At 39.6% G+C, this 57,671-nt stretch carries 53 protein-coding genes (1 of these 53 running past the window's edge); 31 read left to right on the forward strand and 22 right to left on the reverse strand.

Features of this window, described 5'->3' with window-relative positions; all coding sequences use genetic code 11:
* Positions 1-474 precede the first annotated feature (474 nt).
* Complete coding sequence (gene gppA, locus I6F10_RS12335) at positions 475-1,968, reverse strand: guanosine-5'-triphosphate,3'-diphosphate diphosphatase (RefSeq protein WP_165743277.1); 1,494 nt, start codon at positions 1,966-1,968, stop codon at positions 475-477.
* A gap of 43 nt (positions 1,969-2,011) precedes the next feature.
* On the reverse strand, positions 2,012-3,289 hold the full coding sequence (gene rhlB, locus I6F10_RS12340; RefSeq protein WP_002960940.1) for an ATP-dependent RNA helicase RhlB: 1,278 nt from the start codon (positions 3,287-3,289) through the stop codon (positions 2,012-2,014).
* 91 nt (positions 3,290-3,380) lie between these two features.
* Between rhlB and trxA the strand changes: the two genes are divergently transcribed.
* A complete protein-coding gene (gene trxA / locus I6F10_RS12345) occupies positions 3,381-3,707 on the forward strand; it encodes a thioredoxin TrxA (protein WP_002960942.1) in 327 nt (108 codons plus the stop codon).
* Between the two features lie 186 nt (positions 3,708-3,893).
* On the forward strand, positions 3,894-5,153 hold the full coding sequence (gene rho, locus I6F10_RS12350) for a transcription termination factor Rho (RefSeq protein WP_165743276.1): 1,260 nt from the start codon (positions 3,894-3,896) through the stop codon (positions 5,151-5,153).
* A gap of 63 nt (positions 5,154-5,216) precedes the next feature.
* Here rho and I6F10_RS12355 read toward each other — a convergent pair whose 3' ends face one another.
* The gene (locus I6F10_RS12355) at positions 5,217-8,036 is read right to left on the reverse strand and encodes a tetratricopeptide repeat-containing hybrid sensor histidine kinase/response regulator (RefSeq protein WP_165743275.1); all 2,820 of its coding nucleotides are present in this window, start codon (positions 8,034-8,036) and stop codon (positions 5,217-5,219) included.
* Positions 8,037-8,112: 76 nt separating this feature from the next.
* Between I6F10_RS12355 and I6F10_RS12360 the strand changes: the two genes are divergently transcribed.
* A complete protein-coding gene (locus I6F10_RS12360) occupies positions 8,113-8,685 on the forward strand; it encodes a DNA-J related domain-containing protein (protein WP_165743274.1) in 573 nt (190 codons plus the stop codon).
* 22 nt (positions 8,686-8,707) lie between these two features.
* On the opposite strand, the gene dbpA is transcribed toward I6F10_RS12360, so the two are convergent.
* A complete protein-coding gene (gene dbpA, locus I6F10_RS12365; protein WP_165743273.1) occupies positions 8,708-10,096 on the reverse strand; it encodes an ATP-dependent RNA helicase DbpA in 1,389 nt (462 codons plus the stop codon).
* Between the two features lie 189 nt (positions 10,097-10,285).
* Here dbpA and I6F10_RS12370 point away from each other — a divergent pair, with 189 nt between their 5' ends.
* The 3 genes from I6F10_RS12370 to I6F10_RS12380 all read left to right on the forward strand — a co-directional run bounded on the left by I6F10_RS12370 (position 10,286) and on the right by I6F10_RS12380 (position 14,972).
* A complete protein-coding gene (locus I6F10_RS12370; RefSeq protein ID WP_165743272.1) occupies positions 10,286-12,364 on the forward strand; it encodes a TonB-dependent siderophore receptor in 2,079 nt (692 codons plus the stop codon).
* 179 nt (positions 12,365-12,543) lie between these two features.
* Positions 12,544-13,944: a M20/M25/M40 family metallo-hydrolase gene (locus I6F10_RS12375; RefSeq protein ID WP_165743271.1), complete on the forward strand. Its 1,401-nt coding sequence runs from the start codon at positions 12,544-12,546 to the stop codon at positions 13,942-13,944.
* 86 nt (positions 13,945-14,030) lie between these two features.
* Complete coding sequence (locus tag I6F10_RS12380) at positions 14,031-14,972, forward strand: tetratricopeptide repeat protein (protein WP_197098914.1); 942 nt, start codon at positions 14,031-14,033, stop codon at positions 14,970-14,972.
* 44 nt (positions 14,973-15,016) lie between these two features.
* Here the strand turns inward: I6F10_RS12380 and I6F10_RS12385 are convergent, their stop codons facing one another.
* Positions 15,017-15,922: a DUF808 domain-containing protein gene (locus tag I6F10_RS12385; RefSeq protein ID WP_024605924.1), complete on the reverse strand. Its 906-nt coding sequence runs from the start codon at positions 15,920-15,922 to the stop codon at positions 15,017-15,019.
* Positions 15,923-16,067: 145 nt separating this feature from the next.
* Between I6F10_RS12385 and I6F10_RS12390 the strand changes: the two genes are divergently transcribed.
* The 5 genes from I6F10_RS12390 to I6F10_RS12410 all read left to right on the forward strand — a co-directional run bounded on the left by I6F10_RS12390 (position 16,068) and on the right by I6F10_RS12410 (position 21,385).
* Positions 16,068-16,349, forward strand: a complete 282-nt coding sequence (locus I6F10_RS12390; RefSeq protein WP_024605925.1) for an MliC family protein — start codon at positions 16,068-16,070, stop codon at positions 16,347-16,349.
* Between the two features lie 66 nt (positions 16,350-16,415).
* On the forward strand, positions 16,416-18,446 hold the full coding sequence (locus I6F10_RS12395; RefSeq protein ID WP_165743270.1) for a methyl-accepting chemotaxis protein: 2,031 nt from the start codon (positions 16,416-16,418) through the stop codon (positions 18,444-18,446).
* Between the two features lie 71 nt (positions 18,447-18,517).
* Positions 18,518-19,984, forward strand: a complete 1,467-nt coding sequence (gene ubiD, locus I6F10_RS12400) for a 4-hydroxy-3-polyprenylbenzoate decarboxylase (RefSeq protein ID WP_002960958.1) — start codon at positions 18,518-18,520, stop codon at positions 19,982-19,984.
* 109 nt (positions 19,985-20,093) lie between these two features.
* Positions 20,094-20,807, forward strand: coding sequence for an NAD(P)H-flavin reductase (fre, locus tag I6F10_RS12405; RefSeq protein WP_149594663.1), 714 nt, complete (start codon positions 20,094-20,096; stop codon positions 20,805-20,807).
* 167 nt (positions 20,808-20,974) lie between these two features.
* Positions 20,975-21,385 (forward strand): CBS domain-containing protein, encoded by a 411-nt coding sequence (locus tag I6F10_RS12410; protein ID WP_165743269.1) that lies wholly within the window; start codon positions 20,975-20,977, stop codon positions 21,383-21,385.
* Between the two features lie 54 nt (positions 21,386-21,439).
* Here I6F10_RS12410 and add read toward each other — a convergent pair whose 3' ends face one another.
* The 8 genes from add to cyaY form a co-directional block, all read right to left on the reverse strand.
* The gene (gene add / locus I6F10_RS12415; protein ID WP_165743268.1) at positions 21,440-22,441 is read right to left on the reverse strand and encodes an adenosine deaminase; all 1,002 of its coding nucleotides are present in this window, start codon (positions 22,439-22,441) and stop codon (positions 21,440-21,442) included.
* 127 nt (positions 22,442-22,568) lie between these two features.
* The gene (locus tag I6F10_RS12420) at positions 22,569-25,256 is read right to left on the reverse strand and encodes a CHASE domain-containing protein (protein WP_165743267.1); all 2,688 of its coding nucleotides are present in this window, start codon (positions 25,254-25,256) and stop codon (positions 22,569-22,571) included.
* 51 nt (positions 25,257-25,307) lie between these two features.
* Positions 25,308-26,417 carry a heme biosynthesis HemY N-terminal domain-containing protein gene (locus tag I6F10_RS12425; RefSeq protein WP_197098915.1) on the reverse strand — a complete coding sequence of 370 codons (1,110 nt, stop codon included), beginning with the start codon at positions 26,415-26,417 and terminating at the stop codon, positions 25,308-25,310.
* Positions 26,414-28,255, reverse strand: a complete 1,842-nt coding sequence (locus I6F10_RS12430; protein ID WP_197098916.1) for a uroporphyrinogen-III synthase — start codon at positions 28,253-28,255, stop codon at positions 26,414-26,416. The genes I6F10_RS12425 and I6F10_RS12430 overlap by 4 nt, the downstream gene beginning before the upstream one ends.
* Positions 28,256-29,194, reverse strand: coding sequence for a hydroxymethylbilane synthase (gene hemC / locus I6F10_RS12435; RefSeq protein WP_138489810.1), 939 nt, complete (start codon positions 29,192-29,194; stop codon positions 28,256-28,258).
* A 35-nt stretch (positions 29,195-29,229) separates the two neighbouring features.
* Complete coding sequence (locus tag I6F10_RS12440; RefSeq protein WP_197098917.1) at positions 29,230-30,201, reverse strand: DUF2914 domain-containing protein; 972 nt, start codon at positions 30,199-30,201, stop codon at positions 29,230-29,232.
* Positions 30,202-30,223: 22 nt separating this feature from the next.
* A complete protein-coding gene (locus I6F10_RS12445; RefSeq protein WP_197098918.1) occupies positions 30,224-30,880 on the reverse strand; it encodes an alpha/beta hydrolase in 657 nt (218 codons plus the stop codon).
* The gene (gene cyaY / locus I6F10_RS12450; protein WP_002960979.1) at positions 30,877-31,200 is read right to left on the reverse strand and encodes an iron donor protein CyaY; all 324 of its coding nucleotides are present in this window, start codon (positions 31,198-31,200) and stop codon (positions 30,877-30,879) included. The genes I6F10_RS12445 and cyaY overlap by 4 nt, the downstream gene beginning before the upstream one ends.
* 341 nt (positions 31,201-31,541) lie before the next feature.
* On the opposite strand from cyaY, the gene lptM reads away from it, so the two are divergent.
* The 8 genes from lptM (at position 31,542) to I6F10_RS12490 (ending at position 37,662) form a co-directional block, all read left to right on the forward strand.
* Complete coding sequence (gene lptM / locus I6F10_RS12455; protein WP_024594615.1) at positions 31,542-31,736, forward strand: LPS translocon maturation chaperone LptM; 195 nt, start codon at positions 31,542-31,544, stop codon at positions 31,734-31,736.
* The gene (gene lysA, locus I6F10_RS12460) at positions 31,737-32,990 is read left to right on the forward strand and encodes a diaminopimelate decarboxylase (RefSeq protein WP_002960983.1); all 1,254 of its coding nucleotides are present in this window, start codon (positions 31,737-31,739) and stop codon (positions 32,988-32,990) included. It begins immediately after the preceding gene.
* 64 nt (positions 32,991-33,054) lie between these two features.
* Positions 33,055-33,885: a diaminopimelate epimerase gene (gene dapF, locus I6F10_RS12465; RefSeq protein ID WP_182674459.1), complete on the forward strand. Its 831-nt coding sequence runs from the start codon at positions 33,055-33,057 to the stop codon at positions 33,883-33,885.
* A complete protein-coding gene (locus tag I6F10_RS12470; protein ID WP_197098919.1) occupies positions 33,882-34,493 on the forward strand; it encodes a DUF484 family protein in 612 nt (203 codons plus the stop codon). Before dapF ends, I6F10_RS12470 begins: the two co-directional genes overlap by 4 nt.
* Entirely contained in the window at positions 34,490-35,434 is a 945-nt protein-coding gene (locus I6F10_RS12475) for a tyrosine recombinase XerC (RefSeq protein WP_024594613.1), read from the forward strand. The genes I6F10_RS12470 and I6F10_RS12475 overlap by 4 nt, the downstream gene beginning before the upstream one ends.
* Before the next feature lie 10 nt (positions 35,435-35,444).
* The gene (locus I6F10_RS12480; RefSeq protein WP_197098920.1) at positions 35,445-36,152 is read left to right on the forward strand and encodes an HAD-IA family hydrolase; all 708 of its coding nucleotides are present in this window, start codon (positions 35,445-35,447) and stop codon (positions 36,150-36,152) included.
* 28 nt (positions 36,153-36,180) lie between these two features.
* Positions 36,181-37,284 (forward strand): retroviral-like aspartic protease family protein, encoded by a 1,104-nt coding sequence (locus tag I6F10_RS12485; protein ID WP_197098921.1) that lies wholly within the window; start codon positions 36,181-36,183, stop codon positions 37,282-37,284.
* Positions 37,285-37,305: 21 nt separating this feature from the next.
* The gene (locus I6F10_RS12490; protein WP_002960998.1) at positions 37,306-37,662 is read left to right on the forward strand and encodes a HopJ type III effector protein; all 357 of its coding nucleotides are present in this window, start codon (positions 37,306-37,308) and stop codon (positions 37,660-37,662) included.
* 10 nt (positions 37,663-37,672) lie between these two features.
* On the opposite strand, the gene I6F10_RS12495 is transcribed toward I6F10_RS12490, so the two are convergent.
* Both I6F10_RS12495 and I6F10_RS12500 read right to left on the reverse strand, forming a co-directional pair.
* Positions 37,673-38,080 (reverse strand): GNAT family N-acetyltransferase, encoded by a 408-nt coding sequence (locus I6F10_RS12495; protein WP_165743258.1) that lies wholly within the window; start codon positions 38,078-38,080, stop codon positions 37,673-37,675.
* 40 nt (positions 38,081-38,120) lie between these two features.
* Positions 38,121-38,426 carry a DUF6482 family protein gene (locus tag I6F10_RS12500; protein WP_002961002.1) on the reverse strand — a complete coding sequence of 102 codons (306 nt, stop codon included), beginning with the start codon at positions 38,424-38,426 and terminating at the stop codon, positions 38,121-38,123.
* An 89-nt stretch (positions 38,427-38,515) separates the two neighbouring features.
* On the opposite strand from I6F10_RS12500, the gene I6F10_RS12505 reads away from it, so the two are divergent.
* The 3 genes from I6F10_RS12505 (at position 38,516) to I6F10_RS12515 (ending at position 40,902) form a co-directional block, all read left to right on the forward strand.
* On the forward strand, positions 38,516-39,208 hold the full coding sequence (locus I6F10_RS12505; protein ID WP_165743257.1) for a pseudouridine synthase: 693 nt from the start codon (positions 38,516-38,518) through the stop codon (positions 39,206-39,208).
* Positions 39,209-39,309: 101 nt separating this feature from the next.
* The gene (locus I6F10_RS12510) at positions 39,310-39,684 is read left to right on the forward strand and encodes a BlaI/MecI/CopY family transcriptional regulator (RefSeq protein ID WP_007580531.1); all 375 of its coding nucleotides are present in this window, start codon (positions 39,310-39,312) and stop codon (positions 39,682-39,684) included.
* 9 nt (positions 39,685-39,693) lie between these two features.
* Positions 39,694-40,902, forward strand: a complete 1,209-nt coding sequence (locus tag I6F10_RS12515; protein ID WP_197098922.1) for a M56 family metallopeptidase — start codon at positions 39,694-39,696, stop codon at positions 40,900-40,902.
* A 73-nt stretch (positions 40,903-40,975) separates the two neighbouring features.
* Here the strand turns inward: I6F10_RS12515 and I6F10_RS12520 are convergent, their stop codons facing one another.
* Positions 40,976-41,359 carry an MAPEG family protein gene (locus I6F10_RS12520; protein WP_165743255.1) on the reverse strand — a complete coding sequence of 128 codons (384 nt, stop codon included), beginning with the start codon at positions 41,357-41,359 and terminating at the stop codon, positions 40,976-40,978.
* Positions 41,360-41,598: 239 nt separating this feature from the next.
* On the opposite strand from I6F10_RS12520, the gene I6F10_RS12525 reads away from it, so the two are divergent.
* Entirely contained in the window at positions 41,599-42,477 is an 879-nt protein-coding gene (locus I6F10_RS12525; RefSeq protein WP_375144348.1) for an EamA family transporter, read from the forward strand.
* A gap of 66 nt (positions 42,478-42,543) precedes the next feature.
* On the opposite strand, the gene I6F10_RS12530 is transcribed toward I6F10_RS12525, so the two are convergent.
* The 4 genes from I6F10_RS12530 to I6F10_RS12545 form a co-directional block, all read right to left on the reverse strand.
* Complete coding sequence (locus tag I6F10_RS12530) at positions 42,544-42,861, reverse strand: DMT family transporter (protein WP_002962354.1); 318 nt, start codon at positions 42,859-42,861, stop codon at positions 42,544-42,546.
* Positions 42,861-44,393, reverse strand: a complete 1,533-nt coding sequence (locus tag I6F10_RS12535) for a bifunctional GNAT family N-acetyltransferase/carbon-nitrogen hydrolase family protein (RefSeq protein WP_024595458.1) — start codon at positions 44,391-44,393, stop codon at positions 42,861-42,863. Before I6F10_RS12535 ends, I6F10_RS12530 begins: the two co-directional genes overlap by 1 nt.
* An 88-nt stretch (positions 44,394-44,481) precedes the next feature.
* Positions 44,482-45,330, reverse strand: coding sequence for an MBL fold metallo-hydrolase (locus tag I6F10_RS12540; protein ID WP_039486908.1), 849 nt, complete (start codon positions 45,328-45,330; stop codon positions 44,482-44,484).
* Positions 45,331-45,388: 58 nt separating this feature from the next.
* On the reverse strand, positions 45,389-47,674 hold the full coding sequence (locus tag I6F10_RS12545; RefSeq protein ID WP_197098923.1) for a penicillin acylase family protein: 2,286 nt from the start codon (positions 47,672-47,674) through the stop codon (positions 45,389-45,391).
* A gap of 156 nt (positions 47,675-47,830) precedes the next feature.
* On the opposite strand from I6F10_RS12545, the gene ycaO reads away from it, so the two are divergent.
* The 7 genes from ycaO (at position 47,831) to folX (ending at position 56,521) form a co-directional block, all read left to right on the forward strand.
* Positions 47,831-49,591: a 30S ribosomal protein S12 methylthiotransferase accessory factor YcaO gene (ycaO, locus tag I6F10_RS12550; protein WP_024595461.1), complete on the forward strand. Its 1,761-nt coding sequence runs from the start codon at positions 47,831-47,833 to the stop codon at positions 49,589-49,591.
* Between the two features lie 115 nt (positions 49,592-49,706).
* A complete protein-coding gene (locus I6F10_RS12555) occupies positions 49,707-53,069 on the forward strand; it encodes an ATP-binding protein (protein WP_197098924.1) in 3,363 nt (1,120 codons plus the stop codon).
* A 43-nt stretch (positions 53,070-53,112) separates the two neighbouring features.
* The gene (locus I6F10_RS12560) at positions 53,113-53,742 is read left to right on the forward strand and encodes a YceH family protein (RefSeq protein ID WP_002962344.1); all 630 of its coding nucleotides are present in this window, start codon (positions 53,113-53,115) and stop codon (positions 53,740-53,742) included.
* Positions 53,743-53,810: 68 nt separating this feature from the next.
* A complete protein-coding gene (nadE, locus tag I6F10_RS12565; protein ID WP_165743252.1) occupies positions 53,811-54,641 on the forward strand; it encodes an ammonia-dependent NAD(+) synthetase in 831 nt (276 codons plus the stop codon).
* A gap of 222 nt (positions 54,642-54,863) precedes the next feature.
* Complete coding sequence (folM, locus tag I6F10_RS12570; protein ID WP_197098925.1) at positions 54,864-55,583, forward strand: dihydromonapterin reductase; 720 nt, start codon at positions 54,864-54,866, stop codon at positions 55,581-55,583.
* 22 nt (positions 55,584-55,605) lie between these two features.
* The gene (folE, locus tag I6F10_RS12575) at positions 55,606-56,160 is read left to right on the forward strand and encodes a GTP cyclohydrolase I FolE (RefSeq protein ID WP_002962341.1); all 555 of its coding nucleotides are present in this window, start codon (positions 55,606-55,608) and stop codon (positions 56,158-56,160) included.
* 4 nt (positions 56,161-56,164) lie between these two features.
* Entirely contained in the window at positions 56,165-56,521 is a 357-nt protein-coding gene (gene folX, locus I6F10_RS12580; protein WP_002962340.1) for a dihydroneopterin triphosphate 2'-epimerase, read from the forward strand.
* A gap of 16 nt (positions 56,522-56,537) precedes the next feature.
* On the opposite strand, the gene I6F10_RS12585 is transcribed toward folX, so the two are convergent.
* Together I6F10_RS12585 and I6F10_RS12590 are read right to left on the reverse strand one after the other, a co-directional pair.
* Complete coding sequence (locus I6F10_RS12585; protein ID WP_197098926.1) at positions 56,538-56,972, reverse strand: YqaA family protein; 435 nt, start codon at positions 56,970-56,972, stop codon at positions 56,538-56,540.
* Between the two features lie 66 nt (positions 56,973-57,038).
* Positions 57,039-57,395: a DUF4870 domain-containing protein gene (locus tag I6F10_RS12590; RefSeq protein ID WP_197098927.1), complete on the reverse strand. Its 357-nt coding sequence runs from the start codon at positions 57,393-57,395 to the stop codon at positions 57,039-57,041.
* 185 nt (positions 57,396-57,580) lie between these two features.
* Here I6F10_RS12590 and I6F10_RS12595 point away from each other — a divergent pair, with 185 nt between their 5' ends.
* Positions 57,581-57,671, forward strand: partial view of a spondin domain-containing protein gene (locus tag I6F10_RS12595; RefSeq protein ID WP_197098928.1) — the start only. 611 nt of this gene lie beyond the right edge of the window; 91 of the gene's 702 nt are visible here — the first part of the coding sequence; the start codon lies at positions 57,581-57,583; its stop codon lies beyond the right edge, outside the window.

Raw genomic sequence — 57,671 nt, forward strand, 5'->3', positions numbered from 1 at the left:
GGTCACTCAGTTTCAATTGAGACTCTAATTTTTTTACCTCGCTACCTAAGTAGGTTGGCTGTTAGAACTCAATCTGTACGAGTGCCCACACAGATGATTGCTTTATATTGTTAAAGAACGTCTTGAGTCGCTTTATCGTCTCAAGGGATGCGAATAATACGCTTTCCTATTTTTTTGTCAACACTTAAATTTAAACTTTCTAAAAAGATTCAATCTAAGTTTTACTTAACACCCTGAGTAGTTCGTGCCTCGCTATGCGTTAGCGTTTACCGTCTCAGTGGGGTCGCATTATAGGGAGATCCGAAAACAGATCAACCNGTTAGCGTTTACCGTCTCAGTGGGGTCGCATTATAGGGAGATCCGAAAACAGATCAACCCTTTTTTGAAGAAAACTTGAAATAATGTGCTGTTCGCACATATTTACATCGAAATGGTTACTTTAAACACTAAAAAGGCCCTGATGGGCCTTTTTGGTTAGTTTACTATGAGCTTCCAGCCAAGTTTACCTTGCTGTTTAGACTCTTGTTGTAGCTCGCTGGCCATTAATGGATGATCTTTTAACCAGTTACTTTCAAACTTAAGGTCTAACACTTCATTTTTAGCAGTTAACTCAAACTTAGGCAGTACATCATCTTGTCTTCGCATTGATAAGATGACTGATATTCGTAGTAATCTCACTATATATTGCGCTAATAGACTATTTACCCCGAGTGAATTAAAACAGCCTTTTGGAAAATCAGATCGATGTGCATCTGCTACCGCTACTATTAATTTATGCTCTGACTGTGAAAAACCAGGCATATCGGTATTTTCCAAAATATAAGCGGTATGTTTATGGTACTGCTTATACTCTATTAGTAATCCAATCTCATGAAGCTGCGCTACCGCTTTTAATAGTGGTAACCCATTTAAACTTTCAATTGGCCAATCTTTATCAATATTTACCGCTAACTGCATAGCTAAGCTTGAAACTCGACACGCTTGTTTTTGATCAACGTGATAACGACTCATAAACCCATCAACTGTGCGTTTGCGAATATCGTTATTATGAAACTCCGGAACCATGCTATATAAAACACCTTCACGCAGTGCTCCGCCCGCCAATCCCATTTTTTCTATTTCAAGAGATTCAAATAGTGCGATTAAGATTGCGAGTCCTGATACAAATACCAGTCGACGGTCTTCACTTAATCCAGGAAGGTCTAGCGCTGCAATAGTGCTAAATGCAATTGCTTGATCTTTTATAGTGTTGAGCTTTTCAAGTGTAAGTAAGTCGTCAAGATTTTGCGCGACCATAATTTCTTGAATTGCTTGTACTGTACCAGAAGCTCCAGATGCAGTTTGCCATCCAGCTGCTTTATACTCTGGAGAAATTTCATCAATGACTGTACGAGCCGCTTTTATTGCTGCGTTAAAGTTACTTTTACTTAGTTGGCAATCTTTAAAATAGCGTTCAAGATAGGTAACACAGCCCATATTGAGGCTTTTGTAATGTAGGGCATCAAATGCTTTACCAATTACAACTTCTGTACTTGCACCACCAATATCAATAACAAGCTGTTTGCCAGTACAAGATGAAGTATGGGCAACACCTTTATAAATTGTGCGCGCTTCTAATTCTCCGCTAATAACATTAATGTTATGACCTAGAATTTTTTCGGCATGATTTTTAAATACGTCGGCGTTAGTTGCTAAGCGTAAGGTAGCTGTTGCTACTATGGTGATGTTTTTGTCTGGGATATCTTGTAGACGCTCAGCAAAAAGGGCAAGGCATTCCCAGCCTCGCTGCATTGCTTCAGTGCTTAATACGTTTCCTTTATCAAGCCCTGCGGCTAATCGGACTTTGCGTTTAACACGTCCAATTGTTTGTAGACCGCCAGCAATTGATTTGGCAATAAGCATATGAAAGCTATTTGAGCCCAAATCAATAACTGCGTACACATTTTTTTGCGGTTTAAGTTGCCCCACCGTTCAAAAACCTCTAGTTACTACTACTTATACAAACGGTCGCTTACGACCGTCCTTTTTGGTAACTATTATTTGGGCGACGTCCGCTGTTATTACTACGGTTACGTGGACCTGTTGAATAGTTGCGCTTTCTTTGAATAATAGGCTGAGTTAAATCATCTAGCAATGCTGTTTTATCATAATGTGATAAAGGAATGCTGTGCTCTATATATTCTTCAATTTCATGCAGGTTGTATGCATATTGCTCACATGCAAAACTAATTGCGTGGCCTGATGCACCAGCGCGGCCAGTACGGCCAATACGGTGAACATAATCTTCACAATCGTCAGGTAAATCAAAGTTAAACACATGACTTACTTCTGGAATATGAAGACCACGCGCTGCAACATCGGTCGCAACTAAAAAGTCTAAATCACCTTTGCTAAATTGCGCTAATATAGTTTGGCGTTTTTTCTGGTTAACATCACCAGTAAGCATACCTACACGATGACCGTCTGATTTAAGCCAAGCATATACTGTTTCACAACTATGCTTGGTATTTGCAAACACGATTGCTTTCTCTGGCCATTCTTCTTCAATTAAGGTTAACAACAGCTTAATTTTATCTTCTTGCGAAGGATGAAATAGCTCTTCTTGAATACGTTTACCCGTTTTAACGTCAGGTTCAATTTGAACATGCTCTGGGTTTGTCATGTGCTCAAAAGCTAATTCTTGTACGCGGTACGATAATGTGGCAGAAAATAATAAGTTTAAACGCTTTGATGTATCTGGCATGCGATCGAACATATAGCGAATATCTTTGATAAAACCTAAATCGAACATACGATCGGCTTCGTCCAGCACGACTACCTCAATTTCATTAAGGGTGTAACAGCCTTGCTTATACAGATCAATTAGGCGACCTGTAGTACCAATTAAAATATCAACGCCTTTTTCTAGTTGTGCACGTTGTTTTTCGTAATCTTCGCCACCATATACTAAACCTAAGTTAAGATTACAGTGCGGCGCTAAAATTTTAGCATCTTTGTGTATCTGAATCGCAAGCTCCCGAGTAGGGGCCATGATCAGGGCTCTTGGATGTTTACTAGGTGCTTTGCTAGATTGTAATAACCGATGGCACGTGGCAGTTAAAAACGCCAACGTTTTGCCTGTACCCGTTTGAGCTTGGCCCGCGATATCGCGTCCATCACAAATAAAAGGTAGGCATTTTGCTTGAATAGGTGTGCAATATTCAAACCCATTCTCGGTTAAACCGGCAACCACTTCCGGTGCGATAGCAAAGTCTGAAAACTTTTTATCGGTTAAATGTGTCTTAGTCATAGCGTTTAAGCATAACGTTTAAACTTGCAATAAGAAACAAGAGTGTTTAAATACGCACTAAATATTTCGCCTAACTAAATCGGAGAGCGCAATGAGCGAGAAAATAATCCAAATTACTGACGATAGCTTTGAAGCTGACGTATTACAATCAGACAAACCAGTACTAGTAGATTTCTGGGCTGAATGGTGTGGACCTTGTAAAATGATCGCCCCTATTCTTCACGAAGTTGCTGATGAATACGACAGCCGTGTGACTGTTGCTAAATTAAATATTGACCAAAATGCTGGCACACCGCCAAAGTTTGGTATTCGTGGTATCCCTACTTTACTTCTTTTTAAAGATGGCCAAGTAGCTGCAACGAAAGTAGGTGCTCTTTCAAAAACTCAACTTATCGAGTTTTTAGAAAACAACATCTAACGGTAAGCTAGAACAATAGAAAGGGCTTTTTTGCCCTTTTTTAAATTTATTTTGTATAAAGACTGGACGCTTTGCCAGTGAACTGCTAGTTTATAAAGCCAACTAATCCTTAGTTATATTCAACAAACCTCACTCAACGATCAAAGCGATTTTGAGTATGACAACTGTAATAAAGAACCCACCAATATGCATTTACGCGAATTAAAAGACAAGTCGATTAAAGAGCTTGTAGACTTAGCTGAGTCCATGGGGCTCGAAAACGTAGCCCGCTTAAGAAAGCAAGATATCATTTTTGCCATTCTTAAATCCCATGCCAAAGGCGGAGAGAATATCTTCGGCGGCGGTGTATTAGAGATTTTACAAGATGGTTTCGGCTTCTTAAGATCATCAGAAGCCTCTTACTTAGCTGGGCCAGATGACATTTATGTTTCACCTAGCCAAATTCGCCGTTTCAGCATGCGTACTGGCGATTCAATTTCAGGCCTTATTCGTCCACCTAAAGACGGTGAACGTTACTTTGCTTTACTCAAAGTAAATGAAGTTAACTTTGATAAACCTGAAAACTCTCGAACTAAAATTCTTTTTGAAAACCTTACTCCACTACATGCAAACGAACGTTTTCGCATGGAACGTGGTAACGGCAGTAAAGAAGATATTACAGCCCGTGTACTTGATTTAGCATCTCCTATTGGCCGCGGCCAACGTGGCTTGTTAGTAGCTCCGCCAAAAGCGGGTAAAACAATGCTACTTCAAAACATTGCACAATCAATTACGCATAATCACCCTGATGTAACATTAATGGTTTTACTTATTGATGAACGTCCGGAAGAAGTAACAGAGATGCAACGCCTAGTTAAAGGTGAAGTTATTGCATCAACGTTCGATGAGCCAGCTTCTCGTCACGTACAAGTTGCCGAAATGGTTATCGAAAAAGCAAAACGTTTAGTTGAACATAAAAAAGATGTTGTTATCTTATTGGACTCAATCACTCGTTTAGCACGTGCTTATAACACCGTTATTCCTTCATCAGGTAAAGTACTTACTGGTGGTGTTGACGCTAACGCATTACACAAGCCTAAGCGCTTCTTTGGTGCTGCACGTAACGTTGAGGAAGGTGGTAGCTTAACAATCATAGCTACAGCTCTTATCGATACCGGCTCTAAAATGGATGAAGTTATCTACGAAGAGTTTAAAGGTACTGGTAACATGGAACTTCACCTTAACCGTAAAATTGCGGAAAGACGTGTATTCCCTGCTATCGACTTTAATCGTTCAGGCACTCGTCGTGAAGAATTACTAACAAAATCAGATGAGCTTCAAAAGCTTTGGATTTTACGTAAAATTGTTCATGACATGTCAGAAATTGATGCGATGGAATTCTTAATCGATAAACTATCGATGAGCAAAACCAATGATGAATTTTTTGATTCGATGAGACGCCAATAAAGCGTTTTAGCTGAATAAAAAAAGCGCCTAAGGCGCTTTTTTTATATCTGGATTAAACACAGTTTAACTTTCGTTATACTTTTTAAGTACACTCTGCAGCGTATCAACGAGCGCTTTAAAGTCATTCGCACTACTTTTTTGGGTCCTGCGTAAAAGTGCTCTATCTAAACTTTGAGCTGATTGCGCTATTTCATCTAAACCAAACATTTGCGCCGCGCCTAAAATACGATGGCTATCTTTTTGTAGCGCAGCTAAATCTTCACTTATAAAATGCTGTGTAATCGTTTCACTCTCCAAAGCAAAGCTTTGCTTAAAACTAATGACAAGATCGCTCATATCAACTTCATTTTGCTGTGCAATTGGCTGATCTTCTGCACTATGTAGGTGATTAGAAAGCGCTTTATAAAATGAATCTTTATCTATCGGTTTACCTAAGTAACCACTAAACCCTAACTCTAAATAGCCATCCACTTCATGACTCATAGCATTTGCAGTTAAAGCAAAAATAGGCCGCTCAAAACCACACTGTTTTAATAGCTGAAAAGCAGAACGCCCGTCCATTACAGGCATTTGAATATCGAGTAGCACTAAATCAGGATACTCTTTTAAGCACTGCTCTACCGCTTGCTCACCGTTTTCAACGGCAATAACCTCGAGCCCCATTGAACGTAAATAGCGGCTTATTAACCTTCGATTATCAGGATGATCTTCTGCAAGTACAACACGCCCTGCCAATTGCTTATTTACCTTAGGAGCACTTTGAGTTTCAATCAGGCTTTGCGATTTATTTACTTCTGCGCACGGTAAAAAGAACGAGAACTGACTGCCCTTTCTGTATTCACTTTGTACACTGATATAACCGCCCATCATCGCGGCTAATTGTTGCGATAAGCTAAGGCCTAATCCTGTCCCCCCAAAGCGACGGCTAATGCTGTTATCAGCTTGGCTAAAGCATTCAAAAATAAGCTTTAACTGTTTAGAGCTCATACCAATACCGGTATCTTTTACAATAATCACTAGCCCTTGCTCACTCTTATTTAAAGCAATAATAATTTGGCCAGCGTGAGTAAACTTAATAGCATTAGCACATAAGTTTATAAGAATCTGTTTTACACGTATTAAATCCAGCTTAGTGTAAAACTCATTACCCACTTGATTATCTAAAATAAGGCGTAGATTTTTTGCTTTTGCTTGAGTGATAAACATTGCATGTACGTCATTTACAAGCTCAACAATATCAAAGCACGAAATATTTAACTCTAACCTATTAGCTTCGATTTTACTTAAATCGAGTACGTCGTTTATTAAACTTTTTAAATGGTCGCTATGGCGCTGAATTACTCTTAATTCGTCTTTAAGTGACTCCGGCTCATATAATTCGTTAATTAAAGCATCTGTTTGCCCTAAAATAGCCGTTAGTGGAGTGCGAATTTCGTGACTAATATTGGCCAAAAACTGGCTTTTAACATCGTTAGCTTCTCTTAGCTCTTGTGCTATCGCCTGCAATTCTGCAGTACGTTGCATAACTTGCTCTGTTAACTGCTGCTTAGCGCGTTTTTCTGCACCACGGCGATAAAGCGCAATACCAGTTATAACAACTAAAAGTAATAGTAAAAAAGAGAATAAAGTAAGCTGAGAACGCTGCGACATTTTTAGCTCTTGCACACGTCGATCTTGTTTAAGTTTTTCTATCTCTTGGTTTAATTGTGTTGCTTTAAATTGATGCTGAAGTACCGCTAGTGCATTTATAATTGCTGTACTTCTGAGCTTTCGTAGCTCACTAATATATTCTTGTTGCAAGGCCATTGCGCTTGAATAATCGCCTTTACTGGCTTCAAGTAGTGCTTTAGTCCCTAAACCCTCCCTAATTATTCGTTCACTGCCATATTCATGAGCAAGTGAAATAGCTCTATCTAAACTTATTTTCGCGTCTTCTAAGTTGCCTTTAACGAATTGAATTTTACCAAGCGCATGTAGCGCATTAAGCTCTAAATTATGGTTACCTATTTTAAGCGCATAGTACTCACCTAATTTAGCTTGCTCGTACGCTTCATCTACTTTTTTTAACACTAAATTAGTATTTGCCAAGTTAGTATATTGCGTAGATAACTTATTGTAATCATTGGCTGAAATATAATAACGCAGCGCTAGCTGGTAATAATGAAGTGCTAAGTCAAATTGATTACTCTCCATATGAGCAACACCCATATTGTTGTATACCTGCGCAATACCACTTTTATCATCTAACCGCTGATAAACTTTAAGTACATCTTGATAAAGACTAAATGCACTATCGTAGCGTGATAAGCGTATATAAACGCCTGCTATATTAAGTAATATGTCGGTTTGATCTTGCTCACTACCGTGCGCTTCGTAAATAGCTTTTGCCTTTAAGTAAAACTCTAGGGTATCGCCTAGCTTATTCATATTAAAATAAGCCAAACCAATATTATTTAGTAAATTTGCTTGTTCAAGTAGTTGTTCATTTTTTTCAGCTAATACTAGGGTGCGGGTATATTCACTTATGGCCTTTTGAAATAGGCCTTGATAAAAAAGTGCTACACCTTGCATTTTTATTGCACGAAAGTGCTCGTCAGGAAAGAAAGTATCTGAAGTGTTTTTTTCTAATAATTTAAAATAGTGTAAAGATTCTTTAAAATTATCAGCCGATAACGCACTATTACCTAATGCCGAATAAACAGCGACACGCTCTTTTTTAGAAACGTTTTTATTAGCAAGTAACGTATTTGCTAATTGTAATTTAGGCTCCCACTGCACTTCGTTTTTGAATTGCTCAAATAACGAATCACTATTTTTGGCAAAGCTAGGAGCTATTAGTACACAGCATATAGTAAATAAGAGGCATTTAAACTTGCCCAGCATAATTTTAATCCTTCAAACCGTTACTTATATCAGTGTAATCTTTATTGAAGATACACTAACTACTAGGGCCTAAACAATGCTTAACCCACTGATTGATGAGATTTTTGAGCTGATATTAACAAGGCAGGTTTGGCAAGTTCATACTTTAGCAGCAGAACTGACAAACCGCAGCGCAATAACAACACTCGATAAAAGCCCTGAACGTGATTTATTTAAACGCAACTTTTTAATTATGAATGCATTGTACCAACTGCAGGCACAATTACGCCCTCAGAGTTTACTCATTTCAACTCTGCATATCGAGCTTTTAGAAAAAGAAGGTAATAGCTTAGTGACAACAAACGAAAATTTGCGAGATTATTATTTAGATTGGTATAATTACGATACGGATGAAGATCAAATTGATGAGCTTTTGAATAGTTTTTGGCATCAGTTCAAAACGACATCACCACAACAAGCATTAAATGAAAATGAATTTAAAGCGTTGGCTTTAGAATGGAAGTTACCTGAAAACTTCACTCTTAAAAACGTTCAAAAGCGCTGGAGACAACTTGCATTACAAATGCACCCAGATAAACCAAATGGTTGTGAAGTTAAGTTTAAAAAAATAAAATTACAATACGAGCAGCTAAAGGTAGCTGCTCGCTAATTTGTTAATTTAGCCGTTTAAATTAACGAGTAAGGCGACGAGCGCGTATTTTACGCCCTTTAATGTTGCCTTCGGTTAGTTTGCGAAGTGCTGGTTTTGATGAATTACGCTCAACAGCAACAAATGCTACGTTATCAAGTACGTTAATTTTACCTACTTGACGACCTGCAACTCCATCCTTACCTGTTAGAGCACCAAGGATATCACCTGCACGTACTTTTTGCTTTTTACCTGAATCAATCATCAAAGTAACCATTTCAGGTCGGTACGGCGGTTTATCTAATAAATTAAACGGCGGCATTTGCTCTGGAGTAATATCACGCTCGTAATGCTCCCCAATTTGTGCAATTTTAAACGCTTCAGCTTCACCATAAATAGAACAAGCAATGCCCTTTTTACCGGCACGTCCAGTTCGGCCAACACGGTGAACATGTGTTTGCGTGTCATGTGCTAAATGGTAGTTAATAACCATATCCATGTCATCAATATCTAAACCTCGTGCAGCAACATCGGTTGCAACAAGTATTGAAGCACTTTTATTTGAAAAGTGAATTAGCGTACGTTCACGATCGCGTTGCTCTAAATCACCGTGCAATGCAACAGCACTGAAGCCTTCGTCAGCTAAATCATCACACACTTGTTGAGTTTCTACTTTGGTATTACAAAATACAACACAGCTTTGTGGTGTAAATTTAAGAAGTAATAACTTAAGCGTTGGATAGCGCTGCTTATTGTTATCCATTTTATAGAAATACTGCTTAATTGTGCTTTTGGCTTGCTCTTCTTCTACTTTAACCATTTCTGGATTTTTAAGTACACGCTTAGCAATTGCTTCAATAGCTCTTGGGAATGTAGCGCTAAATAACAATGTTTGACGATTTTGTGGAATACGCTCAATAATTGCATCAAGTGTGTCTTGAAAACCCATATCAAGCATTTGATCGGCTTCATCAAGCACCAATGTTTCAACATCATCTAAACGTAAAGTACCTTTACGAATATGGTCATCAACACGCCCTGGCGTGCCAACAATAATATGCGCACCATGTTCGAGCGAGCCTATTTGCGGACCAATTGATACACCACCACATAACGTCAATATTTTAATATTATGAATACCACGTGCTAATTTACGCATTTCAACCGCAACCTGCTCGGCAAGTTCACGAGTCGGACACAAAACTAAAGATTGAATACGGAAGCGTTTTACGTTTAATTTAGCTAACACACCCAAGCTAAACGCAGCAGTTTTACCTGAACCGGTTTTTGCCTGAGCAATGATGTCTTTACCAGCAAGTACAGGCGGCAAACTTTGCGCTTGTACAGGTGTCATGTGGGCATAACCAAGTGTTGATAAGTTATCAACGAGTCCAGCCGGTAAAGCCAAAGATGAAAAAGCAGTTGAAGTCACAGTAAGTTCCATAGCAATAAAATAACATGGGAGAAAGCCCCACTAATATGCAGCTTATAATAGCAGAATTCGTAATTGGCAACCATTAACAAACACATTATAAAACATGTTAATGAAAGATGTTGAAAATGATAGTGGTTTGCATTAAGATCGCGATTGTTTTTTACATATCTACGCTGGAAGCAATTAATGAAACTGAATTCTATTTACATAGCACTATTAGCAAGCATTTCAACAAGCACATATGCAAACACTACCGACCTTGAGCGCATAGAAGTAAAGGGTAGCTACTTTAACGATTACAAAGTAGATAACGCTAATGGCGCAATGAGAACATCAGCTTCATTACTTGAAACCGCACAATCTGTCACTGTAATAACCGACACTATTATTAGCGAACAGCTTGCCACTACACTTGGTGAAGTACTCACAAATGACGCAAGCTTAACTGCAGGCTCACAACAACGAAATCGCGAAGTATTTAACTTACGCGGCTTTGAGTTGAGCTCATCGACAGGTTATTTACGCGACGGTCATCAGCATTGGTCACACTATCAACAACCAATCGAAATTTTGCAACAAGTTGAAGTAATTAAAGGCCCATCAAGTATTTTATATGGTCAGTCAGGCCCGGGTGGCTTGGTTAACATGGTAACTAAAAAGCCTACAGCACAAACATTATTTAATGCCAGTGCCGATGTAGATCAGCATGGTTCAACTCGCTTTATGGTAGATGCTGCAGGCGCATTAACTGAATCAGAAGATTTACGTGCTCGTGGTATTTTAGTTAAGCAAGACGTTGACTACTGGCGTGAGTACCAAAATGGTGAAAATCGTGAGCGTGACCGCTTTTTAGGTGCTTTAGTTGTAGATTACGATATTAGCGATAACGCATTAGTACGTGTGCATTACGACCGCACAGATGACGAAGCCGGTTTGGATACGGGCGCATGGATAGACGATAATGCCAATGTAATTGGTAGCGATAAAACAATCCGTGATATGTCTTGGGCGTTTACCGATATTACCGTAGAAAACGTAGGTGTAGACCTTGAAGTATTTTTAACCGATAACTGGCAAGTAAAACTTGGCTATAACGAACAAACGTTTGAGCGCCAACGCTTTGAGTCAGCACCTCGTATGCCTAGCGACTTTACTGAAGGTGACAGCTATGAATCTCGCCCTTACGACCGTTTTGACGATTGGCAATTTAAAACTGCATTTATTGATTTTATTGGTGAATTTAAAACAGGCAGCTTACAGCATCAGTTTTTAATTGGCGCAAACTCGCTAGATTACTACTACGGGCAACGCCGTACTTCCGCTGAATACTTTGATTTTTCTGCAGGACAAGCAGAACCATCACGCCCTTCTGTAAGTTATAAAACAGATGATACAGTAAGCGAAACTGAATACGACTATTACGGTATTTACGTTCAGGACTTAATTTCGTTCTCACCAGAGTGGCAATTATCGCTAGGTGGCCGTTACGATAAACAAACACGAGAAGGTGCAGATAACGAATCATTTGTACCAAAGGTAGGTGTGCTTTATCACCCAAATGCTTCTGCAACTATATACGCTAGTTACTCAGAAGGTTTCGAGCCTCAAGGTAGTGAAACTCTGATTGATGAAACCGATGTAAATAATGGCATGAAGCTAGATGCCATTACCTCAGAGCAAAGAGAGATTGGTATTAAATGGCAATTATTTGATGACCGTTTACTACTAACAGGTGCAATTTTTGATATTAGTAAAGAAGGCACACTTGTTAGCGAACAGCTTGAGACGCCTATTGGCTCATTCACAAGTGAAACAAACCAAGTGGGTGAACAACGCCATAAAGGTGTTGAAGTAAGCGCTCAAGGTGCCGCTACTGACCGTTTATTTGTAATGGCATCAACTATGTACCTAGATGCTAACTTTGAACGCGATGAAGTATTGGAAGGCAAACGCCCTGTTGATGCACCTAAATGGTCGGCATCACTTTGGACCCGTTATGAATTAAACGACGCCATTGCCATTAACGCTGGCGCTTTTTATGAAGGCGAGCGCTTTGCAGATAGCGATAATACAATTACTAAAGATGCCTATACACGTGTTGATGTAGGCGCCACTTATAAGTTTAACTTAAGCAATACCGATATTAACTTACGCCTTAACATCGAAAACTTATTTGATAAAAGCTATTTAGGTGGTGGCGGCACGAGTAATGTAACTGTTGGCGAGGGCACAAATCTTCGTTTAGCAGCGCAATTTAGCTTTTAATTAAATGCTTAAATAACAGCTTTAAAATATAGCCCGCGTACATTTACGCGGGCTTTTTTATATCTAAACGTTTATACCTAACAGCATTAAACCTATTACAAAGCCTATTCATCTCATCTATTTTTTATCATGTTTGTTACATGTTCTAATAGCGCTAATTATTAAAAAGGCTTACCCAAATGAAAAAATTAATTACCGCACTGCTGCTTACTAGCAGTATGGCTGCAAACGCTAACAACGCCGAATTTACCCAAAAGCAATTACAACAAGTCAATGAAGTGCGCACCTCTGCTCTAAATAGTGATTTAAGCTATAAATTACTAGAGTCATTAACAACTGAAGTAGGACCTCGCTTACCTGGTACTGAAAATGATAAAAAAGCAGTGGCATGGGCTAAAGCTAAATTTAATGAGCTTGGTTTTGATAAAGTATGGCTTGAAGAAGCGACTTTTCCTGAATGGCGCCGTTATAGCGAAAGCGGAAAAATACTAACACCAAGCGAGCAACCTCTACATTTAACTGCATTAGGTAACAGTATAAGCACGCCTAAAGATGGGATCACAGCACCAGTAGTCTTATTTGAAACACTTGATGAATTAAAAGCCGCACCGGCGAACAGCCTAAAAGGTAAAATTGCGTATATTAATTACCGCATGAACCGCGATATAGACGGGAATGGTTACGGACCTGCTGTAAAAGCACGTGGCACAGGCGCGATAGAAGCATCTAAAAAAGGGGCTGTTGCCTACATGATGCGCTCGGTAAGTACTGGTCATCATCGTTTTGCACACACTGGCGGTAGTTACTACAAAGAAGGTGTTACAAAAATACCTAATGTAACCATTGCTAACCCAGATGCCGATCAAATAGCACGACTCATTGCTTTAGATAAAGACGTTTCTGTAAATATTAATGTGCAAACCGAAAGCCTTGGTGAAGGCACAGGTTATAACGTTATTGGCCAATTTAATGGTACCGAAAACCCTGAGCAATATGTATTAATTGGCGGGCATTTAGATTCTTGGGACTTAGGAACTGGCGCACTAGATGACGGCGCAGGCGTTGCACTAACAATGGCAGCCGCTAAACATATTAGCGATGTAAAGCGTCCTAAGCGAAGTATTCGTGTGGTACTTTTTGCAGCTGAAGAGCTAGGTCTTTGGGGTGCAAAAGCTTATTTTACAGAGCATAAAAACGAGCTAAGCAATATTGTTGCAGCAGCTGAGTCTGATTTTGGCGCTGATGTTGTATATGCTTTTGAATCGAACGTAAGCGCAGAGTCACTTCCTGTAGTGCGTGCTATTGCAAAAGAACTTGCGCCGTTAAATATTGAGCATATTGGTAAAAACCAAGCGAATGGTGGCCCTGATCTAATTCCACTTAAAGCAGCAACCTCAGCACCTATTTTTGAACTTGCTCAAGATGGAACAGATTACTTTGATTACCATCATACAGCTGACGATACGCTTGATAAAGTAACACCTGCTAAGCTGCGTCAAAATACCGCTGCATACGCTGTATTTGCTCTAATGGCTGCTGATGCAAAAACAACAATTAAGCCTAAAGCTCAAAATAAGTAATAACTGACATACTTACTTACAGTTTGTGGCTTTAACTAACACGCTTCTTGTTTTACCTTTAGGTAATTAAACAAGGAGCGTGCTTTATGTTACTTTTCAACACGAGTGAATCATTTCCACATTTTGCACAAACAACACGCTGCCCTCATTGTCAAAGCGACGCCTACCATTTAGTAAATAAAAGCCGCTATTTACGGTTTAGTATTTTACCTATGCTTGCCTTAAAATTAAGTTATAAACGCGAGTGCTATCAATGCGGAAAAAGCGAACCTGTAAAAATAACGCAACTACCGTTAATAGAAAAACTAAGCCTACCTAAATACTTTATTGGTGTATTTTTATTACTTTGGATTGTTTTATTTTTTTATCAACAGCACCTTAATAGCGAGTCTCGAAAGGAAGGCTATTTAAATACGCCTAAAATATATGATACTTACTTAGTACACGCCGACAAATTTACACACGAGCCCTGGACCCTAACCAATTTAAGAATTGCTCAAGTTTTAAATTTTGACGAACAATTTATTACCTTTCAGATAAGCAACTACAGCTATAAACGTAATAATAGTATTACTTTGGCAATGCGTACTAGCCAGCTAATTCAAGACAATTACTTTTCCACTAAAACAATCACCCTCCCTCGTGATGAAGTAGCACGCCTTTACAACGACGAAGCTATTTACGACGTGCTGCGCCCCTATGCCAACATCCTTTATGGTGGGTTTGTGATGCATCCTCCCAAACCTAAGCCACTATATAAAGGCTTAAAGCTCGATAAAAACAATCAACAAGGCATTATTTATTTTAAAGATGGTTTGTTTGTTGAAGCATTTAATAGCTTTAAACAAGCTGCTGAAGCGGGCTCTCAATGGGGGCAATTAAATTTAGCGCAAATGTATCGTGATGGTCAGGGAATAGATCAGGATCAACAGCAGGCTATTTATTGGTACAAAAAGGCCATTGAGCAAAAAAATACTAAAGCACAATTTGAATTGGAATCTCTTTGTAAAATAGCTAACTGTGAATGAGTGAATTTCAATATAGCTGGCGCAACAAGTACGCCAGCTTGGAATTATTTTTTAAATAATTTTGTATAACCTACATGTATAAGCACAACAACTAAGCCAGCAATCACGCCTAGCAAACCATCAAACAATAGAGGAGCTAATACCTCTCCTGTACCGCCAGCAACAGATTGGGCATAGTTTGTTACATCGACTTGAGTATGATGCAGTAACTCAACACCATGTACTAAAATCCCGCCACCGACTAAAAACATCGCGATGGTGCCCGCAAATGCTAAAAACTGCATCAACCTAGGCGCTGCTGCGAGTAAGCCTTTCCCAAGTAATTCTTTAAATTTATTAGCTGTTACCTTTGATTGGTTGAGTAAATAAAGCCCGGCATCATCCAGTTTTACAATACCTGCCACTAAGCCATAAACACCAATAGTCATTATAATTGCGATAACACAAAGCACTAAAGCTTGATTAAGCAATGTAGCACCTGCCACAGTACCTAAAGTAATCACAATAATTTCGGCAGAAAGAATAAAGTCGGTTCTTATTGCCCCTTTTATTTTTTGTTTTTCGTACTCAACTAAATCTAATTTCTCACCCTCGTCTACCGCTTCACTGTTATGAGGCAAAAACTTAGCAAATACTTTTTCAGCTCCCTCAAAACATAAAAACAAACCACCCATCATTAAAAGCGGTGTTATTAACCAAGGCAGCCATACGCTTATTAATAAAGCAGCGGGTACGAGTATCGCTTTATTTAAAAATGAGCCCTTTGCCACAGCCCAAACAACCGGTAATTCACGCTCTGCTGCTACACCTGTAACCTGCTGTGCATTGAGCGCTAAGTCATCGCCTAATACACCCGCTGTTTTTTTTGTTGCAACCTTACTCATTGTCGCAATGTCATCAAGTAAAGTGGTTATATCATCTAATAACGTTAAAAGGTTAGTGCCTGCCATAAAGCTTCCGAGCTCAAAAAATATTGCTATAAACATAACTTAAAGCGCTACTTTCACCAACGGTTAATTTTGCTTTGTTATTCTTACATTAGATTAAAATTTTGCCCTGTGTTTTAACTAACGTTTAAAGAAGATGGGAGGAAAAATGAAAGTATATTTAGCATTAATCGCTATTTTACTAAGCTTAACCGCATGTAGTGATTTAAAAACCAGTACTGCTTACCAATGCGATGATGAGAGCGTAAAACTCAATATTATTAATAATTCTGAAGCCGAACTTATCTTTAACAATAAAGTGCATGTACTTAATCACGAAAAAAGTGCATCTGGGAATAAATATATAAGTGAAGAGGTACTGTTTTGGGGTAAGGGTAAGGAAGCCATGTTAATCATTGCAGGTAAAAAAAGACAGTGCACCAAGGTTTAACATAAAAACAACCAATAAATCACAATAATGCTACAATAATTAAAGACCCATTATTGTGATGAAGTTATGCGTTCAATTGCGATCAAACATAAAATAATTTTAGCCTTTACAGCCATTGGCATATTGGTGCTAACAAGTAGTGTATTTTTTTATTGGTCATTAAACAAAATTAGCGTTAACAATACCCGAACCGAAAAATTAGCGGTTCCGGTACAACAGTTCAGCAAAGATTTAAGGCTATCATTACTGTCTATTACCAAATTTAACGCCTTAGCTTACAGCCAAGCAAACCTTGATTTACTTCAACAAAATAAAAAACAGGCGCAAGTTGAGCAACAACAATTTAGCGATATGCTCAATTTGTTAAGCACTCAACTAAATCAACAAATAACAATGCAAAATTTACTCACCAGTACCAACGCAGGTTTCGAGCAACTGACTGAAGTAAGTATCGCAATGTTTAGCGCTAAAGAGCGTAAGTTTGTAGCGCAAAATTCCACCATAGAATTATCAGCAACGTTTAACGAGCAACTTTACAATTTAAGTTCTAACTTACTTGATATAGAACTTTTAGAAGTGCCTGTAAAACAGCAGGCGTTACTTAATGCTATGTTTGGAACAGCGACCCGTATAGATGATTTATTGTTTAACTTAAGCAATAATATAAAAAGCATTACTCAAACTGCAAGTATCAATGATTTAAATAGTCATCAGCAAGATACTCTATTTCTACTAGATAACATCCAACCTAATTTCACCTATTTAGAGCAACAAGCGCTACCTTTTGATAATGCGTTTAATGCTAAAAATTTAACGGCTAAGTTTAATCAATTAAGAGAGTTACTTAACAACGATACAGGAATTTACGCCCAACAAAATAAAGTACTCAAAAGTGCTATTGCTGCGGCTCAAAATTTTGAACACTTTCAACAGCAATTTATAACAACAGAAGGTCAGCTTATTGAACTTAATAAATTGGCTGATGAGCGCTTTAATGCCTTACAAACTAATGCAAAGGCCGCCATAAATACAGGGATTAGTTCTGTAGTAATTATTACGATTGTTTTAATTATATTGATTATCGCAATCTCTATTTTTACAACTCGCGCAATGCTAAAACCGCTTAAAAAAGTAAACCGCGATTTAGCCCGAATCGCCTCAGGTGATTTATCAAAGCGAAGCCACCCACGTAGTAAAGATGAATTTGGTACTTTGCTAAATAACATAAATAAACTCAGTGAAGACCTTACTAACCTAATTGGTGCAATTAGTAGCGACGCCCACAAACTAGACCGCAGCGCTATTAAAACCAGTGAAAAAGGTCAGCAAATGACGGTTGTTGCACAACAGCAGTTAGAGCGAAGCGCGCAGGCAACATCGCTTGCACAAAATATGCTAACCAACTCACAAGCGGTTTATGAGCAAGCTGATAAAACATCAAGTGAAATAACCAATGCATCGCAATTTGCAAATGATGTAAACGAGATTGCTAATCAAAATAGTCTAAGTATAGAAACTTTATTGCAGCGCCTTGATAAAGCAGTAGGCAGCACAGAAGTACTCGCACAGTACACCCAGCTTATTGAAGCCATTGTTGAAACAATTAGTAGCATTGCCGAGCAAACTAACTTACTAGCACTTAATGCTGCAATTGAAGCAGCGCGAGCGGGTGAAAACGGACGCGGGTTTGCTGTAGTTGCTGATGAGGTTCGATCATTAGCTGCTCGTACACAAACCTCGACTAGCGAAATAAACACCATGATCCAAACATTGCAACAACACACTAAAACAACTCAAGAACACATTACTGATGGCCAATACCAAGCCAAGCAATGTGTTAAAAACAGCATTGAACTAAATAAAGCCGTAGAGCGTATTAAAAGCACATTGTTGTCTGTTAATCAGATGAGTGAGCAAATTGCTCATGCATCACATGAGCAATTGACTAACAGTGGCGACATTCAACAAATAATGGCAAAGGTGACAGAGCAAGCAACCTTGAATGCCCAAAATGCGACAACCCTAGCAAGCGAAAGTGAAGACGTAAACCAACTTGCACACTCTTTAACGAGTGCCGTAGAGCGCTTTAAGTTTTAAGTGCAAGTAATGACTTGCCTTGCATGAAATGGGTATAATACTTTAACTCTTTTGCTTAATAGCGGCCCACAATGAAATATAAAGATCTACGTGATTTTATCGATTTGCTTGAAAAAAAAGGCGAACTTAAACGTATCACCCAAGAAATCGACCCGTATCTTGAAATGACCGAAATATCTGATCGCACATTGCGTGCAAAAGGCCCTGCGTTATTATTTGAAAACCCAAAAGGCTACGATATGCCGGTACTTACCAACTTATTTGGTACACCAAAACGCGTAGCAATGGGCATGGGCCAAACAGATGTTAGCGAGCTTCGCGAAGTGGGTAAGCTACTCGCTTTTTTAAAAGAACCTGATCCACCAAAGGGTATTAAAGAAGCACTAGGCGCTATACCTATTTTTAAGCAAGTGCTTAATATGCCTGCAAAAGAAGTTAAAAAAGCACCTTGCCAGCAAGTAGTTTTAGAAGGTGATGATGTAGATTTAACTAAATTACCTATTCAACATTGCTGGCCAGGTGATGCAGCGCCATTAATTACTTGGGGCCTTACAGTTACTAAAGGGCCTTATAAAAAGCGCCAAAATTTAGGTATTTATCGCCAGCAATTATTAGGCAAAAATAAAATAATTATGCGCTGGTTGTCACATCGTGGTGGCGCGCTTGATTTTCAAGAATGGTGTAAAGAAAACCCAGGGCAACCCTACCCTGTATCGGTAGCATTAGGTGCCGATCCTGCCACTATATTAGGTGCCGTAACGCCTGTACCTGACACTCTAAGCGAATATGCATTCGCTGGGTTATTACGTGGCAGCAGAACCGAAGTTGTAAAATCTATTTCAAATGACCTACAAGTCCCTGCCAGTGCAGAAATAGTACTTGAAGGTTACATAATGCCTGGTGAAATGGCGCCAGAAGGCCCTTATGGTGACCATACCGGTTACTATAATGAAGTCGATGACTTTCCAGTAATGACGGTCACTCATTTAACGCATCGTAAAGATCCTATTTATCACAGCACATTTACCGGCCGTCCGCCTGATGAGCCTGCTATTTTAGGTGTGGCACTTAATGAAGTGTTTGTGCCGATACTACAAAAGCAATTCCCTGAAATTGTCGACTTTTACCTTCCGCCTGAAGGGTGCTCATATCGTATGGCGATTGTAACAATGAAAAAACAATATCCAGGCCATGCTAAGCGCGTGATGATGGGAGTTTGGTCGTTCTTACGTCAGTTTATGTACACCAAATTTGTAATCGTCTGCGATGACGATGTTAACGCCCGCGATTGGGAAGATGTTATTTGGGCTATAACAACCCGAATGGATCCAGCGCGTGATACAACATTAATAGAGAACACACCTATTGATTATCTCGATTTTGCATCGCCAGTCTCAGGTCTTGGTTCAAAAATGGGGATGGATGCTACCAATAAATGGCCTGGCGAAACCACCCGCGAATGGGGCGAGCCTATTGTTATGGATAAAGACACCAAAGACCGTGTAGATGATATTTGGGAAAGCCTTAATATTGTTTAAGTGTTTATATGTAAGTACATATCAGGCTATAAAATAACCCTGCAGATATGCTAGAATCGAGCTATTCGATTGCGTATCTGCTGTTACAAGCGCTGCTAAAAGGTAAAAAATGCAAACATTAAAAGCTGAAGTTGTAGCTATCAGCCCACTTACAGAATTTGTTCATAAAGTAATTTTAAAGCCACAACAACCTGTGACCTTTGAAGCTGGCCAATACATGCAACTCGTATTAGGCGAAAAAGACAAACGTGCTTTTTCTATAGCTAGTCGCCCTTCACAGTGCGATGCAATAGAACTGCATATTGGCGCCTCAGGTGCCGATTCGTATGCAATGCAATCGTTAGAGCATTTACGAAACGCCCATACCACAGGGCAGTTAGTAGACATTGAAGCTGGCTTGGGTATTTCACAGTTGCGCCTGCAATGTGAGCGCCCTATTATTTTACTCGCCGGTGGTACTGGTTTTTCATACGCAAAATCAATGGCTGATCATTTAGCTGAAATAAAATGTGACCGTCCTGTATTGTTTTACTGGGGCGTAAAAGAAGAATCTGCTTTATACGCACACACAGAAATGCAAGCATGGGCAGATAGCCATGAGAATTTTAAGTTTATTCCTGTAGTAGAAAATCCATCTGCTAATTGGCAAGGACACACTGGCTATGTACACAAAGCAGTAATGCAAGATATTGTGTCACTAGAACCATACGATATTTATATGGCAGGTCGTTTTGACATGATAGGTATTGTCCGTGATGACTTTATTACTCATGGTGCAATTCGTGAAAACATGTACGCAGATGCATTCGCATTTATCAAATAATTGAAATTTACTTTCAGTTATAAATAAAGGCACCTAATCGGTGCCTTTATTTTTATAACAACAAATATTTAATAGTTAAAACCTATCAACTCCATCAATATAAACAATTTCCTAAATCCCTATCTATAAACCATACTTTGTATAGAACATCAGCGGGAGAGACCCAAATGCTAAATACAAAAGTAAAAGATTTTATGCAACGCAAGTTGCCAAATATCACACCAGATACAGAAATGACGACAGCCATAGCAGAACTACAAAAATTTAAACTACTTGGCGCACCAGTATTTGATAAAGATAAATACTTAGTTGGATTTATATCAGAGCAAGAGCTGTTACAACCACTTACTCAAAGCAGTTATTTTTGTGATGGGATGGTTAAAGTATCGCAGCTTATGCAAACAGAGGTAGTGACCGTTAGCGGCGATACCAACATTATTGAGCTTGCACAGCAGATGCAGCCTGGTAAACCAAAAAACTACCCTGTTGTAGAGGGCATTAAAGTAATCGGTATGATCAGCCGAGCAGATGTACTTAAAGCACTTTACGATAATTACATAAGCTGCCAAACACACTAAATTGCAGATACAAAAATGCCGCTTATATAAAGCGGCATTTTTAATGCTCTTAAATTAACGTGCGCTAACGAGTGCTAAAAGTTCTTTTTTATCGCCATCGCTTAAAAATGCTATTTCTAACGCATTTTTTTGAGCTTTTTCCATATCAGCTTGAGATAAGCCAGCTTTAGGTGCAGCAACGGTATATTCATACTCAATTTCAATACCTTCAACCGCAGGATCATCAGTATTAATACACGCTAAAATACCATAATCTAAAAACTGTTTAAGTGGGTGCTTAGTTAAATCGTTTACTGTACTGGTTTGAATATTACTTGTTAAGCATGACTCAATACCAATACGGTTATCGCGTAAATAATCCATTAGTTTTGGATCTTCAATTGCTTTAACGCCATGCCCTATTCGGCTCGCACCCAACTCATTAATTGCTTGCCAAATACTTGGAGCACCAAGTGCTTCTCCAGCATGAATAGTCGAAGCTAAATACGCATTTCGTACTTGTTTAAAGTGCTCTACAAACAACTCACCCGGGAAGCCAATTTCGTCACCGGCTAAATCAACAGCGACTAAATCCTTTTTAAATGCGAGTAATGCATCAAGCTCTTTTTGACACGTTTTTACGCCATAAGTACGCGATAAAATACCAATCAAGTTAGCTTTTATATTTGCGCCCTTTGTTGCTGATTTAATACCATCAACAACTGCCTCTACAACGCCTTCTGGGTGTAAACCTTGGCTTTGTGCCATGTAGTAAGGGCTAAATCGAAGCTCCACATAATCAAGACCTTGTGCTTGTGCATCTTCAATGTTTTCAATTGCGATACGTCTACACGCATCGTAGTCGCCAAGCACAGTAACTCCCCAATCTAACTTTTGTAAAAAAGCCATGAGGTTTGGTTCAGGATCAATAACTTGAACATGAGGGATTAATGCTTCAACGTTATCTGCAGGTAGCTCTATATTAAACTGTCGACCAAGTTCTAATATGGTTTGCGCACGTACATTACCGTCTAAATGGCGGTGAATATCTAGCAAAGGTAATTTTCTATTGATCATAATAGCAACCCAGTTTAGTTAAATTTGCGCGCATGATACGCAGATACAGTTATTTTTCAAGTCTATATGATTTGCGGTAAGTTTTAGCGGTCATATGTCTGCTTTTTGTGCAAAAAAATGATATAGCCTATTTTCCTGATAAGTGATGCCAAAGAGTTTTAAAAAGCGTATTTGCATCAATAGGTTTGGTAATATAGCCATTCATTCCACAGGCTAGTGCCTTTTTAACGTCATCGTCATGGGCGTTCGCCGATAGCCCTATTATGGGTAAATCAATTAACTCTAAATCACGACGAATTACTTTTGTTGCTTTGAGTCCATCCATTTTTGGCATTTGAATATCCATAAGCACAATGTCGTAGCTATTTTCGGCTAGCTTTTCTATGGCTTCAAAACCATCGTTAGCAATGTCGGCAATACAGCCTTTCGTTTTTAAAATAGCATTAGCAACATGCTGATTAAGTGGATTATCTTCTACTAAAAGTAATTTATAGCCTGTAAATGATAATGTACTTACGTCTATTTCGTTGTATTGCTGCTGAATTTGCTCTGCCTTTGGTAAAGGCGATATTAGCGGCAAACTAAATGTAAATGTAGAGCCTTTACCTTCATAACTAACTAAATCAATTGCACCACCCATTAACTCAACTAGTTTTCTGCAAATACTTAATCCTAAGCCTGTACCACCATATTGGCGTGAGGTTGAGCTATCGGCTTGCGAAAACGGTTTAAACAATTGTTTTTGTGCTTCGCTACTAATACCAATACCCGTATCGTTAATACTAAAATAAGTCATTTTTTTCGATTGCCAAATTTTCAGAGTGATTTCACCTTCCCCTGTAAATTTAACCGCATTATTGAGCAGGTTCAGCAGCACTTGTTTTAAGCGGATTGGATCGGTATTAATGACCAAATTTGATGTTTTATCAAAATCGAGACTTAACTTTATTGATTTAATGTCAGCCTCAAACTGAAGTAAATTAAGCATTTCATCCGCTAAACTCGCTACATTAATAGGCTCTTGCATTAAGTCTAGCTTGCCTGCTTCCATTTTTGAAAAGTCGAGCACATCGTTTAATACCCTCAGTAAAACACCAAGTGCCCCATCTGCTTGCTCTATGTAACTTCTAGCTTGTTGCCAATCGTTTTGCTGGAGCGCTAAATAATGCAGCCCTTTTATACCGTTAATAGGGGTGCGGACTTCGTGGCTCATGTTTGCTAAAAACTGCCCCTTTATATGACTCGCTTCATCTGCTTTTTGTTTTTCTTTGCGTAGTGTATGTGTTTGCTTGGCCACTTGTTCGCGAATTTGTATGTTTGTACCAGTAACTGAAATCAAAAATGTAATCAGTAACCACACAAACAACATACCTACTATTTGTGCAAGCCAATATACTAACCAAGACGTTCTAACTATTGGCTCATATAACTCAACCTGCCACATACGCTTTCCAATCAACAATTGATATTCTTTAAATAGCGCTTGCGAATTAGCGGTATCTGCAATATAAATTGCCTGCTTTTTCCTTGGTATCGTTGTATCAAAAAAGCTAGCTGAAATTGAGTTGTTGTGATCAAATAATAATGTTTGCGATAAGCGTTTCAGGCTGACAATCGCTGCCACAAAGCCTTGAAAATCATCTTCGGTAGAGGACTCTCTAAAAACAGGATATAAAAAAAGCACACCGTGTTCGGCTGTATTTTGGACCAAGTTAATTGGCTCACTTAGTGCAAGTTCATTAAGCTCTTTCGCTTTGCTAAGCGCTGCACCTCTTACTTTACTAGAAGCTAAATCAAACCCTAAAACATCTTCATTACCTTTTAAGGGATATACGTACTTTACTGGAAAGTAATTACTACGCGTACCTGCTGGTTGCCAAGCTCCATCTAGTGACTTTTCTTTTATGTATAGAGGTTTGCCTGTGGCTGGATTTTCATGTGTCTCAAAATCTGCGAGTTTATTTGCTGGTATATAAGGTATCCATTCGAAAGCTAGAATTTCTTGGCTGTAGTCCAACTGCTTTGAAGTAAATTGTTTAAACTCTTTAAAATCCACGTCACTACTACTAGCAAAATATGTAGCTAATAAGCCTAAATGAGCAGTAATACCATCAAGCTTTTGGCTTATAGCATTTTGCACAGTAAGTATTTTGGCTTCTTGCTTTTGAATATCTTTTTCTTTTTTAACACTAGCAGCGCCATAAAAACTAGCGCTGATCAGTATGTAAATTAATAGCGAGGGTAAAATTACCAGCATACGGTGGCGTACTTGTGTGTAATTAAAAGCGGCGAGTACTAAAGGTGTAAATATAAGTACGCCAATACTGTCGCCAATCCACCATGCTATAAAGTTATCAAAAATAGCATTGGTCGGAATCACATTATTCAATGCTAATAAACTTGTTCCTACACCTGCAGCAATAACACAACATATTGGTCCTGCTACTATTAAGCTCTGCACACTGTGTTTTAAAGAAGATAAATCTAGTGGAGTCTTTATAACATTTACTATAATTTGACGACCAATCCAAGCCTGTAAAACAGAGGCTAAAGTGACGCAAATAGCTTGTAAAAGCACATTAAAATGAAGAATATCTACGGTGTTATCAAGATGAATTAAGTTAGTACAAAAAGCACCAATAATAAGGCCAATAAATGACTTACGTCCCCAAATTAAAAAGCTCGCTAAAGCAATTCCTGAGGGCGGCCAAGAGGCAACCGCATAGCCATCTACAGAAAGAAGTGAGTTGCTAAAATACCCAGTAAAAAAGTAAGCACAAGCCAAGCTAAGGGTTAATATTAAAAACTTTCTCAATGCTTGTGCTCCTGAACTACAAAAAATGCTAAGTAGTTATAGTGTAGTCATTTATTGATATAAAACGAGCGCCTTTTCTGCTTGTGCACTATTTTTATAACTCAACACAGCTTGTTCAGAGAACTGTTTTTTATTGTCGCTATTCAGTGCTTTATCAAAAATTCTAGCTGCTAAGTCATAATCACCTTTAGCATTAGCAAGGCAAGCCAGCGCAAGTAATAGTGAATTATTTGAATCATCCTTCTTAAGGCGTTCTTGAATGCTTATTTGCAACTTAGCTGCATCGGCTGCTGTTGCTTTACTTAATATATTTGCAAGCTCTAAGTGTTGCTCACTATGCTTAACCATCTTAATTAAGTCACTTTCAATAACAGCCAATTGACCTGCTTGCGCCATTTGCATTAAATATGCGGTGTGGGCATGAGCTTGCAGCTTTTTCGGTAGCTGTTTATATTTTTCACTCAGCTTGTCTGCATCTAACGCATTAAAATAAGCACTAAATAACTGCGTCCACTGTACATCAGTAAGTGCTTTTTTGCGCAGTAAACGCGGCAAAAAGTCTTCCAGCGCACTAAAGTGTTGTTGCTGTACTAATACTTCTGCATAAAGCTTTAACTCAAGTGCGGTGGCTTTTTTAGCTTCTGCGCTAATACGCATTTGTGATTCAATCGCGCTACTGTCGCCACTTGCCAACCATAGCTTTGCTACTTTTAATTGATGCTCTGGGCTTATTTCAAATAAACGCTCAAGTGCTTTATCTGTTTGATTATTAGCAAGCGCTGCTTTTGCAAGTAATGCTAAGCGAATATCTTCAAACTTATCTGGTACGCTATTACCCGATAAAGCCTGTTCTACGTGCTCGTAATCATCATTAATTGCACTCCAAAGAGCCTGCTCAATAGCTGCTTGTTTGCGCTCTTGGCTACGTGCAAAAAAGCCATGCTTAGTATTATGATAAATCGATAATAAATAACGAATTAACTTATATGTTAAATATAAAACAACAGCGGTAATGACTGCCATTATACAAAACGATACTATCGTGCCTTCTATCGTCGTATTGTTAAATGAAATAAGTACATAACCTTTTTCATCTAGAACGAATGGAGTAACCGCTAGTACAACAACAATAGCTACAATTAAAATAATTAGCCCTATCATTGCGCCCACTCCTTAACCTTTTGTGTACTGTTTAAGGTTACTTTTGGATTAAAGTTAAGCTGCTCTTTTTCAAGTTTAGACAACGCTTTAAGTACCGTTTTAGTTGTATCATCGTCTTGCTTAAAGTACTCACCAACTAAACGTTTTGCTTCACTTAAGGCGCTAAAGAAAATACTCGCCTGCTTACTCATAAGTGCATCTTGTGCCTGAGTTATATTAAGCTTGATTCGTTGATTTATTAAATGGCGCTCTTGATCCGTAAGTAATGGCTCAATGGAAACACCCTCGTGCTGACGAATAGTAATAAAGCTATCCACAATTTTATTCCAGCTATTACTCAAGTTTTGCTGCCAATCACTCACGTCACCACTTAAAGCATTTTCATCTATTGCAGCTGCTTCTTCTGGTAAATTAACTGCATTAAAAACTAAGTCGTCAATACTGCTTAGTACACTGTTTAGCTGTAAATAAATAGCCTCTGTTGCAACAGGTTTAAGGCTATCAAGTGTTTGTATATCTTGCATAATCGCTTGGCGAACTTCAACTGTTCCTGGGTGCTCACTAAGTAATCCATCTAAGCGTTTTAAAACAGCACTAGTGCCTTGGTAGTCTTTTTCAGCCCATAGTTTAAACTCAGCCATACGCTGTAAGCTGGTTACTTCTTGCGGGTTTAACGATGAGCCTTGTTGCTGCGCCTTTTGCAAAGCCGCTTTTAGTTCTTGCTGATTTTGAACTGCACTTTCATTTAGGGCTGCGGCAACTTTTTCTTCACTATTAAACAGCGCTTGTTGCAAATTAGATTGCGCCGATTTAAGTGCTTGCAGCTCCTGGGTGAGTAACTTATTTTGCTCGCTTAACTCATTAACGGCTAGGTTTTGCGCCTTACCAGCATTTAATTTTTGATAAAACTCGTATCCAACACCAGATGCCACAATTAACGAAATAAGAAGCGCAAGTACTGCAACCTTACTTATTTTTTGTTTACTTTTGTCTGCCGTATTTTTTGTAGCTGTAGGCTCTTGCTTAGTTGATTTAGCAGAGGTCGTGTTAGCTATTGTTGGTGTGGCTTTTTCTGCCGTTACTGGCTTTGACTGTTCGCTCATGTTGCTACCTTGCTGATTTATGCAGGTAAACATAGCATTATCGCTAGCCCCTGCTGCAATGTGTATATTAGCCGAACTTACCTGTTGCAGCTTTAAATAAGCGGCTATACGCTCGCTGGCAACATAAAATCGGCACTGTTGTAACCATTGTAGTTGGTGTGCAGTAAGGCTTTTAAATATAGCATCAACTGCTGCATTACTTGTTATGACTATACCGTGTACATTCTGGCTTTTCCAGTGGTCTGTCCAGTTGAGGGTAATACTCTCTGTCGGTTCACGTTTGTACACAACACAATTATTTAAAAAAGCACCGCGCTCTTTGAGCGTTTTAGCTAACTCAGGGCGGCCACCTTGGCCCTTAACTAATACTATATTACAGCCATCCACCTCGGCGAGTGATTTAAGCGCAAGTAACCCTTCTGAATCATACTGCTTTGGTACTGCTGCGCGCACACCAAATTGCTCATATATAACATCGGCTGTTTGTTGTCCAACCGCATAAAATTGCGCTTTGGTATTTATATCTGGTTTTAATTGCGAAAGTGCACTGACTGCATCTTGCGATATAAATATTATTTTATCTGCATTTAATAGTGGACTAAGCTCAGTGCTGGAGGGTGTTAAATGCGTTATTTTTAATACCGGAAATAAAGACGCCTGATAACCCGCTTGCTCAAGTTGCTGTGCAAGGGCTGCGCCTTTTCCTTCGGGCCGAGTTATCAGAATATGTGTCATTTATGCGTCTCTATAAACTTCAGCTAATATTTTGTCTGCACCTTGAGCTAGTAATTTTTTAGCAAGCTCAATACCTAGTTTTTCTGCGTCATTTACATGGCCTGTTACTTCGTCACGTAAAATTTCGCTGCCATCAACAGCACCAACTAAACCACGTAAATGCACTTGTTCGCCATCAACCAATGCATAAGCACCAATAGGAACTTGGCAACCACCTTCTAAATAGCGATTCATCGAACGCTCTGCGTTTACGCGAATACGTGTTTGTGTATGCTCAAGTGGTGCAAGTAATGCTTTGGTTACTTCATCATCAATACGACATTCAATACCTACAGCGCCTTGACCATTTGCTGGTAATGACACTTCTGGCTCAATGTAGTCAGCAATACGCGACTCCATTTCTAAACGAATAAGCCCTGCAGCCGCTAAAATAATAGCATCATATTGGCCGTCATCTAATTTACCTAAACGCGTATTTACATTGCCGCGTAAATCACGAATATCTAAATCAGGGCGAAGTGCCTTAATTTGGCACTGGCGGCGTAAGCTCGAAGTACCAACAATAGCGCCTTGTGGTAGGGCACTTAAATTAGCGAAATTGTTTGATACAAACGCATCGCGTGGATCCTCACGCTCACAAATAGTATGCAGTGCTAGCCCTTGAGGAAACTCTACTGGAACATCTTTCATAGAATGTACGGCAATATCAGCTCGGCCATCTAGCATGGCTTGCTCTAGTTCTTTAACAAATAAGCCTTTACCGCCAATTTTGGCCAATGGCGTATCTAAAATTATATCCCCTTGTGTCGACATTGGGACTAATTCTACGCGCACATCTGCATGAAAACGCTCAAGCTCTGCTTTTACAAATTCGGCCTGCCAAAGTGCTAGAGCGCTTTTGCGCGTTGCGATGCGTACTAATTTTGTTTTTTCTGTCATAGGGGTATCCAATTAATTACTGCGTTTAGCCAGTTTTAGTCAGCTAAAATTCTAAATTCTTTTTGGGCAATTAAATTACCTTGCTCATCAACTACATCAACACGCCAATGACCTGTTTGTGTGTTCATTATATTTTTTGTTGAGTACGTTCTGTAACGAGGCGAAGTAACATTAAGTGTAATTTCAGCCATCGTTTCACCTTCAAACGACCAAACATGCTTAACTTGCTGGCCTTGAAGGTTTTTAATCTCGCTAAAAAACGATAACCCTTCCTCAAACTGGCTTAACCTAATATCAGCAGCAAACACATTAGTAGGCTCACGCTTACTTACTTTACGAGTAAGTACCGCACGACTAATTTTACCCGTGTCTATTTGCGCGCCCAATGCCACACTTGCCACATGTGCTGTAGAGGAAAAACCTTCAGTGCCACTCAATGCGCCATCATCACTTTCTAACTCTAAAAGTAAGTCACTTTGACTAGCAGGCTCAGTTACGTTTTGGGCTTCTGCGGTTTCTTCTTGCACATCATTATCAAGGTTTGAGTTTAACTCTGTATTAATACTTTCGCTTTGATCAGTAACAATATCGTTGTTAGCCAACAAAGCCGAGGTATTATTTACAAGGTCTACTTCGGCAGGTGTATTACTTGAAATGTGAGTCTCATTTTGCTCAGCTAACAAAGGTTCAATACTCGCTTGAGTTACCTCTGCAGACTCAGCTGGGGTATTGTTTACTGATGATTGAGGCTCAACATCCATTACCTCATCGCTTGTTTGGTTTTCAGCGTTACTGCTAAAACTTAAGAATTGTTCCTGCTCATTTGGGTGCTCACCTTGCTCTGCATTAACAGAGGTGGTTAAGCCATAAACAACTGCTGCAGAGGTCATTAATACCAACATAGCAATACTCACAATACGACGCCAATTCCACTCGTAGCTTACCGTTGGTACGCTCTGTTGTAATTCGCGTTTAACATTTGCTTTTATAACTATTTTTTGACTCATATTGACCTCAGCGGTTCCAAAATTAGCTTAAACGAGCAATTAACCATTGGCGAATAGCTTGCAATTCTTCTGCGCAAACTTGATGAGCCATTGGATATTCTTGCCAGCTTACATCCATGTTATGTGCTGTTAATACTTCAAACGCATTTCTACCCGCACTCTGCGGTACAACGTTATCTTGGCTACCATGAGCCATAAATACGTTTAAATCAGAATGTTTTGCTTCATCAGCAAATTTGTGTGGCACACACATATAAGTAGAAAGCGCCATAACACCCCCAAGCTTTTGCTCAAAGCGCGGCGCTAAATGCAAAGACACAACACCACCTTGAGAAAAACCAGCTAAAATTATTTTATTAGCAGGAATGCCATTAGCAATTTCTTTATTAATTAACTCTTCTACCTTTGCAGCAGAATCTCTTACGCCTTGTTCATCGGCACGCTTATCTAATTCTATAGACTTAATATCGTACCAAGAGCGCATTTCCATGCCACCATTTATGGTGACCGGTTGCACTGGCGCATGCGGAAAAATAAACCGTATACCAAGCTCGCTTGGTAAATTTAGCTGCGGGGCTACTGGCGCAAAACCATCCCCAGAGTCACCTAAACCATGTAACCAAATAACCGTTGCTTTATGTTCACTTTGGGCTGCATATTCTACAAATTCTAAACTCATAGTGATGATTGCCACTTAACTTCTTGGCCTGCTTGGCGAGTTGAGGCTTCATTTATAAACGCCCAAAATTCAGCGCCAGAGCGGTTATCAATCCATAACCCATCACGCATTTCAAAATGATGTCCGTTAAACTTAGTCGCAACCCATACTTGATGAAGAGGTGCTTGCTTATTGATCACTATTTTACTTTTATCAGGAAAAATAATTTCTAAAATACCTTGTGCCGATTCATAATCTAAATCAGCTTCGCAATCATCAACCTGCTCTTCAATAGTGAACATAAGAGCTTCGGCTAATTGGTGATATTCGTGTTCAGTCATTGTTATTTCCTTTGCAGGCGAGCCGCCTAATATTGGGTACGTTTTAGCTTTAAATTAGCTTTAAAAATGTGCAGCTAGGGCCTGTTAACCTTTCAGGATTGAAATTTGTTCTATCTAGGGGCGATTTAATCGCGGCGCCAGGTTTGTAACCTAGTGGACTAAGTTAAAACCGAGCAACAAAGAGCAAATCGTTCCTAGGACGAACCCAACGGGCAGCGCAAATTCAACCTCGAGAGATAAACAAGCCTTAGTGTAACAGGAATAAAATCATCCGCGAATAGCTGCATTTTTTAGATATTCTGTTACTCTGCGATTATAAAGCCAGCAACCGTATTAATCTAATGAAAGCGACACATACCTTACAATTAAAAAGACTATTAATAAGCACTGTACTGTTAAGCGCCTTAGCTGGCTGCGGACAAAGCGGTCCGTTATATTTACCAGAGCAACAAACAGAGCAAAACCAACCTCAAAATACAGCTAAACCAGCCACTACCGCTGAGCAAGCTAAAGCATCGCAAAGTCAGGAGCAATAAATGGATTATTTTAACTACAAAAACAACCAATTATTTGCCGAAGACGTCAGCGTAGCAAGCATAGCGCAGCAATATGGCACGCCGTGTTATGTATACTCGCGTGCTACATTTGAGCGCCATTACTTAGCATTTGCTAACGCCACTAAAAATCATAAAAGCTTGGTATGTTACGCTGTAAAAGCAAACTCAAATATTGCCGTACTTAATATATTAGCGCGCTTAGGATCGGGTTTCGATATTGTATCTAAAGGTGAACTAGCGCGTGTAATTAAAGCGGGAGGCGATGCTTCTAAAGTGGTTTTTTCAGGCGTGGCTAAAACGTCTGACGAAATAGCTTACGCATTAAAACTGGGCATTAAATGTTTTAATGTAGAGTCGGCGTCTGAGCTTGAACGTATTTCTGAAGTGGCTTGCGAGCTTAACCTAGAAGCGCCTATTTCTATTCGCGTAAACCCAGACATAGATGCAAAAACACATCCGTATATTTCTACCGGTTTAAAAGAAAATAAATTTGGTATTGATATTCAAACAGCAGTGAGTGTTTATCAACAAGCAGCGGCTTTACCTGGTTTAAAAGTAATTGGTGTCGATTGCCATATTGGCTCTCAATTAACGCAAGTTAGACCTTTTTTAGAAGCCCTTGATAAATTAATGGCGCTTATTGATGAGCTAAAAACTAACGGTATTGAGCTAACTCATTTAGATATTGGCGGCGGTTTAGGTGTGCCATACGACAACGAGCAACCACCACACCCAAGTGAATATGCAGCGCAAGTTACCGAACGCTTAGCTAACTACAAACATCTTGAACTTATTTTTGAACCAGGGCGCGCTATTGCAGCTAACGCAGGTATTTTGGTTACTCAAGTTGAATTTATCAAACAAAACCAAGACAAGTTTTTTGCCATTGTCGATGCAGGTATGAACGATATGCTTCGCCCTGCGCTTTATCAAGCGTGGCAAAAAATTATTCCGGTATCCGTTCGCGACGACGAAACACCTACTCACAACTTTGATATTGTGGGTCCGGTGTGCGAAACCGGCGACTTTTTAGGAAAAGACCGTGAACTAGCGCTTAAACAAGGCGATTTACTTGCACAACGAAGTGCGGGTGCATATGGCTTTACAATGAGCTCAAACTACAACTCGCGCCCGCGTGTTGCAGAAATAATGGTAGATGGTCAGCAGCATCACCTTATTCGTGAACGCGAAACTATTGAAAGCCTTTATCAAGGTGAGAAAGTTTTACCATAAACGTTTTTGTCTACTAGCTGCTCTGTGGCATGATTAGCACAGAGCAAAACCGAATTAGAGCGCTATGTTAGTTAATTTTTCCAAAATGCACGGCTTAGGTAACGACTTTGTTGTGATTGATAACATTACACAAAATGTTTTTTTGTCGCGAGACCAAATCAAAAAACTGGCAGATCGCCACTTTGGCATTGGCTTTGACCAATTGCTGATGGTTGAAGCACCATATTCACCTGATCTCGACTTTCATTATCGAATTTTTAATGCCGATGGTACCGAAGTAGAACAATGCGGTAACGGCGCACGCTGTTTTGCCCGCTTTGTACGCATGAAAGGCCTTACTAACAAGCACAAAATTAGTGTATCGACTAAGTCGGGCAACTTAACGCTCTACATAGAAAAAGACGGTCAAGTAACTGTTAACATGGGCCATCCTAATTTTGAGCCAAGTAAAATTCCGTTAAAAGCCAGCAAACGCGAGCTTACTTATATTATTAGAACGCAAGAACACACTGTATTTAGTGGCGCGGTATCTATGGGTAACCCACATTGCGTGCTAGAAGTTGACGACGTAACCACCGCGCAAGTTGATGTATTGGGTCCATTACTCGAAAACCACGAACGCTTTCCGCAAAAAGCGAACATTGGCTTTATGCAGGTTGTATCGCAAGAACACATTAAGCTAAGAGTGTGGGAGCGCGGCGTTAACGAAACCCTAGCCTGTGGCACAGGTGCGTGTGCAGCAATGGTGATTGGTCATATGCAAAATAAATTATCAACAACCGTTCAAGTAGATTTGCCGGGCGGTACTTTGCAAGTGCGCTGGAGTGGTGAAGGTCATCCGGTACGCATGACTGGTCCCGCAGAGCATGTTTTCGACGGACAAGTAGCGCTATGAGCGAGCTAAGTACAGAGCAGGTTATTGATTACTTACAGCAACATCCTGACTTTTTAGTTCATCACCCTGAGCTACTCGCACAACTTGAGCTGCAACAGCAAGCTCAAGGCGCAACGTCACTAGTACATATTCAGCAACGTAAATTACGCGAGCACAACACGCTTTTAAAAAGCCAAATAGATGCTATGAGCAAGCATGCAACGCAAAACGAGCTCGTATATCGTTTGTTTAGCCAATGTCATCGCCAGCTTTGGAATCATGACGATTTTGACACTCTTGCAAATAATCTACGCAATATAATCTGCTCAAGTGAAGATGTTAACGACTGCAAATTAGTAAAATACAATCCCGAGTACGACGAGCTTATTGCGCATCGCCTTACCCATTCTGGGCATTATTTAGGGCGAATTAATAAACAAGAGCGCGAACAATTATTTAGTGAAGATACACAATCCGTCGCTATTTATTTAATTGGCGACACCAAGCACCCTATCGCTATTTTGGCGTTTGGTAGCAATAACGTAAACCATTTTGAGCCCGCGCAAGATAACCTGTTTGTGCTCGACTTTATAAACGCATTACACCTGCGGTTACAAAAACTAGCATGAGTGACGATGCGCCTAATATTACCGCGCTGAGCGACCACTGGCGTACACCCATAACGCTATTTAGCGATTATTTAAAGTTTGAAAAACAATATTCAGCGCACACAGTTAATCAATACGTAAGCCAACTTGGCTTTGCAGCCCTATATTTTAGCAAACTATGTGATGACTGGTTTGGCGTACAAGGCGAACATATTCGCCGCTACAGCATGGCACTGCGATCAAAGCAATTAAGTGGCCGTACAATTAGCTTAAAGCTCAGTTGTATTCGCAGCTTATATAAGTTTTTAAAAGCAAAAAATATTGCCGAGCAATCGCATTACCATAATCCGGCAATAGGTATAAAAGGCCCTAAGTTTGCAAAGCCCCTACCTAAGAATCTCGATGTAGATCAAATGGCACGCTTGCTCGAAATACCCGACGACGAACCTCTCGCAATTAGAGATAAAGCAATGATGGAGTTAATGTATTCATCAGGGCTGCGTATAAGCGAGTTAGTTGGCGCTAATATGCAAGATATTAGCGCTGCCAATGGTGAAATTTTAGTGCGTGGTAAAGGTAATAAAGAGCGATTAATTCCGGTGGGCAAAAAAGCGCTAGACGCATTAAAAAAATGGCTCACAATACGCCCTCAGTTTGCAAAGCCCGATGAAATAGCAGTATTCTTAAGTAGCCAAAAAAACCGTATTTCGATTCGCCAAGTACGCCTACGCATGCAAGAGTGGGGAATAAAACAAGGCATTAGCTCGCAGGTTCATCCGCATAAGCTGCGCCACTCGTTTGCGTCACATATTTTAGAATCATCTGGTGATTTACGCGCCGTGCAAGAGTTACTAGGGCACAGCAGTTTGTCGGCTACACAAGTGTATACGCATTTAGATTTTCAACATTTAGCCAAGGTGTACGACAACACTCACCCTCGTGCAAAAAAACGAACTGATTAGGTAAATAAAAATGATCCGATTTAATCGTGCTATTAAGCCATTTTCTGTCATGAGCTTTGATTTAGACGACACTCTTTACAACAATCACCCCATTATAAAAGCAGCGGTTAAAGCGCAGCAAAATTATTTAAACGCGCTCCCGAGCTACTTAGCCCAAGGCCCAAAATACTGGCAACAATGCCGCAATGAGGCCGTATTAAAGTTACCTGAACTTGCTGATAACGTCACTAAATGGCGCCAACATACACTGCGCTTAGCCCTCTCTAAACTAGATTTGAACGAGCAAGAGGTAGAGTATCATGCCCATGCTGCCTACAACGCCTTTGCCGATGCGCGCAGTAAAATAGTGGTAACCGACGACGTACTAAAGCTGCTAGATAACTTAGCCCAGCACTTTACGCTGGTTGCAATTACTAACGGTAACGTTGAAATTGAACGCTTTAACTTACACGATAAATTTGAACTCGTACTGCAAGCAGGTATGCACGGTAAAGCAAAACCTCACAGCACCTTATTTGATAAAGCCGCCGAGCACTTAAACGTTGCTAAAAGTGAAATTTTACATATTGGCGATAGCCTAGATACCGACGTACAAGGCGCAAATAATGCCGGTTGCCAATCGGTATGGTTAAACGATCAAGGCGCCAATTATGCTTATAAAGGGCTGGCTGATATTGAAATAGCCAATATTCATGCCTTAACGCACTTTATTAAATAATACCAATTGCATTAAATAAGAGGTCACAATGAGCCACTATACCAAGCTAATTACCTTGCTATTAATTGGCTCACTTAGCCTTAACGCTTATTTATTGTGGCCGCAGCCCGCGTTAACTAAAGCAAAAAAAACACAAGGTGCTGAAAAAAGCATATCGCCTAAACAACAAAATACGCTATTAAATACGGCAAAGCAGCAGTTTAAAAAACACCAATTTGAAGCCGCACTTAGTAGCTATCAACAACTCAAAAACAGCAATCCAGAAATCGCAAAAAACCTTTATTCATCGTGGCTAGTGCAGCTTAAAACATGGCTAAATAGCAATTTATTACTCAGCGAATCATTTCTCAATGCGCTATTAAATAACAGCCCTTATAACGTAGAGTTACTTAATTTACAGGTTGAGTATTTAATAAATAGCGAGCAAACACAAAACGCCATTATTGCTTTATTTGAGCTTAATTCATTACTACCTGCTGATCAGCAAAGTAATGTAAATACACGTTTAAATACGCTCACTCAAAACGAATTACACACATTAACTGAGCAACAAAATTGGCAAGCTATTATTGAGCAAACACAAATTTGGCTTGATTATAAAAGCGATAACGCGCAGTTTTTATATCCGCTTGCGTACGCCTACTTTCAGCAAGGCGATTTAATTAGTGCACAAGCAACCCTTGATCGAATGCCAAACCAGCACAATCTAAAAAGCCAAGTGCAAACACTGCAAGCGATGATCAATAAAGCACAATCGCAAGACGACTTTGTTGCTTTAACGCCTTACGGCGCGCACTACTTAATAAACACCGAAATAAATAATAACCTATCAACCGAACTAATGATTGATACAGGCGCAAGCGTAACCTCACTACCTACAAATATTATTGAGAAAATTTCGCCACAGCCTTTATATTTAGGCGATGTAACGGTAAATACAGCGAATGGTCAAATTGTTGTAAAGCGTTATCAAATTGAATCGTTTAAAGTGGGCTCGCAAATTATTTACGGCTTTGAAGTGCTAAGCATTGAAAACACCCGTGGGCAAGGTTTGCTAGGAATGAACTTTTTATCGCGATTTAAATTCAATATAAATCAGCAAACAGATGAGCTAGAGTTGAGCGCTAAATAATTAAAAACCCAAAGGTAACACATGACACTAAATAACTATTTAAAAGCACTTGCTGAAAACCCAAAAAGCATTCAATTTACCGATACAATGGCCGTGATAGAAGCAAATTACGACTTTACTGCATGTGGCTTTAATAACCATGGATTACTTAGCGCTGCGAGTGAGAACAACGGCTCGTGTAAAATTTTTGCGTTTGCTAAATTAAACGATTTAAGTAAACAAAATACGTTGGATTGTTTTGGTAAGTTTTACCGAGAAGACGTGCTGCAAAACCCTAAAGGGGATGATCATATGAACATTCGCACGTTTATGTTAGCACCAGAGGCAACACCTTTTTTAGGTATTACCTTTGAAGGCGAGCCACTAAAAGCGAAATAGCCAGCAAAAATTAAAGTGCTTTTTCCATAAAGTAACGCGTACCTGAGCGTGGGTAATTATTAAGTTGATACTTAACACTATAACCGCGCTTTTCATAAAAGGGTTTTGCTTGAAAATCAAGTGTATCAAGCTGAGCAGTTGTAGCACCTAGCTCAATAGCTGCTGGTTCAAGTGCCGTTAGCAGTTTATCTGCAAGCCCTTTACCTCGCGCACTATCGCTACACCAAAGCCAACTAATCATCAGCCAGTTTCCAAACACACACCCACTAATACCGGCAACAAGCTCGCCCTGCTCATCAGTAAATTTATAGCCTAATGGCACTCTTTGCACATCAAAATGCTCGGCGTTAAATTCAACCATTTGTGCGCGAAGCGCTGAGTTTAACGCATCGGTATTATCTACTTTTAATTGATACATTTATCGCCCTTAAAAAGCAGATACTAGCAAATTAGCTCAATCAATAAAGATTATTTTTACCATAAGGTACTTCAAGCATATTGCTGCTGGTTTTATCCGGCTGGCCGCACATTTCGTCGTAAGCGCTTGTTTGCCTTAACATCATCTGTGCGTACGCTATTTTTTCAAAACGTTTTTGTACATGCAGTGGGCTGAGTGCTCTTAAAAACTCACCGCTGTCTTCTGTTACATAATATTCAACGTTATTAATCATCACTGATACTTGATAAAGCGCCATATCTAACGAGTGAACAATAACTTTTTGTAGCGGTTCGTGCTTTTTTAACTGTGAAAATTTAATACCCATCATGTTTACCTTTTTATATTTAGCATTATTGATACGCAGCTTTGCTATAATCGCGATCAAATTTTTATTAGCCGCTGGCGTCACACGTTATGATCACAAAAATTCGACTCGCTAAATATATTGCCCATGCAGGTATTTGCTCTCGTAAACAGGCATCGCGTTTAATTGATGAAGGTGTGGTGACTGTAAATAATCGCCCAGCAAATCATATAGATCACGTTGATGAGCAAGACACAATAATAGTGAACGAAAGAGAAATTAAAGGTGCTGCCGATTTAGTTTATTTTGCGTACCACAAACCAGTAGGTATTGACTGTAAATTAAATATTGATGACCCTGCCAGCCTTATTCACCATTTGCCCACACTCACCCGTGTTTACCCTATTGGTCGATTAGATAAAGACTCTCGCGGTTTGCTTATTTTGACCAACGATGGGGATTTTTGTAATCAACTAATACATCCTGACTTCCACCAGCCTAAACATTATTTAGTCATCGTAAATAAGCCTTTAGACGATGATTTTTGTAAAAAAATGGCAGCAGGCGTACCCGTTGATAAACACATAACCCTGCCTTGTGAGGTAAATAAAATAGCCAGTAATCAGTTTAGTATTGTTTTAAAACAAGGGCTAAACAGACAAATACGTAAAATGGCGCATTACTGCGGATACAAAGTAATTGACTTATTTAGAGTGCAATTTAGTGACCTCACCCTTTCAAAGCTAAACCTACCTGAAAACCAATATATACAAATTAATAAAAACGATATTTCAAAAATCTAATACCAAGTCACTTAACTATATCTCAAAAAGTTAAAAATAAACTTGCAAAAATAGATTACAGGTGTAGTCTTAAATTAAAGATTACATTTGTAGGCAATAGCATGATTGAGTTATCAAAAGCAGAGTTTGACGTGCTCGACGCACTTTGGATTAACTACCCCGCCACCGCGAGCCAAATAATTGAGCGCTTAAGCGACGATAAGCAATGGCACGAAAAAACCATTAAAACCCTACTAGGCCGACTAGTAAAAAAAGGCGCACTTACATTTGAAAAAGAAGGTCGCCAGTATATTTATATGCCGTGTATGGAGCGCGCCGACTACACCCTAAAAGAAAGCCAAAACTTTATTGAGCGCTTTTTTAGTGGACGTATTGCGCCACTTGTAAGCGGTTTTGCTAAATCGGAGCAGCTTTCTCAGCAAGATATAAACGAGCTTAAAAAAGTTATAGATGACTGGGAAAAAAACCAAAAGTAAGGGATTAACATGGTTATTCAAACTGGTTTTAATTGGTTGATTGAGCAGCAATTACTATTAAGTATTTTGTTTTGTGGATTTATTTTACTTGAGCGATTTGCTTTAAAAGCCCTTGGCTCGCGGTTTGTATATAAATTAGCATGGCTATTACCTGCGGCATTGGTGATTGCTAATTTACCAAATGCGATTAAACCACTGCAAAATAGCAATATTAGCCGTTACTTAATCACCCCTAACCAGCCTTTTACACATGAAATGGGTATTAGCTGGGCGCTCATGTATGTACTTATTACCGCAGGGTTATTAATAGCTAGTTTTATTACACATACCCGTTTTGTTAAAAGCCTGCAGTTAACTGAGTTAACACAATTTGAAGGTACTCTTGCCACTGGTGTTAATGCCTATACCAGCCAACATGTAGCCACGCCAATGGTGGTCGGTATTTTAAACAGCAAGCTGGTGTTACCGAGTAACTACAATACCCAGTTTGATAAAGCCACATTAGCGCTTATTTTAGAGCACGAAAACGTACACATAAAACGCAAAGACAACCTAACAAACACACTTATATTACTACCTACTATTTTACTTTGGTTTAACCCACTAGCTTGGGTTTGTTACGCAAGCATGCGCCGACTACAAGAGCTAACTTGTGATGAACGGGTACTTGCCAATAAAACCACACAACAACATATTTTATATAGCAAAGCCTTAATAAACTGCGCGGCAAATGCGCCCACAGGGCTTATGGCTTATTCACACTACGGAGATAAAAAAACCATGTTACAACGACTTACTAATATAAAACACAGCGGGGAGCGTTCAAAGTTTGCTAAAGGTGGCTTATTGCTTGTAGCAGCAAGTATGCTAAGCGGATTAGCGATTGCAAAGCAACCAGAGGCAATGACTAAAGAGGATCACATTTCACCAACAATACGCATTGAACCTGCTTACCCAATACAATCAGCTCAACAAGGGATCAGCGGCTCTGTTGTATTAAAATACGATATTGCAGCAAACGGTAAAACAAAAAACATTAGTGTTATTCAATCTAAACCTAAAAATACTTTTGATAAATCAGCGAAAGAAGCGCTAGCAAAATGGAAATATAAAGCATCAGATTCAGGTTTTGAAGATGTACTTGTACAACTAGATTTTGCGATTAACAGTGAAGTGGCGCCTACCGATTTAATTGAGCGAATTAAAGTATCGCATTAACGCCACGAGTTGTTCAAGACTACAAAGCAAGCGCCCTTTTAGGCTGCTTGCTTTGTGGTTTTACGCTATAAACCTACAAACTCAGCACAATCATGGCAATGGCTGTACCCAAACCAATAAACCACACTAATGAGCGAATTATATCTAGGTTCATATAGTAAAATACGCAATACAAAATACGCGACACAATATGCGTAACCGCTAGCGTTTCGGTCACTGCACCTACAGAGTTAGTGCCCAGTACAACTGCAATAGCGACAGCAAAAACAGCAAGCGATTCAAAACAGTTTTGATGAGCAGCGAGCGCCCGTGCACCAAAGCCGGTTAATTTTGTTTGTTGCGCCCTTGGGTGTTTATTGTCGTATCGACCCAATTTTGCCATTGCTATAGCAACCGGCACTTTTGCAAAGTAAGGCATTAATACCGCAAGTAATGCACATACAACTAATGTTGTCATAATTTACCCTTTTGATGTTTCGGATAATTTAGCATAAGCGTAATAAAAAAGCCGCCAGATACGTTTTATGACAAACTCTGGCGGCTAACAATAACATCAGACCTACTATAGCTAAATTTATCCTCAAACCCATGCGACATAATGTCGCAGATGATGAATATTCAACATCATAGTTAATGCATCGCTTTACTTCACAAAGCTTGTTAACTTTACTGCCTTACATTTTAACGATGACGACCATGACCTGGATATTTTTCACTTTTTTAGCCGCCTTCATGCAAGCATGGCGTAATGCCCTGCAAAGTAAATTAAGTAACGATGTGAGTGTTGCTGGCGTAACACTCTCTCGCTTTATTATTGCAAGCCCTATTGCTGGCGTGTATTTATATGGTTTGTATCAATATCAAGATACCGCCATGCCTACGTTTAATAATGCCTTTTGGGGATTTATTGTAGGCGCAAGTGTGATGCAAATACTTGCCACTGGTTTAATGGTTAAGTTATTTAAAATGAATAATTACGCTGTAGGTGCTGGTCTTGCCAAAAGCGAGGCGTTAGTAGCTGCTATTTTAGGTGTATTATTTTTTGGCTCGGCACTTTCTTTGCTCGGTTGGCTTGGTGTGTTTTTTGGCGCTATTGCCGTATTGCTACTCAGCGGCATAACAAGCGTTAAACACTTTAATGCTAAAACAGCATTACTAGGACTGGCTTGTGGTACTTGCTTTGCACTTACATCGCTGTGGGTACGAGAAGCGAGCTTAAATTCAGGATTATTATTTCCTCACTCAGCAGCTTGGGTTTTGCTGTTTGTAATTAGCTTACAAACACTAATACTACTGGGCTATTTATTATTAAAAGAGCCGCAAACACTTAGTAAACTGTGGCAATACAAAGGTACTACAGCCGCAATTAGTGTTTTTAGTTGTGTCGGTTCTATTGGCTGGTTTAGTGCAATGAGCTTACACCACGTTGCTTACGTTAAAACACTTGGACAGGTTGAAGTGTTTTTTACCATGCTAATTGCCGTTCTTTGGTTAAAGCAGCCACTTAAGAAACAAGATACAGCAGGCTTAATACTCATAGCCATTGCCGCTGTTTTGGTTATGTTGCCGAATTAAGGGCATAAAAAAGCGCAGGCTTTTATACCTGCGCTGTTATAGTTTTTATAGCTTTAAGAGCTGATTCTAAGAGCTTATTTTTAGTGTTATCACACCGCTAATAATCATCAGTACTCCCGCAATACGACCAAACGTAGCGGCATCGTTATAAAACAATATACCCACTAAAAACGTACCGGCGGCGCCAATACCTGTCCATACGGCGTATGAGGTACCCATTGATATTTGCCTTTGTGCAAGCCACAACATAAAACCACTAGCGACTAAAAATACCACCGCTATTGCTATGCCTTGCCAGCGTGTATCAGCGTTTTGCGAAATTTTTAAGCCAATCGGCCAGCCAATTTCAAGTAACCCAGCAATAATTAAGTACACCCACGCCATTAAACGTCTCTCTTTTTAACAATCACTTCGTATAAATCTTCGCGGCGATCTTTTAAATTACGCACTGTGCCTTCGCTGTGAAGTATTTTAAGCTTATCCATATCAAGGTCACTAAATAGCAGCATTTCGGTGTTTGGTGTGGCTTCGTTAAGTGTTGCATCGTGCGGGAACGAAAAGTCCGATGGCGTTAATACCGCCGATTGTGAGTACTGCACATCAAGGCTTTCTACCTCTGGTAAATTACCTACTGAGCCTGCAATAACCACATAACATTCGTTTTCTATTGCACGCGCTTGTGCACAGTGGCGCACACGTAAATAACTGTTTTTAGTATCAGTCCAAAATGGCACAAACAGAATATCTAACCCTTGTTTGGCCAATATGCGTGAAAGCTCTGGAAACTCTACATCGTAACAAATTTGAATACCTACACGACCGGCATCGGTATCAAACACGGCAATTTTATCGCCGCCTTGAATAACCCAATCGTTTTGCTCATGCGGGGTTATGTGTATTTTACGTTGCTCGTCTATTTTACCGCTACGATGGCACAGGTAACTTACGTTATAAATTTTATCATCTTCGGCAAGTGGCATAGAGCCGGTAATAATATTAGCGTTGTATTCTATTGCCATGCGCGACATCGCGTTTTTAAACGTTTCGGTATATTCCGCTAGATAGCGAATCGCTTCTGTTTGATTACTTTGATTCCCTAGCCCCATTAGTGGCGCATTAAAAAACTCAGGGAATAGTATAAAGTCACTTTTGTAGTCAGATACGGTATCTACAAAGTATTCAACCTGCTTTAGCATTTCTTCAACCGATTCAACACAACGCATTTGCCATTGCACAGCACCTACACGCACGATTGATTTAGTTGACTCAAGTACCGTGTCGGTTGGCTCATACATAATGTTATTCCACTCAAGTAGAGTGGCGTAACCAACAGACTCTTGATCCTCCGGTAAATACTTTTTAAGTAAGCGTTTTACCTGAAAATCGTTAGATAACTGAAAACTTAAAATAGGATCGTATAATTCTTTTTGATCTACTTTTGCAATGTATTCCATTGGCGTCATTTCACTACTGTGATTATAATAACGCGGAATACGCCCACCTGCTAAAATAGCGCGTAAGTTATATTGGCGGCACAATTCTTTACGGGCATCATAAAGGCGACGACCTAAACGCATGCCTCTGTGACTTTCGCTAATAGCAACATCTAAGCCGTATAGCGCATCGCCGTCGGTATCGCTAAATACACGGTCGTGACCGTCTGCAATATCTTCGTATGTATGTGGGTTTGAAAAACGCGTGTAATCAACCTGCACGCTTAATGCTAAGCCCACCAGCACACCGTCATCTACAATACCTATTTGCCCTTCAGGAAATTGGTCTATTAATCTAAAAATGGTATGACTTGGCCACGCACCGCCTAAGTCGGGATACGCTTGATCCATCAAGGTTTTAATTTGCGGATATTGCTCTCTGGTTAAGTTACAAATTTCAAGATGGGTTTTTTCTGCCGACATACACAACTCCTTTGGGCATAAGAAAATAAAAGCCGAATGTACGTTAAAGTACACTCAGCTTTGTATCATGTTTTTTACGTTACGCGTACTACTTTAAGCTACGATAAAAAAGTGTGGTTACTTTCTCTTTTGGTAACCAGCCTGCGTATTCAAGATTCAGCTCAGCCAATGGATCGGCTTTAAGTACTTGCTCTAAGCTTGCATTATTTTGCATTGCTTTTAGCATTACGTCTTTCGCGTTTTGAACTAGCTTACCATACGCTATCAGTCCTGAACGGTCACTTACCTTGCCGTGTCCTGGTATTACTTTAGTGTTGTCGTCAATTTGATTAACTACATCGTTTACTGCCGCTAAAATACCATCAACGCTGCCGCCGCTATCTACATCAACAAACGGTAAGCTGCCAAAATTAAAGTAAATGTCGCCCATGTGCACTATGTTGTCGTTACTAAAAAAGATAACCGAATCGCCATCGGTGTGTGCATGTTCGTAATGCACTACATGGGCGTGTTCGTTATTAAAATGTAGTTTTAAGTCGTGACCAAAACTAATGCGCGGTAAAAAGTCTGACCCCTCCCCGTGCTGCTCTTCTAAACGTTTGTGTACATTGTCGTGCGCTATAACATGCGCACCCGCTTTAGCAAAGTTCTCGTTGCCACCGGTATGATCGCCATGATGGTGAGTATTAATGACAAACTCTGCACTGCCTGGTTTTAAATCGCTAATGGTTTTTTTAATATCATCTGAGAGCTTGGCAAACTGATCATCAATAATATAAATGCCATCATCACCTACACTTGCTGCAATATTACCGCCTTGCCCAAATAGTACGTATACATGCTCACTTAGCTTTTGTGCTGTTACTGGGCCATCATCTGCTTGCGCTGTAGTGCTTAGTAATAAACCTGTTATTAATGCGGGTAGTATTTTTTTCATTTTAGTTCTCTGTTGTTTTATTGGTAATTATATAGAACGTGTTTAGCTATACTTTAGTTTATCGTGTCGGCTTTATTACTATTTGATGTATTAATTCTTGAGGCAATAAAGGTGTATGCTTACCTTCAACGTAATCACTAAACCCCGCTCTGTAAAATTCAGAAAGAGGGTGCCCCGATTGCCCACCAGGAATAGCTAAAATTGCATGCTCTAAATGCCCAGGTTGAGCAATAAAACGCTGCGATGCGCCAAAACTACGCCCTTGTACGGCGGGCATATAACTATCTCCAAAACCCGCTGCTGTGGGCATATTTAATAACTTAGCAAGTAACGGCATTTGCTTTGCAAACGGATGCTCTATCACTAACTCATTTACCTTGCCCCACTGCCAGCTTTGTACGTTATTACCAAATTGTTCTGTAAGCTTGGTAATAGTTTGGCTAAATGCTCCTTGTAACTGCTCATCCCAGCTTTTAAATTGTGGGTTTATCCATGTGTCGGGCTTGTTGTTTATAAGCTGCCAAACAGCGGGCTCTAAATCTCGTTTTACGTATTTAAGTGTGCCTTGTTGTTTATTTAATTCATCTTCCATACTGCTAAATAAAATATTAATCACTTCATCGCGGTAGCGCTTAACTAAGGTATACCCTATGGAGGTTGAACACGCACATTGCTGCCAGTTTTCAAGCGCTGTTATATATTGCTGATTTTTAGTTGTATCGGCTTTTAATTGCTTTAATAGCAAAGCATGCCAAGGCATTAAAAAGCGAGCTTGATTATCAAGTTGTAATGCGTAAAAGTCGCTCTCAGCAAATGTTTGTTTTTCAAATAATCTATCGCGAATTTGACTCGAACGTGCGCCGAGTGCATAGCCACCATTACCAAAACGTGCGTCATCCTCAGCCGATACCACGCGAGAATTACCAGTCCATAATCGACCGTTTTGCGGATTTTTAATAAAGGGGCGTTGTAATTCATTTTGCTGCCAAAGCGCTGAGTAGTCATCGGCATTTACGCCAAGCACACTTGGCGCTTTACGAGCAGGTATACCGCCCATGTTTTTCCACGCTGCGCTACCTTGGCTGTCTACCACCATTAGGTTTTGCACTGGAATGCCCACATCGCTTGCTACAGCAAGTGCATCATCTACCGTTTTGGCTTGCTCTAATTTTAATAACTGCATATTAACGGCATAAGGCTGATGGGCAGCCCAGCTCAACGCATAAGGTTTTTCGTTAATATATTTTACAGGTCCGTATTCACTGAGTATTAATGAATAGTTTTCAACCTCCCCATCGGGTAATGCAATCGATTTATCAACTTGCCATGTTTTACTATCATCGTTTAATGCAATCCAATCGGCAGTATCTAAATAACCGTTAGTAAATCCCCATGCAACATTGTTGTTAGTGCCAACAACAATGGCTGGTGCTCCGGGCAGCGATACTCCGGTTACCTGAGTCTGCTCACCACTGTGCATGTAATTTAATTGTGCCCTGTACCAAACTACAGGTACTGCCATCGATAAATGCATATCATCCGACACCATACCAGCACCTGTTTTAGTAAGCGCCCCTGTAACAGCCCAGTTGTTACTGCCGCGCTCTTGGTTAGCTTCAATACTTTTAACTATATGCTTTGTTTGAGTTGGAAAGGTAGGTATGCCGCCGTTATAAGGCGCTAATTTGCTGCCATCAAGCGCGGCTTGGTACTTACTCGGTTGCGTTAAAAAATCAACCATTTGCTTTGTGTATGCTTGCTCAATTTGAATAAGTGCTTGGTCGCGCTCAAATGTGGCGCTTTGTAAATCAAGGTACATGCTAAATATCACAAGTAGGCTGTCTTCACTTTGCCATGGCTTTTGCGCTGCACCGGTTAGTAAATATTCAAAGCTTGAATACCTTACTTGCGCTAAACCTTCGTTTACACCTTGAGCGTAACTTTTAAGTAATTGCTTATCTGCTTCAGGCAGGGTTTGTAAAATAATTTGGCTGCGTTTACGTAATTGATGAAAACGCATTTTTTTATCGAGCCCCAACGCTGCTTGGCCAAATAATTCACTTAACTCACCTGCGGCATTACGCCTTAGTAAATCCATTTGAAAAAATCGGTCTTGCCCATGCGCATAACCTAAACCGTAGGCGGCGTCGTTTCGGCTATTGGCGTTTATTACTGCTTGCCCTAATGCATCTCGCGAAATTTTTACAGGCTCTGCTACCGCGTTACTGCGTCCGTTTCCATCAAGGGCGGGTAAACTTAAACTAAGTACCCCATAAACAACAGCGGTACTTGCCAGCCCTAATATCACAATTAATAACAACAAGCGTTTGATTACTTTAAACATCACCGTTTCCTTTGCACGTTTTGACCAAGCGTTAAGCACATATAATAACCACAGTTTTATTAAATAATAATGTTCTTGCTCGCAAAGGGTGAAATAAACATCAAAATCCACGATAATGTCAGCTCCACACATCGTGCAGAACTAGTTGAGATCAATATGACTGAAAAAACATTTATCAAAGGTAAAGACCGCGACCTAGAATCGTCAATCTCTACCATGCAAAACAAGCTTAAAGCCCTAAACATTAATGTTGAAGAAGCGCTTTGGCTTAACCCTGTAGCTAACTGTTATTCGGTTCATATAAAAGACAGCGACTGCGGTGTTATGTTTACCAATGGTAAAGGCGCAACCGACAAAGCATCTATTGCTTCAGCACTCGGTGAATACTTTGAACGTTTAAGCTGTAACTACTTTTTTGCAGACTTTTATCTAGGTGAAGAATTTGCTAATGGCGAGTTTACTCATTACCCAAGCGAAAAATGGTTTAAAGTTGAAGGCGATGAAGTGCCAGAGGGCATTATGGATGAAAGCTTATGGGATTACTTTGACCCAGAGCGCGAACTAAACGCATCACACCTTTTTGATTTTAACTCAGGCAATATCGATCGTGGTATTTGTACCCTGCCATACACACGCCAACGCGATAACCAAGACGTATACATTCCGGTAAACGTTATCGGTAATATTTTTGTATCTAACGGTATGAGCGCAGGTAACACCAAATTTGAAGCTCGCGTACAAGGTTTATCAGAAGTATTTGAGCGCGCTATTAAAAACCGCATCATCGCCGAAGGTATTTGTTTACCAATCGTGCCTGAAGACGTTGTTAAGCAATACCCTAAAATTCACGAAGCGTGTGAAGAACTTCGCAGCCATGGCTTTCATTTACGTATTGCCGATGCATCACTTGGGGGTAAATACCCTGTAATGAGCGTAACGCTTATTAACCCAACAGATGGTTCTGTATTTGCTTCTTTTGGTGCTCACCCATCATTTGAAGTTGCGCTTGAACGTACCGTGACTGAGTTACTACAAGGTCGTCGTCTTGATCAGCTAGATGTATTCCAACCTGCTACCTTTGATAACGACGAAGTAGCAACACCAGAGAACATTGAACTGCACTTTATTGATTCAAGCGGTTTGATTTCGCATGATTTTTTCCGTGCAAAACCTGATTTTGAATTTGTACACTGGGACTTTAGCGGAACAACTGAAGAAGAATATAACTTCTGTACTGACCTAATTCATAGCATGGATCATGATATCTACATCATGGATTACACGCACCTAAACGTATACGCGTGTCGTATTTTAGTACCTGGCATGTCTGACATTTACCCTGTTGATGAGCTTATTTGGCGTAACAACAACGAAGGCGCTAAATTCCGCGAAACATTCCTATCGCTTGATCAGTACGATGCAGAGCAATGGATGGAAATTTACGACAGCCTTGAAGAAGCAGGCCACAGCGATATTATCCGCGCCGCAGAATTTATTGGCCTTGCAACCGATGCCGACACACCATGGCACACTCTGCGTATAGGTGAGCTTAAAGCGCACCTATGTTTAGCTGCAGGCAGCGAAGAAGCCATTGATTGGGTTGACTGGATACTTCATACAGGCCAAGTAAATGAAGAGGCAATGCGCCACTTCCGCTGTTTAAAAGCAGTTCTTGAAATTAAATACGATGACGAGCGCGAATACGCAGATTACCAAGATGCACTAGGCTTAATGTTTGGTGCTAATAATGTAGCGCTGGCTATAGAAATTGCCGAAGGTAAAAAGCAGTTTAACGGTTTAACTTTCCCTGGTTTATCGCTTGAAGGCTTTAAAAAGCATGCGGCGCTACTTGATGGTTACCGCAAGCTACATGTAGCAAAGCAAAATCACTGGGCGCGTGAAGTTAGCGACTCGTAACTCGCTAAACTACTAATTATAAAAAATAAACGGCGCATTTGTTAATGCGCCGTTTTCATTTGTGTAATAAATTAGCTATAGTTAATTTGCCTAAATTAACGCCATGATGTAGCAAATGCCACCATCTACTAACAATAAAAAAACGAACGTTCATAACTTTAAGTTGACCTTTTGGTTATCGCTTACGCTAACTGTACTAGTTGGTATCGTTCTTGATCGTATTAACTACAATCGTGTTAAAGATGCTCATCGCCTACAAATTCTTTCTGAAGTAAGTACATATCGAGCTCAATTAGAATCTATTTTAGTTTCTAATATCCAACTAGTTCGAGGTTTAGGTGTTGCCGTAGCGGCGCAGCCTGATTTACAGCAAACACAGTTTGAACAAATTGCCCAACCACTATTTAAAACCTCAAATGAGCTTCGCAATATTGGTGGCGCTCCCGATATGGTAATTCGTATGACTTACCCCTTAAAAGGTAATGAAAAAGCACTCGGTTTAAACTTTTTAGAAGAAAAAAACCAACGCGCTGATGCTATTAGAGCTCGCGATACAAATACCATTGTAATGGCTGGCCCATTAAAATTAATCCAAGGTGACATAGCACTTATAGCCCGCGTTCCTGTTTACATACCGCCAGAAAATCGCTTTTGGGGATTACTTTCAGTTGTTCTCAACATTGAAAAAGTCTATCAAAATTCAGGTATTTATGAGCTAGAAAAAGAATACAACGTCGCTTTACAAGGCAGGCATGGACTTGGCAGCAAAGGGGAGTTTTTTTACGGTAATCAAAACATAATAGAGCAAGACCCCCTTGAGTTTACGTTAAGCTTTCAAGGTGGCAATTGGCAACTTTACGTAGCACCTAAAATAGGTTGGAGCCCACCAAATTCAGCTGTATGGCCACTTAGGCTATCAATTATAATTATTTGCGGGTTATTAATTTGGGCCTTTTTATTCTTTTTGAAAATGCTTAATCGCCAGCAACAAAACGAAAAAATGCTTGAGGCAATGAGTGATCTAGCCCAAATAGGCGCATGGTCATTTAACTTAGAAACGAAACAAGTGTATTGGTCTGATATGACCAAAAAACTATTTAAATACCCATTAAATAGCCAACCAGAATGGCCTAAAGATTTAAATTACTTTAAAAAAGGCACTAGCAGAGAAACAATTAAACCTTTAATTGAACGAGCTATAAAATATGGTGAAAGCTACGAAGTTGAATTAGAAGTAATGGATGAAGAAGGTGAATCTGTTTGGGTACTCGTACATGGTGAAGCAGAACGAAAAAATGGACGATGCACACGTATTTTTGGCTCATTACAGAATATTGATACCCGTAAAAAGATTGAATTAGAAAATAATAAAACAGCATTACACAACGAAATTTTAGCCTCCCTTACCGTTAATAAATTAATATTAACTGGGCAACTGAGCCAATCAAAAGATATTATTACTGAAGCAATCTGCCAAGCATTTGATATTAAACGTGCCAGTATTTGGTTTTTTAATGAAGACAAATCCAAACTAAGCCCTTTTGCCATACATAGTAAACATTCGTCTAGTGATAAAATTGACTCTATTTGGCTAAGAAAAAATCTTCCCGGCTTTTTTAATGCAATAGATCACCAGCCTGTATTTAATGTGCCTGACGCCCAAGAACACCCAATACTCGCGCCAATTAAAGAACAGTATTTAATGACTCTCGAGATTAAATCAATGCTGTGCGTAATAATCCCTGCAGGAAGTGGCGCTATAGGAGTCGTCTGCGCAGAGCAATGCCAATCAAAACGCTACTGGTCTAAAAACGAAGAAAGCTTTTTAATTGCCGTTGCAGCGTTAATAGGCAGCTTGCACTCAAGCCAACAGCGAATTGAAACCGAACAAAAACTAGTTTCTGCCAAAGAAACCGCCGAACAAGCTGTTGAAGCTAAAAGTAAATTTTTAGCGAGTATGAGCCACGAAATTCGCACCCCAATGAACGGTGTTTTAGGTATGCTTAACATAATTAAGCAAACTCAATTGGACCTACAGCAAAAACATCATATTGAACTTGCTCAATCATCAGCTCAATCTTTGCTTAATATAATTAATGACATATTAGACTTTTCTAAAATTGAAGCCGGTAAGCTCGATATTGAAAACGTGCAATTTAATTTACCTCGGTTATTAGGCGAAGTGGTGGAATCCTTTGCTTTAAAGGTAGAACAAAACAATACAAAACTTATTCTAGATGCGACTCAAATAACTGTTAGCGAGATAATTAGTGACCCTAACCGCTTGCGCCAAATTTTAAATAACTTAATTGGCAACGCAGTTAAATTTACTATTGATGGCGAAGTAGTCATTACTGCCAGAATAGATGAAACAACGGATGGCTCGTTCCTACAGTGTTCGATTATTGATACTGGTATTGGTATTGACCCTAAAAAACAAGCGTCGTTATTTGACTCATTCACACAAGCCGATGCTTCAACAACACGCCAATTTGGGGGCACAGGGCTTGGTCTTGCCATAGTAAAACAATTGTGCGAACTGATGAACGGTGAAGTAAGTGTAAACAGTATGCAAGGTGAAGGAAGTACATTTTCTTTCACAGTACAAATACAACCGCGCTTAAGTAAAGAACAAGATTTACCGAGTCATTTAATTAAAAACAAACATATTTTAATTATTGATGAGTGCTCGTTAAATGCTAACACCGCTAATAAGCAGCTCACTGTTTGGGGTGCAAAAGTTAATTGTATACATAACTATCTTGAGGTTGATGATTACTTAAATAATGTAACCACCCACCTTGGTGCTATTTTAGTTGACTACTACTTTTTTGAAAAAGCCCCACAAACGCATATCACCGCGCTCAAAAACTTTATAAATATGCATAGTTGCAAGTTAGTTATTATGGCGCCAATGAGTTATTCACCTGAGGAGTCTAAAGTAGGTATGGAAGTCGACTGTATGATTTTCAAACCTCTCACACCGTCTGATTTGTTTGACTCACTTACAAACGATAAATACATTGAACAACAGCAGCAACAAGCTCAATTGCAAAACAAGCTAACTAAAGCACCGGCACTCGACTCATCAGAGCCACAACTACTGCTTGTAGAAGACAATAAAATAAACCAAGTGGTTGCCTCTGCGCTATTAAAGCAGGCGGGTGTTACTTTTGATATTGCCGAAAATGGACTTGAGGCAATTGTAAAGCTCAATGCAAAACAAGGGAAACCATATAAGCTAGTTTTAATGGATTGCCAAATGCCCGAAATGGATGGCTACCAGGCCACTAAAGCCATTAGAGAAGGTGATGCAGGTAAAGATAATGAAAATATTACTATTATTGCGCTAACAGCCAATGCCATGCAGGGCGATAAAGAAAAATGCCTAGCCGCAGGCATGAACGACTATTTAAGTAAGCCTCTCGATTTAGCTGCATTACAACCAAAGCTTCAACAATGGCTTGGCATTCAATAAAGGTGTAAGCTAATAAAATACGCTTACTAATTTGAGATTATTTATGCAGTTATCAACAAATCAACAACGTATTCTTGGTTGCCTATTAGAAAAACAAAGCACAACGCCAGAGCATTATCCGCTATCGTTAAACGCGCTAGTGAACGCATGTAACCAAAAATCTAATCGCGATCCTGTGTTAAGTCTTACAGATGAAGACGTGCAAAACGCACTCGATGAACTAATAGAAATGCGTTTGGTTACAATAGATGAAGGTCTTTCGGGTCGCGTAAATAAATACGACCACCGCTTTTGCAACACTGAATTTAGTAATCTGCAATTTTCTGCTCAGCAGCGTGCCATTGTTTGTTTATTACTTTTGCGTGGTGCTCAGACTCCTGGTGAATTAAGAACCCGCAGTGCTAGGCTTGCTGATTTTAATAACGTAAATGAAGTAGAGGCAGCGCTCAATAAACTGATTGAAAGCGAGTACGTCACAAAGCTAGAGCGTGAAGCTGGTAAACGCGACAGCCGATATATTCATTTATTTGGCGAACAACAAAATAATCCCGCCGATGCCTTTGTTGCTCTACCAAGCGAAGTAATTAAAGACAAAGAATTAAGCGATTTACTTGAAGAAGTAGAAAAATTAAAAGCAGAGCTTCGCCAAATAAAAGCTCATTTAAAACTTTAATTAACTAAAACTAAATCACATAATAAGTTTATTGCGTATCACATATTAAATTTTATAAGGAGCTGGCAATGCGCGCCGAAATTATGGCTGAAATGAAGGTTCAGCCAACGATTGATGTAAATGCTGAGATAACTCGCCGAGTTAATTTTATTAAAACACGTTTGGTAGCAGCTCATTCACGCTCGTTAGTACTGGGTATTAGCGGTGGTGTTGACTCATCAACCTGCGGCCGCTTATGTCAACTTGCTGTAAACGAGCTAAATAAAGAACACGATACTGACAAGTATCAGTTTATTGCAGTGCGCCTACCTTATGGTGTACAAGCTGACGAAGATGAAGCACAAATGGCGGTTGATTTTATTCAACCAAGTAAACGTATGACCGTAAACGTACAACCTGCGGCTGATGCATTGCATGAGCAAGCGATAGCTGCTGTAGTTGGCTGTGGTGAAGCACTGCCTGAGCAAGCTCAAATAGATTTTATTAAAGGTAATGTTAAAGCGCGTCAACGTATGGTTGCTCAGTACGAAATTGCAGGTTTTTACCAAGGCTTAGTAGTGGGTACCGATCATAGTGCTGAAAACATTACTGGTTTTTATACTAAATTTGGTGACGGCGCGTGCGATTTAGCCCCTCTGTTTGGTTTATCAAAACGCCAAGTTCGTGCACTTGCTACTGCGCTAGGTGCGCCAGCTTTATTGGTAGATAAAGCACCTACAGCTGATTTAGAAAGTGACCGCCCAGGTTTAACAGACGAAGAAGCACTTGGTTTGAGCTATGAGCAAATTGATGACTTTTTAGAAGGTAAACCTGTGTCTAATGATGTTGAACAAAAGCTTGTAAGCATTTACACGCGTACACAACATAAGCGTCAACCAATTCCGACAATTTACGATTAATGTTTAGTAGCTAAAATAAAGCAATTAATGCTTTGAGGATTAATTGCTTTTTTGATCGACAGATTAAGAAGCTGCGTATATTTTAATAAATTAACGCTTTGAATTTTATAATACCAATTGCATTAAATTAGTGAGCTATTATAGCCCTATGAAATAGCGATAGAACAATGATATTTTTAATGATATTGGTATAACTACCCGCCAAAGAGAACACTGCCTTATATGACATCGCCCATTTTAATTACCGGCGCAGGCCAACGTATTGGTTTAGCACTCGCTCAGCATTATATAGCCCAAGGGCAGAGTATTATTATCACGTATCGTACTCGTCACGCCGCTGTTGATAAATTAGAGCAACAAGGCGCTGTATGTATTTATGCCGATTTTAGTACCGATGAAGGTATTAGTGCATTTATAAATACGCTTAAAGAGCATACAACATCGCTGCGCGCTATTGTTCATAACGCATCAAGCTGGGACTGCGAAGCTAACAACCCTAACTTTGCAGCACTGTTTGATAATATGATGCGTATACATGGCAAAACACCGTATTTAATTAATTTAATGTGCGCAGAGCTGCTTTTAAACTATCAGCAAAATGAAAAAGTACCTGCCGATATAATACATCTTACTGATTATGTAGTTGAAACAGGCAGCCCTAAACACTTAGCTTATGCAGCAAGTAAAGCAGCACTCGACAACCTAACTAAATCGTTTAGCGCTAAATATGCGCCAAACATAAAAGTGAACTCGGTTGCTCCATCGCTCATTATTTTTAATGAACATGACGATGAGCAATATCGAGCTAAGACCCTTAAAAAATCATTAATGGGCATTGAACCCGGATGCCAAGAAATTATCAATAGCATTGATTTACTATTACAAAGCCACTACATCACAGGGCGTTCTTTGCCTATTGATGGCGGTCGTCATTTAAAGTAAATATAAATAAACTGAGATATTTATGCACAATGAATTAAAAGAAAGTTATGAAAAAATCATCACCGCTGTAGGCGAAGATGCTAACCGCGAAGGCTTACTTGATACGCCAAAACGTGCTGCAAAAGCAATGGAATATTTAACGCAAGGGTATCGTCAAACGCTTGATGAAATAACTAATAAAGCAGTATTTACATCTGACGCTGACGACATGGTGTTAGTACAAGACATAGAGCTTTACTCTATGTGTGAGCATCATTTACTGCCTTTTATTGGTCGTTGCCATATTGCTTATATACCAAACGGTAAAGTATTAGGCTTATCTAAATTTGCACGTATTGTTGATATGTTTTCACGCCGTTTTCAAATTCAAGAACAACTAACGCATCAAATCGCTAAAGCAGTTGAAGAAGTGACTGGCGCTAAGGGCGTAGGCGTTATTGTTGAGGCAAAACACATGTGTATGATGATGCGCGGTGTAGAAAAGCAAAATTCAAGCATGCGTACATCAGTAATGTTAGGTAACTTTAGAAGCGATCCTAAAACACGTAACGAATTTTTGCAGCTTATAAAAGGTTAACCCTATGGCTAATGCAATTATTAACGTTACTAATTTACGCCTGCGTACGTTTATTGGCTTTAACCCCGATGAGCGTGAAAAAAAGCAAGATGTAGTGATCAATCTAGAGATTCACTACCCTGCTGATGACGCGTGTAAAACGGATGAAGTTGACCAAGCACTTAATTATAAAGTGATCACCAAAGAAGTTATTAGCTTAGTAGAGCAAGGGCACTTTTTACTGCTCGAAAAATTAGTGGCTGAAATTCTTGCCGTTTGTCACGCGCACCCAAGCGTTCATTACGCTAAAGCACGTGTTGATAAACCACATGCACTGCGTTTTGCCGACTCAGTGTCGTTAACGCTTGATTGGGCTAAATAAGGTCTTAAAAACTTATTTAAAAAAGCTTTTCGAATCCTACGGCAAGGGCGATAACCGCTAAATAGCGCGCGCCTTTGCCTAGTGTTACTAACAGTAAAAAGGTACTAAATCGTACTTTAAATATGCCTCCAATCACCGTTAATGGGTCCCCCACAATCGGTAACCAAGCAAACAACAAACTATACACTCCATATTTATTAAATTGCTTTTGTGCGCTATCAAGCCCTTTTTGCGATACAGGAAACCATTTTTTATCTTTAAAATTCAGTACCTGCGTGCCTAACCAGTAATTAACACAGCTCCCTAACACATTTCCAAGTGTTGCTAAGCACCACATAAGCCATAAATTAACTTTATCTTGAGTAATCATTCCCACCATTATCACCTCAGAAGAGCTAGGCAGTAATGTGGCAGATATAAATGCGCTAATAAATAACGTGAGATAAAGCATAATGCCCTTATGGCTAAACGTAAAAACCCAGCCTATAGCTGGGTTTACAATATAATGACTGAGTGTTTATTTTATCAAATTTAAACTAAACGGGTAATTAAACTCTTTACCTTCATTAGCTTTAATACTTGCCATTACAAACCCAAAAATTGCCACTATAGGTAGTAATATTAAGCCGACTGCTACAAACATCAGTACAAAACAAACTACATATGCAATTGCCATCGTTATTTGAAAGTTAAGCGCCTTTTTACCGTGCACGTCAACAATTGGCATTTCATCTCTTTTAATTAACCACACAATTAATGGCCCAATTATTGAGCCAAACGGCACAACAAACCCAGCAAGCGCACTTAAATGGCATAACATAGCCCACGTACGGTCATCTTTATTAACTGGTTCAACCTGTTGATTTTCTTCCATAACACTCTCCTTTTTGTTTTATGTATGTTGCCTCTTAACTAAACAAATGTCTACAAATCAACCAACGTATTTATGTTTAAAAATCACAGCGTGCAATCTTGTGATAAAAAAGTGATAAGTTTGTGAGAGTTTCTGGAGACGATTATTCAATACTTAACTCGAATCATCACTTACAGGAAATAATAATGAAAACTTCTACATTAACAATCGCAATTCTTTTAGCGGCAGCTAGCCAATCGACTATGGCCGCAGAATTAGACCTAAAAGTTACTAACC

It is taken from the genome of Pseudoalteromonas sp. SWYJZ98 (genome assembly GCF_015864495.1).
GTDB classification, from domain to species: Bacteria; Pseudomonadota; Gammaproteobacteria; order Enterobacterales; family Alteromonadaceae; genus Pseudoalteromonas; species Pseudoalteromonas distincta.

Excerpts from the sequence above, each read along its gene's own strand:
- I6F10_RS12485 (WP_197098921.1), top strand. The coding sequence starts at position 36,181 with ATGAGCCACTATACCAAGCTAATTACCTTGCTATTAATTGGCTCACTT.
- I6F10_RS12515 (WP_197098922.1), top strand. The coding sequence starts at position 39,694 with ATGGTTATTCAAACTGGTTTTAATTGGTTGATTGAGCAGCAATTACTA.
- lysA (WP_002960983.1), top strand. The coding sequence starts at position 31,737 with ATGGATTATTTTAACTACAAAAACAACCAATTATTTGCCGAAGACGTC.
- hemC (WP_138489810.1), bottom strand. The coding sequence starts at position 29,194 with ATGACAGAAAAAACAAAATTAGTACGCATCGCAACGCGCAAAAGCGCT.
- I6F10_RS12530 (WP_002962354.1), bottom strand. The coding sequence starts at position 42,861 with ATGGCGTGGGTGTACTTAATTATTGCTGGGTTACTTGAAATTGGCTGG.
- I6F10_RS12500 (WP_002961002.1), bottom strand. The coding sequence starts at position 38,426 with ATGGGTATTAAATTTTCACAGTTAAAAAAGCACGAACCGCTACAAAAA.
- I6F10_RS12510 (WP_007580531.1), top strand. The coding sequence starts at position 39,310 with ATGATTGAGTTATCAAAAGCAGAGTTTGACGTGCTCGACGCACTTTGG.
- I6F10_RS12540 (WP_039486908.1), bottom strand. The coding sequence starts at position 45,330 with ATGAAAAAAATACTACCCGCATTAATAACAGGTTTATTACTAAGCACT.
- fre (WP_149594663.1), top strand. The coding sequence starts at position 20,094 with ATGCAAACATTAAAAGCTGAAGTTGTAGCTATCAGCCCACTTACAGAA.
- I6F10_RS12470 (WP_197098919.1), top strand. The coding sequence starts at position 33,882 with ATGAGCGAGCTAAGTACAGAGCAGGTTATTGATTACTTACAGCAACAT.
- I6F10_RS12505 (WP_165743257.1), top strand. The coding sequence starts at position 38,516 with ATGATCACAAAAATTCGACTCGCTAAATATATTGCCCATGCAGGTATT.
- I6F10_RS12360 (WP_165743274.1), top strand. The coding sequence starts at position 8,113 with ATGCTTAACCCACTGATTGATGAGATTTTTGAGCTGATATTAACAAGG.
- I6F10_RS12545 (WP_197098923.1), bottom strand. The coding sequence starts at position 47,674 with ATGTTTAAAGTAATCAAACGCTTGTTGTTATTAATTGTGATATTAGGG.
- I6F10_RS12390 (WP_024605925.1), top strand. The coding sequence starts at position 16,068 with ATGAAAGTATATTTAGCATTAATCGCTATTTTACTAAGCTTAACCGCA.
- I6F10_RS12410 (WP_165743269.1), top strand. The coding sequence starts at position 20,975 with ATGCTAAATACAAAAGTAAAAGATTTTATGCAACGCAAGTTGCCAAAT.
- I6F10_RS12475 (WP_024594613.1), top strand. The coding sequence starts at position 34,490 with ATGAGTGACGATGCGCCTAATATTACCGCGCTGAGCGACCACTGGCGT.
- I6F10_RS12590 (WP_197098927.1), bottom strand. The coding sequence starts at position 57,395 with ATGGAAGAAAATCAACAGGTTGAACCAGTTAATAAAGATGACCGTACG.
- ubiD (WP_002960958.1), top strand. The coding sequence starts at position 18,518 with ATGAAATATAAAGATCTACGTGATTTTATCGATTTGCTTGAAAAAAAA.
- I6F10_RS12525 (WP_375144348.1), top strand. The coding sequence starts at position 41,599 with ATGACCTGGATATTTTTCACTTTTTTAGCCGCCTTCATGCAAGCATGG.
- I6F10_RS12440 (WP_197098917.1), bottom strand. The coding sequence starts at position 30,201 with ATGAGTCAAAAAATAGTTATAAAAGCAAATGTTAAACGCGAATTACAA.
- rhlB (WP_002960940.1), bottom strand. The coding sequence starts at position 3,289 with ATGACTAAGACACATTTAACCGATAAAAAGTTTTCAGACTTTGCTATC.
- I6F10_RS12535 (WP_024595458.1), bottom strand. The coding sequence starts at position 44,393 with ATGTCGGCAGAAAAAACCCATCTTGAAATTTGTAACTTAACCAGAGAG.
- I6F10_RS12395 (WP_165743270.1), top strand. The coding sequence starts at position 16,416 with ATGCGTTCAATTGCGATCAAACATAAAATAATTTTAGCCTTTACAGCC.
- cyaY (WP_002960979.1), bottom strand. The coding sequence starts at position 31,200 with ATGACTGAACACGAATATCACCAATTAGCCGAAGCTCTTATGTTCACT.
- dapF (WP_182674459.1), top strand. The coding sequence starts at position 33,055 with ATGTTAGTTAATTTTTCCAAAATGCACGGCTTAGGTAACGACTTTGTT.
- I6F10_RS12555 (WP_197098924.1), top strand. The coding sequence starts at position 49,707 with ATGCCACCATCTACTAACAATAAAAAAACGAACGTTCATAACTTTAAG.
- ycaO (WP_024595461.1), top strand. The coding sequence starts at position 47,831 with ATGACTGAAAAAACATTTATCAAAGGTAAAGACCGCGACCTAGAATCG.
- I6F10_RS12380 (WP_197098914.1), top strand. The coding sequence starts at position 14,031 with ATGTTACTTTTCAACACGAGTGAATCATTTCCACATTTTGCACAAACA.
- I6F10_RS12585 (WP_197098926.1), bottom strand. The coding sequence starts at position 56,972 with ATGCTTTATCTCACGTTATTTATTAGCGCATTTATATCTGCCACATTA.
- folM (WP_197098925.1), top strand. The coding sequence starts at position 54,864 with ATGACATCGCCCATTTTAATTACCGGCGCAGGCCAACGTATTGGTTTA.
- I6F10_RS12520 (WP_165743255.1), bottom strand. The coding sequence starts at position 41,359 with ATGACAACATTAGTTGTATGTGCATTACTTGCGGTATTAATGCCTTAC.
- folX (WP_002962340.1), top strand. The coding sequence starts at position 56,165 with ATGGCTAATGCAATTATTAACGTTACTAATTTACGCCTGCGTACGTTT.
- I6F10_RS12495 (WP_165743258.1), bottom strand. The coding sequence starts at position 38,080 with ATGTATCAATTAAAAGTAGATAATACCGATGCGTTAAACTCAGCGCTT.
- I6F10_RS12490 (WP_002960998.1), top strand. The coding sequence starts at position 37,306 with ATGACACTAAATAACTATTTAAAAGCACTTGCTGAAAACCCAAAAAGC.
- I6F10_RS12355 (WP_165743275.1), bottom strand. The coding sequence starts at position 8,036 with ATGCTGGGCAAGTTTAAATGCCTCTTATTTACTATATGCTGTGTACTA.
- add (WP_165743268.1), bottom strand. The coding sequence starts at position 22,441 with ATGATCAATAGAAAATTACCTTTGCTAGATATTCACCGCCATTTAGAC.
- I6F10_RS12445 (WP_197098918.1), bottom strand. The coding sequence starts at position 30,880 with ATGAGTTTAGAATTTGTAGAATATGCAGCCCAAAGTGAACATAAAGCA.
- I6F10_RS12425 (WP_197098915.1), bottom strand. The coding sequence starts at position 26,417 with ATGATAGGGCTAATTATTTTAATTGTAGCTATTGTTGTTGTACTAGCG.
- trxA (WP_002960942.1), top strand. The coding sequence starts at position 3,381 with ATGAGCGAGAAAATAATCCAAATTACTGACGATAGCTTTGAAGCTGAC.
- rho (WP_165743276.1), top strand. The coding sequence starts at position 3,894 with ATGCATTTACGCGAATTAAAAGACAAGTCGATTAAAGAGCTTGTAGAC.
- I6F10_RS12480 (WP_197098920.1), top strand. The coding sequence starts at position 35,445 with ATGATCCGATTTAATCGTGCTATTAAGCCATTTTCTGTCATGAGCTTT.
- lptM (WP_024594615.1), top strand. The coding sequence starts at position 31,542 with ATGAAAGCGACACATACCTTACAATTAAAAAGACTATTAATAAGCACT.
- nadE (WP_165743252.1), top strand. The coding sequence starts at position 53,811 with ATGCGCGCCGAAATTATGGCTGAAATGAAGGTTCAGCCAACGATTGAT.
- folE (WP_002962341.1), top strand. The coding sequence starts at position 55,606 with ATGCACAATGAATTAAAAGAAAGTTATGAAAAAATCATCACCGCTGTA.
- I6F10_RS12370 (WP_165743272.1), top strand. The coding sequence starts at position 10,286 with ATGAAACTGAATTCTATTTACATAGCACTATTAGCAAGCATTTCAACA.
- I6F10_RS12560 (WP_002962344.1), top strand. The coding sequence starts at position 53,113 with ATGCAGTTATCAACAAATCAACAACGTATTCTTGGTTGCCTATTAGAA.
- I6F10_RS12375 (WP_165743271.1), top strand. The coding sequence starts at position 12,544 with ATGAAAAAATTAATTACCGCACTGCTGCTTACTAGCAGTATGGCTGCA.
- I6F10_RS12385 (WP_024605924.1), bottom strand. The coding sequence starts at position 15,922 with ATGGCAGGCACTAACCTTTTAACGTTATTAGATGATATAACCACTTTA.
- I6F10_RS12430 (WP_197098916.1), bottom strand. The coding sequence starts at position 28,255 with ATGACACATATTCTGATAACTCGGCCCGAAGGAAAAGGCGCAGCCCTT.